Raw genomic sequence first — 57,174 nt, 5'->3', positions numbered from 1 at the left:
ACTGTTCTGCAGTGAACAGAGCAGACCTGCGGCGGGCCGCGGCGGCGCGGCCCTTGCAGGTGTCCGCGTCCAGCAGTTCTTCCAGCCGATCGGCGAGTTGCACCGGGTCGTCAGGGTTGAAGTAGACGGCCGCGTCGTCGGCCGCCTCGCGGTGCGGAGGGATGTCCGAGAGAACCATCGGCAGGCCGTGCTGCAGCGCTTCGAGCACAGACATGGGCAGCCCCTCGTTTCGGCTGGCCGACGCGAAGGCGTCGCTGGTACGCAGCAGGGCCCCGACGACGCTGCTCTGCCACAGCCCTCCGTACCACTCGAGGTGCGAGTTGACGCCCAGTTCAACAGCGGTTGTGAAGACCTCGGCGATCGCAGGACCGTCACCGATGATCCGCAGCCGGATGTCGTGCCCGCGCTCCCTGGCCAGGGCGAAGCCTCTGAGTAACCCCACGTAGTTCTTGTGGGGGTTCACGGTGGCCAGTGCCACCAGGGTGAATCCCTTGTCGGGTTCGATGTGGACACGGCCGACCGACGGCGCGGGGACCGCGTTCTCGATGACTGTGACGAGTTCCGCCGGCAGGCGCACTTCCTTCAGGCAGAACTCCTGAACGGCCTCGGAAACGGCCACAACTCCGCGGCTTCGGCGGGTGATGGAGCGGTCCACGAGGTTCGTCATCCGGTTACGGACCGGAGTGTAGTCGCTGTGATAGGTGACGAAGACACCGGGATGCCCGCGCAGGGCCCACCGTACGGCGGGGTGGATCTTCCCGTCCGCCAGATGGAGGTGTGCGATCCGCGCCTGGGTGAGCTCCCGAAGGCGTTTGAGCCGGGTGGTCCAGGAGCCGCTCAGAACGTGAACCGCCACTTGTGGGGTCAGTTCGGTGATCATAGCTCTCAGGCCGAGGGGGTCGAGTATGACGACATGCACTCGCCTTCCCCGGGCGGAAAGCGCATTGGCCAGCAGAAGCACGACCCGCTCGAGGCCCCCTACGGTGAACCGGCGCACGATGAGGCAGATCTCGGCTTCGTCCACGGAAGTCCCTCCTGGGCCGCAGCCGGTATGACGGCCCGGCCATCGTATCGGGATGGTTGTATATACAGTCAAGGCTTCGATACCGTCTGTCTGTTGGACTCACCTCTGGGGCGCCAGCACCTCCGTCTTCACCGCTGCGCGACCGAGGCGATGAGCCAGGGTCTCCTGCTGGCCCGCGACGGCATCCTGGGGCATGGCCGCGGGGGTGTCCGCGCAAGTGACCATGGATGTCTTCATCGATCCTCCTGACCCGTAGCCCACGAAAGCCTCGACGACCCCCTCCTCATCGCGCAGGTCGACCGTTCTGGTGAACACCGGCCGTACGTCGACGAGCCCGCTGGCCACGAGCCCGACGGCCAGTTCGAGCACACGAGCCGACCGCGACATGGGGAATGCGCCCACGTCGAAGGGGGTGGCACGCAGTTTGAGCCCCTTGGCCAGGATCATCCAGGTGCTGATCCGCTGCGGCAGGGAACTGGCTCCGTACACCACATAGGTGCCACCGGGACGCAGCATGCCCATGGCCAGTTCCCGGACGTCGGGTCCCTCTGCGCGGTTGATGTGCGGGAGGGCGTCGAAGACGTAGTCCACGACCTGTCCTCGGCTGTCACCGATGAGCTGGGCGATCTCGTCGGCCTGCCCGACGGGGTCGAAGCCGCGGCTGGCTCCCCAATTCAGCGCCGTGCGCAGCCGGTTTTCGTTGTGGTCGAGCACAATCACTTCGGTGCCCAGGTGGCGACGGAGAACCTGAACCGCAAGCACCGAGCTCGGGCCGCATCCGAGCACCGCGCAGGTGTCCCCAGGCTGCGGGGGGTTTACCAGGAGGGATCGCAGAACCGAGGTGAGCGGCTCCAGGGCCGTAGCCAGTCCGGACGGCAGGTCCGGGGGGACCACCACGGCGGCCGCTTGATCGGCATCGGTGAAGCCGCGCTCCGTGAACCACGTGCTCTCGCGCCCCGAGCCGCCAGGTAACAGCGGGCGCAAGGCGCGATATTCGGCCATTCCACCGAAGTCGGTCTGCCCCCAGTAGCAGAGCCGGTCGCCCGGCCGCAGAACGTCTGTCAGGCGTCCGCCGACGTCGACGACCCTGCCCACGTATTCGTGGCCCGGTATTAGGGGCCACGTGTTGGATGAGAGATGTCCCCGAAAGTAGGAGACGTCTGTTGAGCAGATCGACACTGCCTCTGTGCGGAGCATCACCTCGTCCGGTCGGCAATCGGGATCCGCAACGGATCCCAGTCGCAGCTGTCCCGGCTGACTCATTGTGTAGGCGTACATCTGAACCTGACTCCCTTGGGGCGATGGCGGCCCGCAAGGCGGGCTGCGCCAGTGGAACACGGGATCAAAGGGCCGATGGGCCGGGCGATCTGAATCGAGTGCGCCGGCACGTCGATTGCGCGGTGTGCGGGGGTGGCCTCGCGGGTGGTGCCATGTCAGGCGAAACGGTTTCGGCGAGGGGCTACTTCGGTAACAGTCGTGCGGGTGGGGGCAGAGCCGCCGGCCCGCGGACAAGTCGTATTGAGGCGGCTGTCAAGCAGGGGATGGTGTGGCTGGCTGAGTAGCTGTATAGACTACACGTTGTGAATCACGTCCACCCGGATTTCGCGCCCCGCTACTACACGATCGAGCAGTCGCTGCGGGCTCGGATCGCTGGTCTTCAGCCGCATGACGCCTTGCCCTCGGAGTCGGAGCTCGCCAAGGAGTTCGGGGTCAGTCGTATGACCGCGCGAGCGGCCGTCATGCGACTGGTCGCCGACGGCCTTGTCTATCGCGAGTCCGGACGAGGTACCTTCGTGGCCACACCGCCTACCCGCCGCCGTGCCGACAGTCTGGTCAGGTTCAGTCAGGAGATGCGGGCGCAGGGCAAGCATCCCTCCTCCAGGGTCATCACCAGCCAAAGGCGCGCGGCCAGGGGCGTGGAGCTCGCCAGGCTCAGGCTCGGCCAGGGGTGTGAGGTGGTGGCCATCACGCGAGTGCGGCTGGCCGACGGGGTGCCCATCGCTCTCGAACGCTCCGTTTTTCCGATCACCGTCGTTGACCTGTGTGACCGTGACCTGGTCAACGAGTCGCTCCATGAGGCGCTGAGCGAGCTGGGCTATGTGCCGACCATCGGCCATGCCTCGCTGTCTGCCAGCAATGCCAGCAATCTGGAGGCCGAATTGCTCGGGCTCGATCCGGGGGTGGCACTGCTGGTCGAGGTGCGTCTGATCCTTGACCAGCACGGGGATCCGCTTGAGTTCACGGAGTCGAGATACGTCGGCGATCGATACGCGCTCGACGTGACTTTCGATGTCCAGCACGGCGACGGGTCGGCGCCGTCCTGAAGCCGGCCAGAAGGGAAACAGCCCATGCGTGTATCGTCTGCGTCCGCGGCCGGCTCCGTCCGCAAGCCCAACGAGGACTTCCTCGCTGTCAGTCCGTGCGTCGCGCTCGTCCTGGACGGGCTGACCTCGCCGCCCGAGTTGGGATCGGGCTGCATTCATGGCACTCCCTGGTTCGTCAGTGAGCTGGGCACTCATCTGTTGCGCGAGGCAACGTGCCGACCGGAGGTTCCGCTGGCCGACTGTGTGGCTGAGGCCATCGTCCGGGTCGCCGACCTCCACCGCGCTACGTGCGACTTAACCCATCTCGGCACGCCTTCGTGTTCCGTGGCTCTGGTGCGTGAAGGGACTCACACCGTCGATCACCTGTCCATCTTCGACTCGGTGATCCTTCTCGACGGGCCCGGCGGCCTGAAGGTCTTCTCCGACCTTCGCGTGGACGGCTACGCCCAGCAGGAGCACAAGGAGACCACCCGGTACCGGATCGGAACCCGCGAACACCAGCAGGCCGTCAGCCGACTCGTCGCGGCCCAGCGCCCCCACCGCAACGTCGAGACCGGCTACTGGGTCGCTGCGGCGAACCCTGCTGCGGCGTACAACGCCTTGACGGGCTCGGTGCCGCGTTCGGAGGTCACCCGCGGAGCCATCATGAGCGACGGGGCGTCCTGCCTTGTCGAGGACTACGAGCTCACCGGCTGGCCCGACTTGCTCGATCTGCTGGAGACTGAAGGCCCTGATGAGGCCATCTCACGTGTCCGGCAGGCGGAGAGGACCGATCCGAGCGGCGAGCGCTGGCCCCGCTATAAGGCAAGCGACGACTCGACCGCCGTTTTCTGCCTGCTCGACGGCTCTGAATCCGCCGGCTACTGACCGGTCGGCGGCCGCGTCCGGTACGGCACTGGGCTGTCGTGGCCGCGCAAGAGCAGGGGGCCGCTCAACCCGGGTGGCCGGTCGGTCGTCAGTCCCCAGGACGGTGAGCGTTTGGTGCCCGTGCATTTCCCTGAACCCTCTGGGGTCCTTGGATGACGACGGCGCCGACGAGCGCGGAGACGGTGTGCCGGGGGACGTTCAGCCGGTCTGCCCGGGCGGATCGGTAACGGGTGTCGTCGACGAGGGTCTCACCGGCGTCGAAGACGGCTGCAGGGATCAAGGCGAAGCCCCTAACGGTCGTCGTCCGAGGCAGTGAAGAGGGCGGTGGTGAAGGGGTTGTGGAATTTGCCTCGGGGATCATAGGTGTGGCGCAGGCGGGAGAAGTCCCACCAGTGGTCGTACAGGGTGCGGATCTTGCGGGGTGACGCCATGAAGATCTTTGCCCAGTGCGGACGCGCTGCGAGTGGGGCGAGGACGTCCTCCACGTGGGGCAGGACGGCTCGGACCGCTTCCTCCTCGGGGCGCCAGGTGAAGTGAATGGCGGTGCTGTTCCTGCCGTGGGTCGGGCTGAGCCAGGCGGTGTCGGCGGCGACGGTCCTGATCTCTGAGGTCTGAAGGACAGGTGCCAGCAGCGGACGCAGTTCTTTGAGCTGGTGAAGTGCCTTGGTCGTCAGGTCGGCCGGAACGAAGTATTCCGTCTGCAGTTCGTTGCCGGTGGCCGGTTCGGTGCCGGCGCGGAAGTGCGGGAGACGTTCGTGCCAGGGACCGGGGCGCCCGAGCTGATCGGTGCAGTTGGCCGCGCACATTCCGGCGACCGGGTGCCGGGGACCGTCTGCTTTGACGGCATTCAGCCAGGCCAGATCCGGGAGCTCGTCGTCGGTGCGGCGCTTGACCCATATCTGTGCGCAGTCCGTCCAGTTGGTGAAGATACTGACGCTGTATGCGCTGGAGAGGATCTCGCCCGCTGATGCGATGAGGTCGGTCCAGGGCAGTTCCTCGTACACGTACTGTTCGATGTCGTACGCAGGCCGAACCGCCAGGTCCAGGTAGGTCATGACGCCGAGAGCGCCGAGCGAAACGACAGCGCCGTCGAAGTCTTCGTCTCCTGCTGCCAGCTCCATGCGCGTGCCGTCGGCGGTGACGAGGGCGAGGGCTTGGACCGCGCCGGCCAGCGAGGCGTGGGAGGTGCCAGAACCGTGCGTGGCCGTGGCGCATGCACCCGCGACGGATATGTGCGGCAGGGACGGGAGATTGTGCAGGGCGAGGCCGCGCCGGTGCAGGCGCTCGCACAGGTCTCCCAGCAGCCAGTTGGCGCTGACCCGGACCCGCATGCGTGGACTGTCGATCTCCAGCTCGCGCGGCATTCGGTCAAGAGAGACGAGAGTCCCTGCGGTGTCGGCGATTCGGTTGAACGAATGGCCGCTGCCGAGCACCCGGGCGTGCCCGCTCGTGGCGACGAGGCCCTGAAGCTCAGTGATCGACGTGGGCTGCTCGAAGGCATGGGCGCAGTAACGGATGTTACCGGCCCAGTTCGTCAGCGGCCTGGTCATGGCGCTCCTTTCCGGACGTGTCCGAAGGCTGATGGCGTCGTGTCCGACCGCCGACATGTTCATCCTCGTTGAGCTGGCCCAGGGGCCTGTTCCTCGTCTCAGGCACCCGAAGTCGCACGTAGAGCAGGAAGCCTGTGCTGAGCGCGGCGAAGAACAGCAGGGTTGTTCCCACGCGGTCCGGTGTTCCGGGACTTCCGACGACGATGGGGAAAAGCAGGGTGACCATGAGGTTCGCAGCCCAGTTGAGGCCGGTCGCGGTCGCGGCAGTTCTTGCTCTGCCTTCCTCGGGGAGCACTTCGGCGACCAGCAGCCAGGCGACAGGGCCTGCCGAAAACGCGTAGCAGGCCATGAATGCCAGCAAGGCCGCAACGGTGATCGCACCTGTGAGTGCGAAGGGTGGCGTGAGGAGTCCGACACCGGCGGTCACCAGGGCGAGGATGATGCCGGCCAGACCAACGCTCAATAGCGAGCGGCGCCCATGACGCTGTATCAGGTGGAGCGCCACTACGGACGCCAGTACATTGACCAGGCCGACGGAGAGGGTGGCGATCTGCGCTCCGATCCAGCCACCGACGCCCGCGATGCCGAAGACGGGGGTCGAGTAGTACACCACGGCTCCGACGCCGACCAGCGCGTTCATGAGCGCGGCGGCCATGGCGATGGCCGCGGGGCGGGACGCCCAGGGAAGGGTTGCTGATCCCTTGCGCCGGCGTGGGTTCGAGATGGTGTGGCGACGAGAAGCCGGATTCAATGAAGCCACCGACGGGTGCAGCCTTGGGCCGGGGCGTTCGCGGATCGCGAGGATCGCCGAAATCTGCCCGAGTGCGGGCAGTGCGTTGCAGACGAACATCAGCCTCCAGTGATCCCCGACACTCAGGGCGGCACCCGCGCCCAGTGACAGCAGGTTCCCTGCCGCGACTGCGAGTTGATAGCTCGTAACCAATGTTCCGCGCAGGTGTGCTGGGCCGAGTTCTGCGAGGAACATCGGGGTGACCGACGACGTGATGCCCACCGCTGCACCCAGCAGGAATCGCGCGGTGACGAGCGTGACGACGTTCATCGCGCCGGCCGCGAGCAGCGTGCCGAACAGCGCGAGGAGTCCGGCCGCGCCAAGTACGGAACGTCGGCCGAATCGGTCTGCGGTGCGGCCGGCGGCAACACAGCCGGCCAGCGCCCCGGCCGTGAGGGCGCTGACGACCACGCCCTCCGCAACTGCTGACAGGGCGAAGCGCTGCCGCAGGGGTTCGACCGCGTTGTTGCTGACGGCGATTGAGTAACCGAACATACTTCCCGCAGCGCAGCCCGCGAACAGGAGCCGCCCACCGTGTCCCTGTTCACGGGCACTGTCCGGCACTTCGTGGTGGGGCTCGGCCATCAGACGGTGAGGGTCACTTTCACGGCATCGCCGCCCAGCGCCTCAAGAGCTGAGCCGATGTCATCGAACGAGAACGAACGGGTGATCAGGCGCTCGAACGGGATACTGCCGTTGCGGGCGAGGAGGGCCATCCCCTCCGTGTACGAACGCGGTGGGTTGAAGCTGACCCCCAGCAGACGCACGCTGCGCTGGCAGATGTCACGTGCCGGATCGACGGTGATACTGGAACCGGTAGGCACGATGTTGCCGACCTCGATGACGGTGCCCAGTCTGCGTACCATCGCCAGGGCCTCGCTCAGTGCGGCCGGGCTGTTGGTCGCGTCGATCACCAGGTCGGCCCCGCGTCCGCCCGTCATGTCGTGGACGGCTCTCCTGCGCTCGTCCACTCCGAGTTCACCGATGTCCATGACCCGGTCGATGCCGAGCTCACGTGCCACCTCCAGACGGCCGGGGCGCGACCCCGAAACCACGACGGTCCCCACTCCCACCTGGCGCAGCGCCAAACTCGTCAGCAGCCCGATGGCGCCGGCGCCCAGGACCACGGCCGTGGCATCGGGGGTGAGCACTTCGTCCCACGCCCCTGGCGCAGTCCTTGCGAGGTCGACGCAGCGCACGGCCACCGCGAGTGGATCGAGCAGTGAGGCCACAGCGGGTGACAGCGACTGCGGCACCCGCCACAGGTACGTTCCCGGCCGGACCGCCAGATGCCGGCCGAAGCCCCCTGTCAGTGACAAGGACTCGTCGGTTGCGCACGGCGTGAGCCCGATCGCTTCCGGGGGAACCCCGTAGACGAAGGGTTCGGAGCAGGTAGTCGCGCCGGGACCGAACCGTCGGCACGACCAGCACGTCAGACACGGCACCCACGGGAACAGCGCCACCGTGTCACCCTCGCGCAGAGGCTGGTCCTCGGCGTCCGTGTGCGGATGCCCCGGGCCGAACGCCACGATGCGGCCAACGATTTCGTGCCCCAGGATCATCGCAGCTGTCGGGTCCTGGCCGACCAGGTGGACATCAGTTCCGCAGATTCCGTTGGCGGTGACTTCGAGGAGCAGGCCCTGCTCGGGAGGCTCCGGCAGCGGCAGAGTGCGGCGTTCGAACCGGTTCTTGCCCACCCACACGTTCGCGCTGGTCACTTCCATGGAGCTCTCCTTCGGCACGGAGCGGACACCGGACGACTCACTGCGAACCGTCATGCCGGGTCGAGCGGCCACAGGCTGGGCCTGCCCCGACTATCACGGTATGGCTCGGTGCCGTCGTCCCTCACGATCGGCTGGGGGTCCGGGCTGACGTATTCGATGCGGATGCCGTTCAGGTCCTTCTTCTCCGTGAACCACAGCAGAATGCGGTCGTTGTCCCCCAGTACGAGCCCGTCGTGGCCGATGCCCTGTTCGGCAAGAGCCGCCATCCGCTGCTCAAGGTCGGGCTGGTCCACGAAAGCGAGGTGGTGGAAGCCTTCGCCCTGCGCGGCCGAGTGGGTTCCCTGGCCGTGGAACTCCATCAGCTCAATGTAGGGCGGGCCCTCCTTGGAGAAGGAGATACGCGCGTCGTGGTGGTGAGGTTCCGGGTTGCTGCTGTCGACGTATCGCTCCGTGCGGTACCGGTGTATCTCGCTGAAGGTGTAGCCGGTGGCCGCCGACCAGCGAGAGATCGCGACTTCCAGGTCCGCCACCAGAATGCCGATGTGATCGATGAGCGGTGCCGCCATATCGTGCTCTCCTAGTCCTGTTCGAAGGTCTCCGGATTCATAGGCTGCTCGGTTCCGTTCAGCCCGGATATTTCCTTGATCTCGTCGTCGGCCAGGTGGAAGTCGAAGACATCCAGGTTGGCTGCCAGGCGGCCACGGTCAGAGGACTTGGGAATGGGCACCAGCCCCTGTTCGAGATGCCAACGGAGCACAACCTGGGCCGTGCTCTTCGAATACCGGCCGGCCACCGCCTGCACCACGGGTTCTGCAAGGAGTGTGCCGCCTTGCCCCAAGGGGCTCCACGACTGCACCACAATGCCGTGCTTTTCCGCGTAGGCGCGGGACTCCCACTGAACGATTCTCGGGTGAAGCTGTATCTGGTTGACCGCCGGGATCAGACCCGTTTCGCCGATGATGCGGTCGAGATGGCGCGGCAGGAAGTTGGAGACCCCGATGGACTTGACGTATCCCTCCTCGACGAGGCGTATGCAGGCCCGCCAGGTATCCACGTAGAGGTCACGCATGGGCATCGGCCAGTGGATCAAATAGAGGTCGAGGTAGTCGGTTCCCAGCCGGGCGAGAGTCTGCTCACAGCCACGTATCGCGCGGTCGAGACCATGATCCCGGCCGTTCACCTTCGACGTGATGAAGAACTCCTCGCGCGTCAGTCCCGACCGGCGTATGCCTTGTCCGACGCCACGCTCGTTCTGATAGAAGGCCGCCGTGTCCACCATCCGGTAGCCGAGCTGTGCTGCCACCGGAATGACCTGGGCGGCCAGCTCATCAGTCATGGTCCAGGTACCGAGCCCCAGTACCGGCATGGAGTGACCGGACCTGAGCTCCACCAAGGGAACGCTCACGCCTCCCACCGTCAGCAACCGCCCTGCAGGGAAAGTACGCCGGACTCGTCCGTTTCCAGAAGTTCCGTCATCACCTGGGCAGCGCAATCCAGTTCAGTGTCGGTGAGGTCGTTGACGAAGATGGTCCGCCCGATGCCCTGCAGGAGTGTCAGGTGCTGCTGGTTGTCGCGGTGCCGCATCGTGTCCGCCAGCGCCCGACGCAGCACACTGGGATCTGCGAACATCGGATGTGACGGCGCCAGGCCCATGCCGCGCGTGGTGTTCACGATCCGTTCGAACTGGGCCGGCGTCAGCATCCCCCGGTGCAGGGCGAGAACGGCGCTCAACACGCAGTCCATGGCCACTACTTCGCCGTGCAGGAGGGCCGGCAGCGCCTGCATCTCGATCACGGGTGAGAAGGTGTGGCCGTAGTCCACGATGCGCCGCAGGTCCGTCTCCCACAGGTTCTTTTGTAGCTCTTCCGCCATGCCGGAGATGGCCCGGTGCATGACCTCCCTCCCCGGTCCTGCGTCGTTGCCGTTGTCCGAATCCTGAAGGCGGTCGGCGACAAGCTGCGGGCCGTGCTCCTCGAGCAGTTCGAAAAGCACCGGGTCCTTGATGAGGGCCATCTTCAGTGCTTCGCCCAGACCGCTTTGAATCTGCCGTTCCGGCAGGGTCGCGATGAGGCTACGGTCGATCAACGTGCGCGGCGGCGGGGCAAAGGTTCCCAGCCGGTTGCGGAACCCTTCGTAGTTGACGCCGTTCTTCGCGGAGACGCTGCCGTCGATCTGGGCCAGCAGCGTGGTCGGTACGCGCACGTAGGGGATGCCTCGGCGATACAGGCTCGAGGCCATCCCGACCACGTCTTGAAGCACGCCGCCGCCAATCGCGATGGGAGGCGTCCCCACCCGGTGGGTGCCGATCTCGCTCAGTCGCCTCGCGATGCGCAGTACTTGGTCCAGGGTCTTGTTCTCGTCCCCGCCGGGGAGGGTGAGATATTCGACGAAAAGGCGGTTGACGGAGAAATAGTTCCGGATGCGCTCGCCGAAGATCTCATCGACCGTGTGGTCCATGACGACGAGCCGCGTAAGCTTGCTTGGCTTTCGGCCGGGTAAGAGCCCCAGCTCCGGGTTCCCCGGGTTGAATAAGTCATAGATTTCGATGATTTCATAGTCCACCTGCCGGGAAGCTGTCATGACCCACTTTCCGGTGCTCGACAAAGGATCCTCCCTGCCTCGTGACGCGCCAAGCCGCCTTTGTTCAGGGGCGCAACAAAACGGTAAGAGGGGTCGATCGCCATGCACAACCATATTCACTGACCGATATCGATGCCAGAGATGCTCGCTCCATACGTGATTCCTGGCGAGGCACGCACGGATCTCGCCAACATCAATCCGCATCCTCAACCATCGCTGAGGGGTTCGCCCCACTGGGTACAAACGCTCGAGTCCTGCACACTTTTCGGAGCCACCGCGCTCGAGGTTGCGTACGAGGGAGGGGGAGGCGCTGACCCAAACCCACCGCCCACAACAGGCCGCACCCGACAGAGTCAAGTCCGGGCAAAATCCACACCCCGGCTCGGGTATGTGAATGAGTCCGGACTTCTCAAGCCTGCACTGCCTCGGGCCCGAGGGTTCGAACGGCCTGGTCGGCGCTCGGTGCGCGTAGCCGGGACGCCGCGGGTGGCACCTTCGGCGAAGAAAGGCGCACGGTCACGGCAGACGATCTCGATGCCGGGCCGCTCGGCGAGCCAGGCCGCGAGCGTGTCCGCCTCCCGATCGGGAAGGAGGTCGACCGGGCGACGTGTCCCGATGTCGACGAGCACGGTTCCGTAGACACGGCCCTTGCGCTGGGCGTACTCCTCCCACCCGACCACGCGGGGTACTGCGGTGGCGGGGTCCGGCAGCGAGGCGGTCAGCCGCAACAGGCTGTTCCGGCTGACCGGAACCTTGAAGGCGTCCGTCATCCGGGCGCCGGACCGGCCCGCGAGCGCAAGACCGACCGACACCAGCGTCGACCGCAGCCGCTCGGTCCGTCGCCCGAACCTGCGGGTGAGACCGGGTACTTGCTCGGCGAAGGTCATGCGCCCAGCAGGATTCCTCCTCGCAGACGAACCTCCGCACCCGCAACGACACCACGACGGACTTGCCCGCCGTCGGCAAATCACGAGGAAATCGCAGGCAGGAGCCGTGTGTTCGCCTCGACCAGCACCCGCACCCCGGACAGGCCGCCCGTCCTGCGGTCGTACGGCCTCGACCCGGACGACCGTGTCGATCACCTCGACCGATTCCACCAACACGCCCTCGACCGAGGAAAACAGCAGCTCGTTCAACTGCGGCAGCACTTCGTTCACGGCGAAGGACTGTCGACCACACCACCATCCGGCCAGGCGATTTTCGGGCGAACTTTAGTGGTCGTGGGCGGTCAGTGCGCGCATGGCTGGCCGGCCGCGCATGAACCTGCCTCCACTCATCAGGCCCCAGTGGAATCGATCATCTAGGGAACCGGGAGGCGCTCTACCGGCGGACCGCCGAGATCAGTCCGCCGGGCCGCTCCTCGCGCTGCGGCGGGGTGCTGATCGGGCGGCCGTAGGCGGCAGCGCGCTCGCGCAGGGTGTGGCCGGCGGCCTCCCAGCCGTGCCCGGCCAGCCAGCCCACCGGGTCGTCGGGCATCTCCGAGACCCACATGGACGCCGCCGATCCCGGCACGGCGTCCGCGCCGAAGCGCTCGATCACGCCGCGCGAGCCCAACGTCAGCCCCATCCAACTGCCTGCCGCCGACTGCGCGCCGATCCGGGCCAGCAGCAGCTCCACCGCGTCCTCGGGCAGATAGATCAGCAGTCCTTCGGCGATCCACGCGGTCGGCACGGCCGGGTCGTGCCCTGCGGCGGCCAGCGCGCCTGGCCAGTCCTCACGCAGATCCACCGCGACGGTGATCCGCTCGCAGTGTGCGACGGCCCGCTCCTGGCGCAGCACCGAAGCCTTGAAGTCCAGTGGCGCGGCGGTGTCGACCTCGAACAGCCGGGTGCCCTCGGGCCAGTCCATCCGGAAGGCCCGGCTGTCCATGCCGGCGCCGAGCAGCACGACCTGCCGGACCCCGGACGCGGAGGCCTGCTGCAACAGGTCGTCGAGGAACTTCGTCCTGATGACGATGGAGAACGACACGGCCAGCCGGCGGCGGCGCGCGGCCTCGTCATCGGGCGGTGGCGAGGAGGGCCACAGGCCGCCGGCGGTGGCGAAGGCCTGTGCCAGTGGGTCGCGGAACAGCGCGTTCTCCCGCTCGGTCTCCAGCGCCCGCACCCTGGCCACCCCCACCGCCGTGGCCCACACTCCCGACGGCTGCACCCGCTCCTGCTCATCAGTCACCGCGCCAGCCTAGGTGATCAATTACAAGGGGTCTGATGAGGGGAGCCAGGTTCATTCGCGGCCGGCCAGTCATGCGCGCACCGACCGCCTACGACCACTAAAACCACCAAAGGCGACACCTGCGCACCTGGCGCGGACGGGGTCCTTCACCCCGCACTGCAGCCTGGCCTCCGACCCCGACCCGCATGTCCGGAGCATGGCCGTCGAACTCGTCGCAGGTTCGCCCACACCGATGCCGGCGCCATCGCCGCCTTGCAAGCCCCCCACGCCCAGGAGGCAAGCCCGGCTGTCCGCAAGAAGGCGGGCTGGCACGTACCCGGCGGGGCCATCTACGAACGAGCCGCCCCACGCAGTCTCAGGCAACGGGACTCAGTCCGGGAGGGCTTGGCCGCCTCGATGCAGAAGCGTCGTTGGCGCAGCGGAAACCCAGGTTGCCGGAGGAGGACTCCGGTGTGTTGCAGGAGCGGGCGGCCACCCGGTAGCGGTTGCAGTAGGAGTCGTGGCACAGGTAGGAGCCGCCACGCATCACTCGTGCGGTTCCGGTCTCCGGACCGTGGGGGTCTGTCGGGGGGGACTGGGTGTAGTAGGAGGGTGAGAACCAGTCGGAGCACCATTCCCAGACATTGCCCGCTGTGTTCCAAAGACCAAAGCCGTTGGGACGGTAGGACCTGACCGGTGCGGTGGTCAGATAGCCGTCCTCGGCCGTGTTGGTGTGCGGGAAGCGTCCCTGCCAGATGTTGCAGCGCCACCGGCCGTCGGGGGTGAGGTCATCCCCCCAGGCGTAGCGGCGGCCCGCCAGGCCGCCCCGTGCGGCGTATTCCCACTCGGCCTCGGTGGGCAGGCGCTTGCCGGCCCACTGCGTGTAGGCGATGGCGTCGTTCCAGGACACGTGGACGACGGGGTGACTCTGTCGGTCGGTGATGTCGGACCTGGCGCCCTCGGGGCGGCGCCAGTGGGCGCCACGGACGTTGATCCACCAGGGGGTTCCAGCGGCGTTTCCGAGGACGTCGGAGGGCGGGGCGGCGACGACAAGGTGAAAGACCGCCGAGGAGCCGTAGCGTTCGGCGTCCGTCACGTAACCGGTCGCCTTGACGAAGGTGGCGAACTGGGCGTTGGTGACGGCGGTCTCGTCGAAGTGGAAGGACTTGAGGCGTACGGCGTGGACAGGTGTCTCGCCGTCGGCCGGATAGCCCTCGCCGAAGGCGTCGCCCATGGCGAACTCACCCCCAGGCAGGCGCACCTGCCCGCGGGTCGAGGGTTCGCGGGAGGTGTGGCTGCGCGTCGTCGGCGTCGGCGAGAGCAGCGAGACGATACTGACCGGCGCGTCGGTCGCCGGAGTGCAGCAGGAGCGCTGATCGCGTGTCATGGGTCGGAATTCCTCGATCGCGGGTCGGTCCCACGCCTGCGCTCGGTCGTGCGCGGCGAGGCGTGTCGGCTGGAGTCGTGGGCGGTAACCCGCCGGCACCGGCGCCATGTCGTGCGTTTCGGAGTGAGCGCCGGTACGGACGCGGTGGCCCAGGGTGTGCGTGGGTCCCCCACCGGTCAGGCGCCCTGGCGGGAGGGACGCCGGGGCATCACGTCCGCTGGTTCTGGTAGGTGGACTCGTCCAGCCCGCTCAGCGTCGGGTCATGTCCCACTTCGCCGACGTCGTACATTGACGTCATCCAGTGGTAGAAGTTGTCGCCGCGCTCGCACAGTACCTCGTAGAGTCGGCGCATCATCCGCGAGCGAACCTCGCTCCGTTCCGGATGGGTATAGATGTTTTGCAACTCGTCCGGGTCGGTTTGCAGGTCGTAGAGCTCGTTGACCGAGTCGGGGTTGACAACGAGCTTGTACCGGTCATCGCGCAGCATGCGCTGCGGGTAGGGGAAGTGGTGACCGTGGAACTCGCAGACGATGTCCTGATCCCAGTCCACCGTTTCGTCGTGGACGAGCGGCAGCAGGCTGCGCGAGTCGACGGCGGGCTTGGGGTCGATGCCCGCCAGTTCGAGGATGGTAGCGGTGCAGTCGAGCAGGCTGACGAACTCCGGCCGTACGACGCCGCCGGGCGCGCCCGGGACGCGCAGTATTCCGGGTGTGCGGTAGATGTCCTCGTACATTGCCGGGCCCTTGTCGTGCAGTCGATGTGAGCCGGTGAATTCGCCGTGGTCGCAGGTGAAGAACACGGCGGTGTCGTTCACCAGTCCGAGCCGTTCCATTGCTTCCATGACCCGGCCGATCTGCATGTCGATCAATGCCACGTAGCCCCAGTAGACCGCGATGAGTTTGCGCGTCGTCTCGATCGGCATGGTGTCGAAGGTCCAGTGAGCGCTGTAGTTGCGCTGTACCGGGGGTTTGCCGTGGAAGGTCTCCGCGATGGACCGCGGAAGCTCCACATCCGCCGGGTCGACCAGGTCGAAGTACTCGTCGGGGAGGATGTAGGGAAGGTGCGGTCCGAAGAAGTGCAGAGCGAGGAAGAATGGTTGGCCGCGGTCGCGGGAGTCCGCGGCGTACTGTTCGAGCTTCTCTATGGCGCGGGTGGCCAGGTAGTGTTCGAAGGTGGCTTCGACCGGCTGGTGCAGCCGGGCGGCGAGCAGGTTGCCGGGGCCGCCGTTGGGCAGGGTGCCGCGGATGCGGTCACTGATCTCGTACGGCGGCAGACCGCGTTCGGCGAGATAGGCGAGGTAGTCCGGGTGGTCCACCGGGTTGTGCCAGCCGGGCAACTCCGGGCCGTCGAAGCCGAAGTCGGCCGCTGTCCTCCGGTTGCCGGCGTGCCATTTGCCGATGAGGCCGCAGTTGTAGCCGTTCTCCCGCAGCGCCCTGGAGAAGGTGAACTGCTCTTCGGAGAGGTCTTCGAGATATCCGACGTTGCGCTCGTGGTTGGCGAGCACCTTGTGCCGGAAGGGCGCCTGACCGGTCAGCAGGCTGGCCCGGGCCGGGGTGCAGATCGCGGTGGGGGTGTACCAGCGGTCGAAGCGGGTGCCCGTTGCGGCGAGTTCGTCGAGGGCGGGGGTGTGCGCCAGCCGGTTGCCGTAGGCGCCGAGTGTGTCCGCCCGGTGCTGGTCGGTCATGAGGAAGAGGATGTTCTTCCCGGACGTGTTGGACGTGGTCACTTGCCTGCTCCCATGAAGAGCTCACCGGTGTAGTAGGTCTTGGGGTCGGCGGGCCGGCTGAGCTTGCCGGCTTCGACGAAGTAGTCGTTCATGCCCTTCAGCCACTTGTCGATCGTGCCGTCCTTGGTCAGCGTGTCGAGCTCGTCGACGCTGAGCAGCTTGTTGTTGGCGGCGTCGGCCTTGACCTGGTCGGCCGGGATGTTGAGCTTGTTGGCGGTGATTGCGATGGCCTCATCGGTATGTGCGGACCGGAAGTCGATGGCGTCGCGCAGGACGGCGAGGACCTTCTTGACCTTCTCCGGTTGATCGGCCACCAGCTTGTTGCCGGCCACGAAAGCGGTGGGGAATGAGACGTCATCCTTGAAGTCGCTGTCCTTGGCGAGCTCGACGAGATCGGGGTCCTGCTTCTTGATGGTGGCCAGCGCGGGGTACCAGAAGCCGGCACCGTCGACCTTCTTGGAGGAGAAGGCGGACACGATGGTCGACGGGTCCATGGGGACGATCTTCAGGTCTTTCTTGGTCATCCCTGCCTTCTTCAGGGCGAGGGTAAGGATCATGTCGCCGGAGGTGCCCTCGGGAACGGCAACGGTCCTTCCCTTGAGCTGCTTCATTGAGGTGATGCCCGGCTGGGCGATGACCCGGTCGGCGTTGCCGAGCGTGTTGATCGCGACGACCTTGGCCTTGCCCGAGGCGGGCAGCCACATCGCGCCCGGGCCTATGTAACCGAAGTCGAGGTTGTCCGTGCCGAGGGCCTGGATCTGCAGCGGCCCGTTGGTGAAGACCTTGCTCTCCGCCGTCAGCCCGTGCTTCTTCCACAGTCCCTTGGCGTCAGCGATGGCGATCAGGCTCGCACCGTTGAAGTCACCGATGTAGCCGAAGCGCACCGCCTCGCCCGACTCCCCGGAGGCCGATCCGCTGTCGCACGCAGTCAGCAATGCCATCGCGGCCAGTCCGGCGAGGGTGGCGGAGAGGTGTCTGCGGATGAGGGTGGATGTCATGATGCCGGTCCCTTCCATTTCATGCCGTTGAGGAGTGAGAGGCGGATTGGAAGGCGGTGCGGCCTTCCTGGTGGTAGACGGAGTGCCACACCCGTTTGCGCAGCGCGGCGAACTCGGAGCTGAGACGGAATTCCTCGTTGCGCTCGATCGCGGGGTCGACCTCGATGACGTCGTAGATGCGTCCGGGGCGGGCGGCCATGACGATCACACGGGTGGCCAGGAACACGGCCTCATCGACGTCGTGGGTGATGAACAGCACGGTGCGCTTGTTCTGGCTCCAGGTGTGCAACAGCTGTTCCTGAAGCTTGACTCGAGTAAGCGCGTCAAGGGCGCCGAATGGTTCGTCCATCAGCAGGATCGAGGGGTCGACGGCGTAGGCACGGGCGATGGCGCATCGCTGGCGCATGCCTCCGGACAGCGTCTTGGGGAGCGCGTCGGCGAAGCGCTCGAGTCCCACCTGCTCGATGAAGTGCTCCGCCCGCCTTCGGCGCTCGCCTTTCGGGACGCCTGAGGTCCGGAGACCGAACTCGACGTTCTGGCGCACCGTCAGCCAGGGGAAGAGAGCGTACTGCTGGAAGATCACGCCTCGCTCGGGCCCTGGCCCCAAGACCGGTGAACCGTCCACCAGGGCACGACCCGCCGTGGGTGTCTCCAGCCCGGCGAGGATGTTCATGAGGGTGCTCTTGCCGCAGCCCGAGGGCCCGACGACGGTGACGAACTCGTGGTCCGCGATGTCGAGTGAGACGTTGTCCAGGGCGGTGAAGGTCTCGCGGCCCAGGGCGAAGATCTTGGTGACGCCCTGGACGGATATCTTGGCGGTCTTGGTGGTCATCGGCGCTCCTGCCATCCGGTCAGCTTGCGTTCTGCGAGGAGGAGGACGCGGTCCATGAGCAGACCGAGGATCCCGATCGAGATGAGTCCGACGAAGATGGTCGGTAGGTCGTAGTACAGCTGGGCGTTCTGCATGCGGTAGCCGAGTCCCTGCTGGGCGGCGATGAGTTCTGCGGCGACCAGGGTGGCCCAGGCCGAGCCGAGGCCGACCCGCATGCCGACGAGGATGAATGGGGTGGAGGCGGGCACCACCACGCGGGCGAAGATCGTGACGTCCTTGGCACCCAGCACCCGGGCGGCGTTGATCAGTGTGCGATCAACGTTGACCACGCCCTGGAAGGTCGAGATCACGCATGCCAGGAACGCGGCGAGGAAGATGACGAAGATCTTCGGGGTCTCGTCGATCCCCATGACGACCACGGCCAGCGGGATGATCGCCAGCGGCGGGATGGTGCGGAAGAACTGGATCCAGGGTTCGATCAGGCCACGCAGGACGCTGTACCAGCCCATCAGGAATCCGACGGGGATCGCTGCTGCGGTGCCGAGTGCGAAGCCGATGAGTACGCGTGTCAGGCTGGCGACGGCGTCCTCGCCGAGTGTCCCGTTGCCGATCAGCGTCCCGGCGCGCGAGACGACCTCCAGCGGTGTCGGCAGCTTGAAGCCCGCAGTGGCGAGGACCCACCAGATCGCGATTCCCAGCAAGACGGACACGGCGTTCAGGATCAGAGGCAGCTTGCGCCGGCCTGCCGACTGACGCTCTGGTGCGGTCATGGTGTCACCCGCGGTGCCCGGAGCCGGCCGATGTCCTGTGCGTCTCTCGGGTATGAGGCGTCGTGGGCTGGCGCCCCGATTGTCAAGGGCGGGCATGGGCGGCTCTTTCTGTGGGGACGCCGGGTGCGTCGGATCGGTGCTTCACGTCAGCGGTTTCGGGGTACCTGGCGAGGAGGGGAGAACTGTGGAAGACAGCGGCGAGCGCGCCGATGGCGCCGTCGTCGTCCGAGAGCCGCGCGGCCTCGACGACGGGACTGGCCGACGCGGTCGGGAAGAGTTCGGCGGCGAGAGTGGCGGCAGCCAGCTCAACGATGACGGGCGCCAGCCGGGTGATCTCCCCGCCGATGACGACCTTCGCCGGGTTCAGGATCATGGTCGCCGCACCGACGACGCGTCCGAGCGCCGCAGCCGCCTCCCGCAGCACCCGGTCCGCGACGGGGTGCGCGCGGGCGAGGGCGGACGCCAAGTCCTCGAGGTTCTCCAGACGTAGACCGAACTCCCAGCAGGCGGCGAGGATCCCCGGCACCGAGGCCACGGTCTCCAGGCATCCGCGCTTGCCGCACCGGCACGGACGGCCCGCCGGAGCAGCGGTCACGTGCCCGAGTTCACCGGCCAGCCCGGCCGAGCCGGTGACCAGCTGGCCGCCGACGACGAGCCCGCCACCGACGCCGTCCGACAGACGTATGTACACCAGGTCGGCGACACTGTCGGCGCCGCTGATCGCCTCGGCAAGGGCGGCCAGGCGGGTGTTGTTGTCGACGATCACCGGCGCGCCGAAGCGTTCGGCGAACGCCAGGTCGACGCCTTCCGGGGCCGGGCGCAGAACCGTTGCCCCCAAAGTGGCGCGGGGCCATGCCGTCCCCTCGGGAGCCGGGTAGGGCCCCGGCACACCGATGCCGATGCCCTGAAGAGCCCCGTAGTGGACACCGGCCTCGGTGCTCAGCCGGTCCACCAGCCCGAGGGCGAGGTCGGTCCGCGTCTTCCAGGGCGCCGTGTCGTCGTACCGGACCGAGCCCGAGACCATGATCTGGTGCGAGGCGTCGGCAACAGCCACGTGGACGCGCCGATGGCCGAAGTCGACTCCCATGAACTGCGCCGACGCCGGGTCGAGTGCCAGCCGCTCGGCCGGTCGCCCGCTGCCCTCACGCTTGGAGGCGTCGGTGTCCACAACGACGATGGCGCCCCGTTGCAAGAGGCTACTGGTGATGTCGGAAAGAGTGGTGCGGGACAGGCCGACGAGTCGGGCGATCTCGCGGCGACTCATGGCACCGTTCTCCTGCAGCGCACGCAGCACGCGTTCCTCATGTGCGCGCCTGACCAGCGCATGCACTCCAATGGGCATCTCCATGCCGGTCAAGGTAGGGAGGCCGGAATTTTTCCGTCAAGGCTCCGGCAGAAATAGCCGTGCAAACGTTTGGCTCACTTCCCTGCGTGCGCGTTCGGCACGAGGTGTTGCGCCGAGCGCGGGCCTGCGCTGACCGGCACCTATGACGGCGGCGTTCGCCCACCCGTCGGCTTCCTGCGCCCTGCCACGGCCTTGACCCGGGGTGAAGAGGTCCGCTCGGCCCTCGCCCCTCCCGGTCCTGGATGTCCCGTCGGCGCAATCCATCCTGAGCGACCGTGACACCCTGACTGGTCGGCCACCCGTCCGCGCGACCTGCGGAAACACTGGGACGCATGGGCGGTCGACATGTCGCGTGCTCCAGAACATTCATCCGGAGTCTTGACTGAAATCACCTGGTCCCCATCCGAGGCCTCTGGTGGCGAACTCGCTCCCGGCCGGTGCAGGAGGTCCGACCGCCTCGCCTTTGAGCACGCAATCGCAGTCCTGCACCAGACCACCCCGCTGCGCCCCACCCTCGCCCCGAGCGAACTCGGCGACAGCGCCGTCCTGTTGGGCGCCATCGCCACCGCCCTCCGCAGCGCCCGCCCGCAAGTCTTCAGAACCAGACGCACAGGAGCTGGCGCACGGTATCCAGGGTGACGTCGCCATGGTGGCGGGCGAGGTCCCAGGGTCTCAGTGGCAGCCAGGGGTCGTGCGGAGGGTCCAGAACGCGCTGCCTGCGGTGATCGTCCTGCGGGATGTATCGGTCGTCATGCGAGGTGGTGTGAAGGCTTGGCTCGGGCTTGAGGTGGTGATCAGCGGCCGCTGTCCGTGAACGGATCCCGGCCTGGGGCCGTACATAAGAGAAGCACCGCCGGCGGATCTGCCTGCACGTGTGCCGCCACAAGTCACCGCGCGGGCTCGAGTCGCTGAAACCGCCCCACATCGCGGTTGACCAGAAAGCCCTGCAGGCGCGGCTTTGCGAAGTCCCTGGGCTTGCCCGACAGGTCCCGCTCGATGTCGTCCGGCCAAGCGCGGCCGGACAACCTCCTGTGAGGAGACCGGGGCCGAACCCATTTCTTAGAGACGGTAAGGAGAAGATAGTGCCAGCAGATGCCACGCAGCGGTCGGCAGCAGCGCCTACGGAGGAGCATTCAGCCAACAAGTCCGCCAAACCTGAAGCGCCGTCGAACCACCGCTTCGGGCCGCTGGTACCTCCCAAAACGATCAAACCGAAGGAGCTGGACGACCAGAACCACCTCCGGATCAACCCTTTGTTGATATCGCTTGACGAGATCCCACCCGCCTGGATTCTCAAGGGGAGAGAAGATGCGGTCTGGCATTACTCGGTCGTCAAAGATGACAAAATCATGCTGGGCAGCGAGAAGCTCCTCACGGTCATCCCCGAGGAGCAGTTCGACGAGCTGTTGACCGGCATGCAGGAGGCCGTGCGTGAGCAGCAGCGACGACACCCGGAGACGAGTACAAAGGATCTCACGGAGCAGGATCTGAAGAACGGAATAGATGGATTGGGCCACCCGACAATCGCGGTCGAGTTCAGCGACGACGGAGGGACGCTCGTCGCGCCCGCGGCACTGAGTGGCGAATTCCGCTACGATCCACGGCGGCAACTGGGGACGATAAACGACCAGTCAGGCCGCTACATGAGCAAGGCGGTCAGGCCCGGCGTGGATCCCGGGCAGGTTGAGAAATGGCTGGAGAACGCCTGCAAGGTCTTCGAGAAAAAGCTGGGAATCCCAGTCACGTACGAGCAAACAAAGACATTGCCGGACCAGCCGACCAATTCAACTGTGGCACACACCGCAGCGCTCCAGACAACCGGCAACGCATCACCGGCCGCAAACACTCCCAGTCAGCCCACCACCTTTTCCGCTCCTGGTGCCCCTCCCCACCAGGCGGCCGCCGCCGTCACCAAGGGCAAGAGACCACAACGATCCTGAACGGCCGAATAGTATGGCGGTAGCGGAACGCGATTGGGTTGGCCACGCGTAGCGTTCCGTATACATCCATGTCGCTGCCCGCTTTCCCTTCGAGCGCGGTGCTGGAGAGGGCGATCGACGATCCCTTGGCCAGGCGGACTCAACTCGAAGTGTCGCGATCCGGCGCGTACGGCAGGCGGTTCCAGGTTCGAACTTTGCTCCCCCGTCTGCGCCTCCCCAACCCGCGGCCGGGACTGTTCCTCCTGTGAACAGGATGGCGCTTCCTGCCCCAATCAGTCAGCCGACCAGCGCGGCCCCGCAGGCCGCGACCAGTGCCGCACAGATCGCAGTGAGGAGTGCCGCCCGGTGAGTGAGCAGGGGCGGGCGAGGCGTGCTGAGGGCCCGGATGCGCTGGTGTGCGACCACGACAAAGCCGAGCCAGGCGAGGATTGCGCACGCGACCGCCGGCAGCTCGCCCGATCCGGCCCGGCCGTGCAGGGCCGTCCGGACCGCCAGTACGGAGGCGACCGTAACGGCCAGCGTGGTGCGCCGCCAGGCCAGCCGGGTCCGTTCGGGCTGCAGCCCGGGGTCGCGGTCGGGCGACCCTGAGCAGCGCGCGAGGCCGCCGCTCATCCGGCGCAGCCGAGCAGCACCACGGTCACCACCGCCAGCGCCACGAGCCCTAGGATCAGCGCCAGCAACGCCGGGAGGCGGCTCTGCGGCAGGTCCTCACCGCGCCGCATGGCCCGCTCGCACTTCACCCAGTGGTTCACCGCCCGCCCGGTGCACAGCACGCCTGCGAGCAGCAGCGCCAGCGCCAGCCCGATCCGCCACCAGTCCGCCAGGTGCGGCAGGAACTGGTCGACGGCGAAGCCGCCGCCGACCAGCGCCAGCGCGGTGCGCAACCAGGCAAGGAAGGTCCGCTCGTTGGCGAGTGAGAAACGGTAGTCCGGGGTCTCGCCCTCGGCACGCACCGTCTCCGGCGAGAACCAGAGCCGCAGTTCACGTAGCGCATCGAACACGTTGCTGACCTCGCGTGAGCAGGAAGGCCCCATGGACCTGGGGGTACCGGTGCCGCACCCGGCTGTTCACTCGTCGCTCCGAGACGCGCCCGCGGCGGACGGGGCTTCCGTACCTGTCTGCGAGAACGTGTCCGGGCCGGTCCCGGTTCTCCCCACCTCTTCCAGGGGACGGTTGCTGGTCTCCTCGGCCCAGGCCAAACAGACCAGCCAGCCGGCGGCCGTGATGGCCGCGCCGATCCCCATGGTCGCCCCGGTACCGAGGTGGGCCAGGGAGACCGGGACCAGGTACGTGCCGGCCGCAGCGCCGAACCGGCTGAGCGCGACGGCCATGCCCACGGCGGAGGCGCGGATGGAGGTCGGGAAGAGCTCGTTGGGGTAGGCCCACTCCAGGATGTTGGGTGCGCCGGAGAAGAGCCCGTACAGGCAGAAGCAGAGGATGACGATGGCGACCGGGGCCGATGGCCAGAGCGCCAGTACGAGCAGCGGGGGCACCATCGCCGCGAAGGACCAGGTGATCATCTTTCGTCTTCCGACGGACTCCAGCCACCGCATGGCCGGTAGGGTCCCGAGCAGAAAGACCAGGGTGATCAGGACCGAGCCGAGGTTGCTGAGGTTGCCGCTGCCGAGGCCGAACGTGCTGAGGATTTTCGGCCCGAAGATGTAGAGCGCCCACAGGGGGATCACCGCGCAGGTGTAGAAGAGGGCGCAGAAGGCCGTCCGGCGCAGGTAGAGACCCCGGAACAGCTCGGTGACGCTGCCGCGCCGGGCGCGTGAGGCGTGTGCAGCCGTGAGGTCCCCGGGGGTGACCCGCACGCGCAGGACGCGTTCGATGAGTGCGCTTGCTTCCTCGGGGCGGCCCTTGGCGACCAGCCAGCGGGGGGACTCCGGGGTGCCGTGGCGCAGTGCGATGACACCGACGGACACGACCGCCGCGCTGGCAAGCATCCAGCGCCAGGCGCCGGGGCCGGTGTTCTCGGCAAGGAGATAACCGACGAAGTAGGCGGCTGTGGCGCCCACGTACCAGGCGACGATCAGGACGCCCATCATTCGGGCGCGCTGCCGCCTGGGAAGCCATTCAGTAAGCAGGGAGGTGGCGATGGGGTAGTCGGCGCCGATGGCGAACCCGATGATGAGCCGCAGGACGATGAGTTGCCCTGCGGAGGTGACGAAGGCGCAGGCCACCGAAGCGACCAGCAGAACGGCCAGGTCGATGGTGTACATGACCCGGCGGCCCACCATGTCGGTCACCGGGCCGATGATCAGGCCGCCGAAGAACATGCCCACCAGCGCGGCCACGCCGATCATGGCGGTGGCGGCGCTGCCGAGCCGGAGGCTGTCGCTGATGCCGACCAGGGCGATTCCGATGATCGACAGGAGGTAACCGTCGAGCAGCGGGCCGCCGCTGCAGGCCAGGGCCAACTTGCGATGAAAGCGGCTCATCGGCGCTTCGTCGATTGCGGTCAGTTCCATAGCTGCTCCCTCGCACTGCCGGATGAAAGGGGAGGGCGGGCGCCCCGGCCGGAGCGCCCGCCGGGACGGTCAGGTCAGGTCGACCCAGATGGGGGACGACCAGGCCATCTCGCCGTCCGTCTGGTAGGCGCGGATGTAGTACCAGGTGGGCCGGTCGATCTGGTCTGTCCAGCGCAGCCGCTGCTCGCCGCCGCCCAGGCCGGTCAGTCCGCCCACGCCCGGCTGCAGATGGAAGCGCCCGTCAACGTCGACCGGCAGCTCGACCGCCGTGCCGCGCACCTTTCCGAGCGTGGTGGTCAGCTCGCCGTGTGCGGTCTTGACTCGTACGACAGCGTCGTCCGGCCCAAGGAGGGTGAGCTCGATGCCGCCGCGCTGCGCTCCGTAGGGTTCGCCGAAGCTCTTGGTCATCGCGGACCAGCTGACGGACTGCTCGCCGGCCTCGGTGATCTCCGGGCTCCAGTAGGGGGTTTGCAGAACTTTGCCGCCCTCGATGGCGAGGCTGCCGCTCCAGTCGGTGGTGGAGTGCCCCCGGCCCCACTCCAGCCGCAGGGACGCACTGGTCCACCCGGCAGGCAGCTGTGGGTCGGGGGCGAGGACGTGCACGGTTTCGCCGCCGCGGACGACGTCGATGCGGGCGATCTCGCCGTAGCCGCGTACGTACGCCTCCAGCTCGACCGGTCCGCTCGTCCGCGTCTCGCCTCCCATGAAGGTGTCGCCGATGCGGAAGTCCACCACGATGTCGCGGGTGGTGGCGGCGAACACCCGCCGGGCGTGCAGGGCTTCGAACACCGACTGCCGGTCCAGCCGTTCGGCGTAGGCGCCGACGTAGCTCGCGCCGTGACCGTGGTCGGAGGAAGCGATCAGCCCGTAGCGGTAGCCGCGGCGCAGGCCGTCCGCGACGAAGGTGCCGGGCAGTGTGCCGTCGGAATACTGGCGGAAGCAGCCGTCGTCCTCGTAATTGCCGCGGCATGCCTGAAACACCTCGACCAGGCGCATGGCCTCGGGGTCGTAGTAGTCCCAGTCGAAGGGGACCATCGCCGATCCGGGGTGGTGGGGGATGGTGATCGCCGGGAAGTCCGGGTGCCCACGCAGCTTGCTCCACAGCTCCGCGGGCGTCGCGGATCCCTCGGCGTACGAGGAGTAGATGGGCGCGCCTCGTTCGACCGAGCCGAAGATGACGTTCTGGTGGCCGGTCATGCCGGTCCACTCGAAGCCGTACAGCGGGATGAAGCGGTCGTCGATGCGGAACAGGTCGGCGATCTTCTGGATGTTCCACCACTGGTATTCACTGCTGTTCTCGGAGTGGTCGGTGACGGCCCAGAAGTCGTACTCGCAGATGTCCCAGGAGTAGCGGTAGAAGTCCTCCAGCGAGGGCTCGTCCCCGGAGGTGCACCGGCTGATGAGCGAATGCCGGTGCAGATCGCCCCAGTACAAGGAGAAGTCCCGGTCGCCGACCGAAGTCCGGTAACGGTCCCGCTCGGCGGCAACCCAGGTGCGCGCCTCACGCCGCAGGGCGCTGTGCACGACGGGAAGCCGGCGAACCGCCCTGGCCGGGCCACCGCTGCCCGGCACCACGGCGCTGCGTATCGTGCCGCTGCCGTGCATGCTGTGCCAGATGACCTCGCCTTGGTGTTCCAGCAGGAACGGGCACTCGCGCCCGCCGAAGCCCTCGGTCCACGTCAAGCCGCGTTCCTTGCGGCCGTCGGCCTGCCAGGAGACCAAAGCCCCGTCCGGCAGCGGGGCGAGGGCGACCTCCTCCATGGTCCCGTCGCTCCCTGCGTAGGTGGTGGGGGCCGACCAGCCGTCGGGGCCGAGGGTCTGGGTGGCGACCTCCCAGTAGTACGTCATCAGAGGCAGGCGACGATGGATTCGGTAGGCGAGGGTGAGACCGCCCTGGGCGTCCGCGACCAGACGCGGCAGGCCGCCGGGGACTATGTCCGTCTCGGGTGCCAGCTCGCCCTCGGCCTCGGCCACGCCGTCCTCGTCGACGCGCACCACGCGCAGCGACGCGGCGATCTCGGGCAGCAGCTCGGGCGGGACCGCATCGCCGCTCTCCCGCATACCCTCCGGCTTGAACGGCTCGGCCAGCTCCGCCGTGGCACGCAGCCGGGTCGGCCCGGAACCGCCATGGCCATGCACGGTGACTACGTCGAAGGCGCACCAGACGCCGCCGTCGGGCGTGGCAGCGAGACTGGGGTGGAGGGCGTAGTCGCTGCCGGAGCTGATCGGATGGATGTCGGACAGGGTGCCGTCGTCGTGGATCCGCCGCACCACGATCCGATAGGAGCCGTTGTGGTACTCGGTCCACGCGTAGGCGGTGCCGCCAGGCAGCGCCGCGGCGGACGGGTCCCAGACGTTGGCCGCGGAGCCGTCGCTCACCAGCCGAGTGTCCGACCACGTGCCGTCCTTCCAGCGCCGCGAGTAAATACCGAACCGGCCGCCGGTCCGCCCCTGCCAGCACACCTCGACCGTGCCGTCGGCGTGGGCGACCGCCTCCTGGTTGAATGACGGGTGCTCGGTGGTGCTCACCAGTTCCTCGGGCAGCCACCGACCCCCCTCGTACCGGCGCGCCCACACGCTCACGGCACTGTCGTCGGCCCGCGCGAAGCAGACCCAGGCGCGGCCGGCACGGTCGAACAGTGCGGTCGGACGGAAGCAGTCCGCGGGCTCCCCCGTCAGCGCCACCGGATCGGCGTCGGCTTCGGCTTCGGGGCCGGCCGCCACAACGGCGAAGACCCTCTCACCGACGTCCTTCTCCCATTCGATCCAGGTGTGCAGCACTCGCCCGTCGGCGGCGACCGCCACGGCCGGACGGGCCGCCGCCCCCGAGCCGCCGACGGCGCGGCTCCCGGCCCGACGGTGCCCGGCCAGCACGGGCGCGCGCTCCAAGGCCTCATCAGCCGCCCGTATGAACTCCGGCAGCCGGCCCGCGCCCTCGTCCACCCACATGTAGCGCATGGGATCGGGGTCTAGCAGCGCCTCCACCTCGGAAACGTCGTGGCAGGCGTCGATGGCTTCCGACAGCCGCCGGTTGAAGGCCAGGACGAGCTGCAGGTCGGCGCGCTGCTGCTCGGTGTACTCACCGCTGTGGTGATCCACTCCGCAGTGATGATGGTGATGATGGTGATCGTGTGTGTGTCCCAACGGACTCTCCTTCCGCTCACCACCGGCGGCCTCACCGGCAGTGCGTCGCCCGGGCGCGGTCAGTGCGGATCAGTGGCTCAGTCACAGATCCGCCCCGAACGCGGCGCGCGCCGGTCTCCGGCTTTCCCACCGCAGTTGCCCACGGCCGCGCCTGACGTGCCCCATACGCTCTCGAACCCGATCCGGCCGGACAACGCAGTGGAGGACCCGAAGGAGAAGAACCTTTCACCGTGGACGATAGAAGATTTCTCTTGCTTGTCATCCTCCGGCAGCGTCGGGAGCCGCCACCGGGCGCGCGGAGAACTCGCGAGCCACGTCGATGAACGCCTGCGCGGCGGGCGAGAGCGGCCCACGCCGCCACATCAGCCAGACGGGCCGGACCAACCGCGGACGGGTAGCCAGCGCCACGGCGCCGCGCCGGGCAGCGTCCTCGGCGAGCGAGCGCGGCAGCAAAGTCGCCCCCGCTCCAGCCAGCACCAACGGGACGACCGCGGCCTGATGCACCGTCTCCACCGCGATCCGCGGCCTCCTCCCCTCCGCGTCCAGCGCCTGATCCATCAGGGCCCGGGTCGCGGTGCCGCGCGCGGTAGCCACCAAATCCAGCTGGGCCACCTCCCTGAGTGCCACGGGTCCGGCCTGCGGAAAGCGGTCACACCGCGGCACCACCACCAGGACCTCCTGCCGGCACAGCTCCAGCGTCTCGACGGCCTTGCCGCGCGTCCTCACATCGGCCAGCCCCAACTCACACTCACCGGTGCGCACCATGTCCGCCACAGCGGCCGCGTTCGTCGGCTCGACGATGACGATGTCGATCGCGGGATGCCGCTGACGGAAAGCCCCGGCGAGCCCCGCCAGCGGGTCGACCGCCAGCGTCGTGGGCGTGACGATGTCCAGCTTGCCGCCCGCCAGTCCGGCCACGGTGCGCACCGCGGACCGAGCGGTCTCCAGATCGCGCATGATCTGCCGGGCAGGTTCCACGAACGCTTCGCCCGCCGAAGTCAGCGCAACTCCGCGACCAAGGCGATGGAACAGAGGGGTGCCCAGTTCCCTCTCCAGCAGGCGGATCGCGTGGGACAGCGACGGCTGCGCCACGCGCAGGGTGTGGGCGGCGCTGGTAAAGCTCCGGTGCGCGGCCACAGCGAGGAAGTACTCCAGCTGACGACGTTCCATAGATAAGTCCTATCGCTAGCCGTCGGCGGCGGGCTGGGCCTCGTTCTCCCGCGCGTGCCGCGCAGGAGCACCCCCGCGGCGGCTCCCCGCGCTTGCGGGCCCGCCCCTCCTGCTCCCGTCCGCACTCGACCAGCTGCTTCGGGGTTGCCGACGGTACGGCGCAGCATATGTGGCGGTCTGCCATGGCAATACGTGGCGGTGTACCAGCCGGCGGCGTCGGTGACGGAGACAGGCGCCCGACGTCCTCGCCTTCGGCGGTCAGTTCGTACTCGATGCCGGCCCCGCACAGCAGCTGGTTGATCTCCCACGGGTACAGGACACGTGCCGGGCCGTTGCGGGACTCCCAGTGGTGCCATCCGCAGCCGCCGTAGGAGTGGAAGCGCCACATACGGGGGCGGCTCACCAGGTCGTGGAACACCCCGATCAACCGGTAGAAGGCGGCAGCACGATCCGCCCGCGGCCGCGGCCGAGAGAAAGCGCAACCCGTCCCTCGGGTGTGATCCACCGGCCGAACTTCGCGGTGAACGACAGCGGCTGGTACTTCTTCTCCCGCCACGGCGCCCGCGCCTTCAGACCCAGGGCACGGTTAGCCCGGGAGATCGCGACCGCATCCCACAGGTCGTACGCGACGGCCTGCGCGATGTGGGCGTGCAATGGCCGGTCGTCGGACGGAAGTGAGGTGACGAACCGGTGGACGTCCTCTTTGCCGGGGGCTTCGCCCGCCTCTCACTGCCCTCGCAGCCAAACCACCGACCGATTCCGCAATCAAGCCGCCGCATGACAGGCGTCGTGGGCGCGCACATGGTCCGCCCGGTTCAGCCGGACGGCAACGATCGCGGTGCGGCCGACAAGGCCGGATTCCTTTCACGCTTTCACCGCTGCGAGGCGTGCGGCAACCGCCGGAGGTATCTTCTTCTCCGCCTCGGCGTTCCCAGACATTGCCACACCCCCTCATCGATTTCCGACGCCCACGGTCCCGGCACATGCACACGGCGCAACCGACACCACGGCGCGGCGCACTGCCTGCCAGGCAAGCACGTTGAAGGCTACGGCACACCACTGACAGCCGGCCGTCGAGCAGAAGCGGCGAAGCGAGCCCCGCCGCTGCGCGACTCCGGACTCGGGATGAGCTAACCCGGGGCGCAAACGCCCGGGCTTGCGCTCAAGATGACGGTCAATCATCCTCAACTGCGTCTGCAGGGCTTCGGTACCTGCTGTCGCGGTCAGCTGCCCCCGAGAGCAGGGGTGGGTGTGAAGCGCACCGGCAGTTCCGTCAGCCCCCGCAGCCAGGGCGAGGGACGCCGGGTCAGTGACTCGGCCGGAACGGCGAGGTCGATATCGGGAAGCCGGTCCAGGACGACCTCGATACCGGTCCTGGCGATCGCCTCGGCGATCTCCTGGGCCGGAAACGGGCAGCGGTGCTCTCCGTGGCCGAACGAGAAGTGGGCGCAGTTGCCGCCGGTGAGATCGGCGTCGACGGGGCGTACCTGCGGGTCGGAGTTGGCGCCCTGGAGGCCAAGGATCAGCAGGTCGCCGGCCTGGATGTGACGTCCGCCGAGGCGGGTGTCGCGCGATGCCCAGCGGCCGGCTGCGGTCTGAACGGGCGCGTCCTCCCAGAGCACCTCGTTCATCGCCTCGGCGACGCTGTTGCGGCCGCCGAAAAGGGACGCGGCGAAACGGCTGTCGGTGAGCATCAGCCGCAGGGAGTTGCCGATCCAGTCGGCGATGGGCGAATGGCCGGCCGTCAGCATCACTATGAGGTCCTGGATGATTTCTTCGTCGCTGAAACCTTTGCGGTCGGCCAACATCCGGGAGACCACGTCGTCGGCCGGTCTGGTCGCGCGGGCAGCAAGCAGATCCGCCATGGAGGTTGCCAGATGATTCTGGCCGGCGAGGGCGCGGTCACGGCCGTCGATCATGTCGTTCATGGCCGCGACCAGAGCCGGGCCATCCTCGTCGGGGAAGCCGTAGAGGCGGGCGAGGACCCGTACGGGCAGCAGCATGGCGTACTGACCGATCAGATCGGCGTTTCCCTTGGTACACACCGCATCGATCAACTCGTCCGCGAACCGCTCTGCATGCGAGCGCATTTCGTGGGAGTCGCGCGCTTCCAGGGCGTTGCTGATCATTGCGACGCGCTGACGGTGTCGTTCACCCACGGTGTACATGATCGACGGCAGATTGCGCCCGATCATAGGCAGCAGGGGCCAGTCGTCGGGGATCGTGTCCCACTGGTTCCACAGCCCGGAGTCGCGGCTGAAGAGCACCGGGTCGCTCGTGACCTGGTGCAGCTCGCGGTAGCCGAGCACGAGCCAGGCCGGTACGCCGCCGTCCAGCAGGATCGGGGTGACCTCACCGTGCTCGCGCCGCAGCTCTCGGTACAGCGGGCCGGGTTCGGTCTGGAAGCGGGGGCCGCTCAGCGGCACGGCGTCGGGGGTCACGTGAGCTCCTGCGGGGATGCAACGGCACGGGCCGGCTGGCCGCCGTACAGGTTCTTGACATGCTGAACGAGAGTGACGAGGACCTGCTTGCTGGACTGTCTGGAGCGGGCGTCGCAGTCGACCAAGGGCACATGCGCGTCGAGGTCGAGGGCCTCGCGGACGTGCTGATGCGGGTGGCTGGGGCCGCCGAAGTCGTTGCAGGCCACGATGAAGGGGGTGCCGTGGCGCTCCAGTCGGTCGATCGAGTACCAGCAGTCGTCGATGCGCCGGGTGTCGGCCAGGACGACGGCTCCCAGGGTGCCGGCGAACAACCGGTCCCAGAGGTACCAGAAGCGCTCCTGGCCGGGCGCTCCGAACAGGTACAGCACATTGCGCGCGTCGAGGCTGATCCGGCCGAAGTCGAAGGCTACGGTGGTCGCGGTCTTCCCACGCACCTCGCTGATGTCGTCGACTGCCTCACCGGCGCGCGTCATCGTTTCCTCGGTGCTCAGGGGGCGGATTTCGCTTACGGAGCGGACCATGGTGGTCTTTCCGACGCCGAAGCCTCCCACGATGACGATCTTCAGACCGTTGGTGGCGGAGGCACCCAATGGGTTGCGTACGTCAGAGGTTGCGGAGTCCAACGAGCACCTGTTCCAGGATGTCGGGGGCGGGAAGGGCCGAGGTCTGCGGATGGCGGGCACTGACCCGCCCGGAGGCGAGCAGATCCAACAGCAGGATCTTGGTGATGCTCACGGGGAGGCCGAGTTCTGCGGCGACCTCCACCACGGCGATGGGTGCCTGCGCCAACCTGAGGATCGTCGCGTGCTCCGACTGCATGCCGAGTGTGGGGCCAGACTCCGCCAGCACCAGCGTGACCAGGTCGAAGGGGTTGTCGGGACCCGACCAGCTGCGTCCCCCGGTGAGGGTGTACAAGCGGTCGGGGGCGTCGTCCCGGCCGGGGCGCTTCATGCGCTGCGGGGTGGGGCCGTCAGGTGTTCACCAAGCTGCTCGACGAGCTCGCTCATGTTGTGCCCGACGAGTCCGGCATCGGCTTCCTCGGTGGTGACCACGGCCAGATGGGCGCCGTCGCCGGCCTCCACGATGAACAGGGTTCCGCCGTAGAACTCGGTGATCGACGTGCGTACGCCTGCGCTTCCATCGCCGAACTCGACGGACGCGCCATGCGACAGCGACTGGATGCCGGCAGCGATTGCGGCGAGCTGATCGGCCTGGTCGACCGTCAGCTCGGGGGTACGGCAGAGTCTCAGCCCGTCGCGGGACAGTACCAGGGCGTGCCTGGCTCCCGGAGTGCGTTCCAGGAGCCCTTCTATGAGCCAGGTGAGCTTCTCGTCGGCGGTGGTCGTGCCTGTCATGAACTGGTTTCGCCTTCCAGGTGCGAGGGAGTCGAGCTGTCGGGAGTCATCGCGACGACGGTGGGGTACGCAGGTCGTCGGGGTCTGGCAGTGAGTCCTCCCCGGTGCTGGACGCCGTGCCGGCTGCCCGCACCGCCTGGCGGAAAGAGCTGAAGCGGGACGCACGGGAGCGGATGTCCTCGGCGTTGCCCGGGCGCTGCGCGACGCTCCGGGCGGACGCTCGTGCGCTTTCGGCGGCGGCCAGCGTACGGCCCCTTCGCCGTTTGGGCAGTCCCCCGGTTCCCTGCGGTGCGGTGTCCGTCGCATCGTCGCCAGGAAGGGCAGCTTCCGCGATCACCGTGTGGACTTCCGGCACACTCCGCGGGGCGCTGGGTAGGGGCGGGTCTGTGGCAGGGCGGCCTTCGGGCGACACGGTAGTGAGGATCTCCTGCGGGATGAGCACGAGCACTCCGGTGCCGCCCCGCGCGGAAGGCCGGAAGGAGACCTTGAAGCCGTGTTTCCGCGACAGGCGCCCGACCACGGCGAGACCGAGTCGTGTCCCGGTGAGACCGCCGAGTTCGGCCGCCTCACCGGACACGACCTGCTCGGCGCGGCGCAGTTGTACATCGCCCATGACGAGCCCGCTGTCTTCCACGGAGACGATGGCGCCTGCCGGGACCTCCTCGACGTAGATGTGCACCTCGGCGTTGGGAGGCGAGAAGTTGGTCGCGTTGTCGAGGATTTCGGCGAGTGCGTGCATGACCCCCTCTGCCGCGTGTCCGGCTACGGCCGTGTCGATCACGGAGTGCAGACGTATGCGCTGGTAGCCGCGGATCCGTCCCATGGCACCGCGCAGGACGGACTCCATGGCGATCGGGCGTGCCCAGCGTCGTCCGGAACGCGCACCGGCGAGTACGGCGATGGAGTCGGCGAGCCGACCGGCCTGGGCCGTGCGGTGGTCCAGGTGCAGCAGGTCGGCGAGCACGTCTTCGTCGGTGTGCCGCTCCTCCATGGCACGCAGGTCGGCGAGGGTGCCGGTGGCCAGCGCCTGCATACGAGCAGCTGCGTTGGCGGTCGCGGAAATCGCCAAGTCACGCTGTCCGGCGGCGCGGGCGAGTTCGCCGGAGAGCCTGTGCACCTCCGCGTCGAGCCTGGCCCGCTCGGCCGCGCCCTCCTGGGCCACGCGGGCCCTTTCTCTGGTGAACTCCTCGGCGAGACGGGCCCGTTCGTCCGCTGCGGCGTCGGTGTGCTGTTGGCGTTCCTGACGCCACCGCTGGGCTTGCAGGTCCCGCTCCCGCACGGCCCGCTCGGAATCGGCCGTCGCCGTGCGCAGCGCCACCCGGGCGATCCGCCCGGTGCGCAGCGCGTATACGGCGACTGTGACTGCCGCACACAGGAGAAGCACGGCGGCGCCACCGCCGTAGCCCACTACCCTCTGTGCCGCAGCGGGTACGGAACTGACGGACCATGCAACGGCGAGAGCAGACGGTGCCGCGGTGAGCAGGACTGCCAGGAGCAGTGAACGGACGGTGGATCGGTCACCGGGAGTGGCGGGCGCAGTCATCAATCGGTCCTCGGGAAGCCGCACGCGGGCGCGGCCCGTGTGTCGTTCTGAGAGAAATGTGCGCGTGAAGTTGTAGCCAATGGTCAACTGGCTGTCACTATACGAGGGTTTTCAGCCATGTCCAGAGAAGTGTTCTCTCTTTTATGTACTGATACTTCATGAGCGGACTTGCTGTCCGTAGAAGTGTCGGAGTGGTGGTGGACGAGGGGTGTTCCACGACCCCGACAAGCGATCGCCGTCTCGCGAGCGGCTCGGCATGGCGCCGGACAGCGGCATCCGGTCGAGCAGCGTGCCAAGCGGGCGCGCAGGCGAAGGTCGTGCCCCTCGCTGAGGACGAGTTGGTTCCCGGAGTCTCTTCGTGCGCCACGAACACGTGGGACGAAGCCTTCCAGCCCAGCGCGCCCCACGCCATAGCAGGCTCCACAACCGTCCAGCTCGTCGAGCTTGACGGTGTTCGGCTGCCCGGACCACAGCCCCGACGTCTTCCCCGTACTGATCACGACACCGCGTGCATCGAAGTGGCCCCACACGTCCTCGATGAACCACCGCAGGTTGCGGTCGGCACCATTGATCGGCCGCACCAGCCGCGGCTTCGGGCTCCGTCGCCAGGAGCCCTTGCCGTGCCGGACGTTGAGCTTGCGGAACCGCCTCAGTTCCCACCGGACATCGTCCGGGTTCCAGCATCCGAGCCTCGTTGATCAACAGCCTCACGTCCGCCGCCGGCCGGGCCACCGCGTAATTACGGGCGGCCGGGCCGAATTTGCGCCAGGTCACCATCTCCTCACGCCACCCGGCGAACGGCTCCTCGATCTCCGCTTCGCCGGGCGGGGTCCGCAACTGCGGTTCCACCGAGGCCCGCGGCCGGTTCATCCAGGACGGCGCCCACCCGCCTGCGGGAGATCGCCCACTCCTGCGATTCCTTCTCGGCCGCGGCCAGTTCGGCCTGGATGCGACCGGCTTCCTCACGCACCCCGTCGACTCGACGGCGAGCGGCGAGCTCGTTCCAGCAGTCCGACGACCGACGGCATCCGCAACCTCCCGGGGAACGACGACACGACACGCCACCACTCCCACCGGATCACCCGCCCTACGCCTGACCAGCGAACCCGCCGCCCTCGGATTCGGAACGACAACAGCCACTCACCCTCTACCAGGTCCTCGACACCCTCCAGGACGTCCTGAGGTGCTGGACCGGCAACTGCACAACCTGCCAACGGTCCTGCCCAGCAGGCCTCCAGCACGGCAAGACCGAGACAGACCTAACGGAGTCCTACCAGTGAACCGGCGAGCGGCCGGAGCCGTCGTACCAGCAAGGTGCTGCGCTCGGCCGCCACCAACCGGTGGGCACGTCACCTTCACCCAGGTCCTGACTGGAATGCACTGGCATGGCCCACCGGCAATGCCCAGCATCCAGCGTGCCGAAGGATAGCCACCCCCGTTTTTCACAGCGTCCATTTCCGGGCTTCGCCGGGCGGACACCTTCCCTCAGATTGAAGAGAGATCGCACGTAACCGATGAGCGATAGTCAAAGATTCCTCCACACATACCGCGCCGGGTCCGTGATGGCCGCCTCTGCCGAGCCGCACTCCCACCATGAGCGAGCAGGATGGTCGGCAACCACGCGGACCGGACACAAGGTTTTCCGGATGGCCGCCGCCGCGCTGACCGTCGTGCTGAGCACGCCAGGCGTGGCCGCCGCCGACTCGCCGAGCGCCAAGGACATCACGTACTACATCTCGCTCGGTGATTCGCTGGCCTCCGGCTACCAACCGGACGTCGACAAGGACGTGCCCGTCGCCTACACCGACCAGCTCTACCAGCAGCTGAAGCTGCGTCAGCCGGGGCTTGAGCACATACGCCTCGGCTGCACCGGGGAGACCACCGAATCGCTGATCAAGGGCGGGAAGTGTGACTACCCGAACGCCAAGTCCCAGCTGGACGCCGCCTTGAAGACCATGGCCAAGCATCGCGGCAAGGTCGACTACGTGACCATCGACATCGGTGCCAACGACATACGGGCATGCGTCGCCCCGACCGGTTCCATCGACAAGAGCTGTCTGAACGACGCCGCTCAGGGCATCACGAACAACCTGGCCCGGATCACGGGCGCTCTGCGCAAGGCGGGTGCGAAAGGCACCCAGTACGCGGGCGCGACGTACTACAACCCGTTCCTGGCGGCATGGCTCCTCGGCGATGCCGGGCAGAAGACCGCCAAGGACTCGGCTTCCCTGATCAAGGCTGCGAACACAGCCGTCTCGCAGGTGTACGCCGCCGCCGGCTTCAAGGCGGCGGACGTGGCAGGAGCCTTCTCCTCGGACGACTTTGACGACAGCCTCAATGTCCCCGGCTACGGCGAGGTGCCCGCGAACGTAGCCAAGATCTGCCAGCTGACCTGGGCCTGCACGAAGCAGGATCCCCACCCGAACCCCGCCGGCCACAGGGTGATCGCAGGCGCCTTCGCGGCGGTCCTGCCGATGCGCAACACACCTCAGCAGCCGGGGGGTCATGGCAGCCCCGAGCCGACCACCCCCGTCGGCTCCGCGGACCAGACCGGCGAGGCGAAGTCCGGGAACGGCGAGGGCGCCGACGCGAACAAGCCGAAGGCGGACGGCGGCCTGGCGGAGACCGGCTCGTCGAGCAGCACACCCGTCCTCGCGGGTACCGCTCTGACGGCCGTTGCTGTCGGTGCCACCGCGCTCTTCGTCGTGCGCAAGCGCCGGACATCCGACAACCTCTAGAGATCTCTAACGGCTGAGGTTACGGCGGTCGCAGGTCGAGCCCGGTCCTGGCGATGAGCCCTTCGATGAGGCGGGGGCGGTACTGCATCCGTTTCAGTCGCTTCTTCACCAACGCGGTGAGCTGGTCGAGGCTGGGTTTGGAGGGGTTGGCCAGGGACCTCTTCAGGTGGGACCGTGCAGGCGGCTTTGGCGGCCGCCTGTCGAGGACCCGCTTGCCGATCCGGGGCGCCGCGGTCCCGTGGTGCCCGCCCTTGCCGACGCGAGGTCCAGGAAGTCGCCCATGTCGCCGGGGTCGATCAGGAAGGATGGCGGTGACGGCGCCGGTGGAACCATCGTCCAAGTCCGCAGGGCGGGGAGGGGCACTGCGTCGTCTGGTCCAATGTTCTGTGGCAGCTTGGCGCATCGGGTCCCAGGACCACAACGCGTGCGATCCGGTCGGCTGTCGTTTCGGAACGGACGTCACGTGATTGCCGCGCTGTTGGGTGAGGACGATGCGGCCGAGGAGTGGCCGGGAGTCTGCGTGAGGCCGCACCGCCAGATGGCATAAGCGGTCCGTGACGGCGAGGTAGAGGAATGCCGCAGTACGGGGTTTTGCAGCAGTGCGTCGTACGCGAAGACGCGGTGGGGCACGGCCTGGTGGGTGGGCCGGGGGCCGAGAACGGTGCGAGTGATGGCACCAGCAGGGCGGACGCCCATGATGAGCAGCCGCGCGCTTCCGTAAACGACGCCATCAGGACGCCCGTCACCCTTGCGCTTCACTGAACATGCGCGGCGACGCGTGTCTGCGTACGGTCACAATGGCCGGGCTCTGACAGGACAGCCGGGCTCAGCGGTCCCGCGCCCCGTTTCGCACGCCGCGCGGGACCGCACCAGACGACAGCTTCGGGAGACGTTCGGTGATCGCGAACGCCTCCCCGCTCATGTTCCATCCCGCGCAGCCCTGGAGTGCGCGACTACCAGGACTGCGGAGCTCTCCTCATGCTCCCTTGGCGGCTGACCCCTGCGATTCAGCGCCGGTCCCTGACTGTGCTCCCTCTCGCCCACGGGTGGGAGGGAGCATCGTCATGCTGCTTCGGCGACGTCGCTCCGCTCGGCCTGGATCGCGGCCGCCCACTCCACGACCAGTGCCTTGTATTCCGCCCGCTCGTCAGGCGTGAACGGGCGCCCGCCGGCGCGTTGCCAGAGGGCGCGGATCCGGTCGTTCAGCTCACTGGAAGACCGCGCCGAAACGCGGCCGTTGGGCTTGGGGCACATGGCCCAAGTCTACGGGCGGCCGCTGTCAGCGCAGGGCTTCGATGGCCTGAACGATCAACGCGCGAGCGTCCGCCCCGTACACGGCCATGCTCCGGAGCTGCTGGAAGGACTTCAGGTACAACTCGACCTCGGAAGGCTGGGTGATGCGGACGCGGGCGGATTGCAGCTCCACGGAGACGAGGGCGTCGTCGTAGACGTGGAACAACTCCTGCGGCCATAGCGCGCGTCGGCGGGTCGCGCTGGGGATGATGCCCAGCGACACCGACGGTAGGGCGCCGGCGGTGAGGAGGTAGCCGAGCTGTGCGGCCATCGCGTCTTCGTCGCCCAGCTGGTAGTGGAGAACGCCCTCCTCGATCACCATGACGAACCGGTGTCCCGGCTGATGGATGACCTTCGATCGTTCGAGCCGGGCGGCAGCAGCCTCTTCGGCGTCGTCGGGGATGTCGAGCAACTGGGCTGTGGCCGAAAGTACCGCCCGCGCGTATCCCTCGGTCTGGAGCAGGCCGGGCACCAAGGTGGGCGAGTAGATCCGAAATAGCGCCGTCGCCTGGTACAGCTCGACATAGCTGTCCTGAAGCCGCTTCAGGCCCGCGCGGATCTTTCGCTTCCACTCGACATACGCAGATTCGGCGGTCCGCGACTGGACGATGAGGTCCTCGGCCTGGTCCTCGGCGCCGCAGGCCCGGCACCACCGGCGGATATCGTCGGGCGTGGGCGGCGTGCGCGCGTTCTCGATGCGAGACGTCTTGGGATGGGTCCAACCGCAGCGCACGGCCAGCTCAGTGCCTGTGATGCCCGCATCGGCGCGCAGGTCTCGCAGGCGCTGCGCGACCCGTTCACGCGCTGCCTGCGCCGACGAGGACGGGGAGATGGGCATGAGCCGGCCTGTGCACCTTCCGTACTAGCTGATCTTGTATTCCTCGTGTGGGACTGCCCGCTCCCACACGGCCTCGAAGGCGTCGGCGCACAACTTCGCCGCAGCCGGGTCCTCGCTGATCTCCCCGCCTGCGGAGGCGCCGTCACCGGTGAAGTGATTCCACCGGATCAGCCGGCCATCGATCAGCCAGAAGTCGTTACCCGGCAGGGCGATGTCCGAGGCGCGCCGGCGGGCGAGCCACCGTACTTGCTCACCCGCTGCCATGTTGACGTCGGTGGCTGCGTGCTCGTACCGGATGTACTCGCTCACCGGCTCGGACACGATGCGGGCCCGGCGCACCGCGACGCCGCGCGCCACGGTGCGGCGAATCAGCTCCACCCACGGAGCCCAGTAGGAAGAGCCGGGATCTGCGTCGCGTTCTCCGGTGCGCTTCCAGCGGGCGAAGTCGTCGGCCTCGCTCGCAACCCCGTAGGTGTCCCTCATTTCCAGGTGGACCGCCGAGCGCTGCGCGCCGTCCAGTAGCTCATCGAAGCCCGGCACTTTCCGCGGCATCGCACGCCTTCCTCACGATCGGCACCATGCGGGCCGGGATACGGACAACTGCCTCGTCGTCGGGGATGCCCACCGCGTGGCCCGGCATCTCGAACGCTGCGCATTCCGCCTCGAGTTCCGGGTCAGGCTTCCATCCCTGGATGATCAGTTCCTTGCTGCTTTCGTCGACCCACACTGTCGGGCTCTCGCCCTGGCCGGTGTTGGGATCGATCCCGATGAACCGTAGTGTCATCGCCGCCTCCGGCGCTCTTGGTGTGCACGGATGTACACCACGCTCCGCCCTGGGGGGTACAGGGTCAAGAGAGCGAAGCGGCCACCACCTAGGGACAGCGCACCGCCGTGAACATTGATGAACATTACTGGAAGTGCCGCACATCGCACTTCTACGGTCGGGCGTGACGAGAGAACCCCGGCGAGGCGGTGAACCTCCCGGGGTGTGGCCGACGCCCAAGGAGCGCCGACATGAAACAAGCTACCGCCCACCGGCCGCCCGGCGCAGCGATCGACCTCCTGGTCCTCCCCGACCTGGCCACCCTCTCGGAAGAGCAGGTACGCGGCATCACATGCGTCTGGGACGGTGTCGCCCTCCGCGCAGGCGCGGCTGTCGACCTCGGCCCCCGCACCGCGGGACGCGCGGGCGCGGACGTTCAGTGGTTCCCCCGCGGGTGCCGCCACTGCGCTGGGCAGCGCGCGTACCACGCACTGTTCGACCATGCCTCGGAATGCGAGCACTGCCTCAAGCAGCCCACCGGCTGCGCGATCGGCGACGAGCTGCGGCGCCTGGCGAGAGGGGCTCGTCTGTGATCTGCGTGCGCTGTGACATGCCGATCCGGGCCGGGTGAGGCGTACACGTCGTACGACACCGTGTCTGTGTCGGCTGGAGGCATCACGGTCTTCCGGCACAAGGCTCCTTGTAAGCGGGTCCGGCTTCAGACTGCGCCCGTGTCCTCTTCGATGGCCTACCACCGCGCGAGCCGCCGGCTGCGTCGGTAGCGGCGCCTGCCGCTGGGCGCCCCCGCCCCGCGGCGCCCCCCAAGACCCCGCCTTGCCGTGATCTGGAAACCATGGTGCCCATTGCCCCGCCGGTTGGGGCTCCTGCCCGTTACCACGTGGCCGTCGCCCTCAGGGTTCGGCGGCCATCAACTCGCCGCCCGGCAGTGCAAGGTGGTGCATCTTCGGCCCCTCGCGTCGGTGTAGCTCGTGCAGGGCAGGGGCTGACTGTCAACCTTTTTGTTCGCCGGGCCGTAGATGAAGGTATGGAAGATTTCCAGAAGGTCCCTGAGACCGCCAGTGACGTGGATCAGGTGTTGGTGCAGTTGCGGAAGGCTGAAGAGCTGCGGCAGCAGCTATTGCTGCGGGAACAGGCGCTCGAGGATGCGTGGCAACAGTTGCAGCAGCAGGAGGCCTCACAGATGCCGATGTCTCGGGAGCAGCAAGAGTGTTTGCGCGGGGAGCAGTTCCAGATAGTGGTGTTGCTGGAAAGCCTGAGACAGGATATGGCGCGGCTGGAATACAGCCTGCAGGAGCTCTCGCGGCTGGTTCAGCCGATCAGCGCCCCGAGTCGGTCCGCCACTCGGGCCCGGATCGACCCGGTGGCTCGAAGGCCCACCACCTCGCGCGCAAACAGGCGCGCTCGCTGAGGGGTCTTGGCCGGCGATTTGGCAGGTAGATCCCTGATCTGCTAGATCCCTGATCTGCGCCGTGTGGGCGCAGGCGGCACAGTGGACCTTCCTGAGCCTGCCCGGCATGGGGCCCAGGCTCGGGGTCGACATCGTCGCGGCCACTGGACGCGACCTGACGGACTTCAGCAGCGCGGACCGCCTTGCCGGGTGCGCCGGCCTGGCCCGTCAGCCACACCTCGCCGGTGAGATCGCCGCCGTGGCCCGCGCGCCCTTGCGGGACGTGGCGGGGGTGGAGTGCAATGCCCGACGCACGCTGGGCAAGCGGCGCGGTTCCTCGGCCATGAGATCAGGACCCAGCGCGCCGACACGAAGATCACCCGGGACCGCCGGATGGTCAACGGGAAGATCGGCCTGTTCGTGCCCCGGGGCGCTGTCCGCAAGCGGTGCGCCCGCCATACGGAGCGGGGGAAGCCGGCGATGCGGGGCGTGTTACTTCACGACGAGGATTTCACCATCGTCGCGAAGTACGGGTCGGAGTATCGCGGGTTTGTCCAGTACTACCTTCTTGCCCAGGACGTGTATCGCATGGGCCCGCTGCACAGCGCCGGCGGATACTGGCCGCCGGACGAGAGCCGCGCCACGGCGAGCGGACCGTGGCGTCGGTGGCCGCCGAATGGGGCTATTCGTCGGAGACCGCGTTCGGCACCGCGTTCAAACGGATCACCGGCATCTCGCCGACGCAGTACCGCAGCGCTCCGCTCGCAGCGGTGACCGCGAGGCCGGAGGGCTGGCTGGAGGCCGGGTCGTGGAGCAGCCGGGCGAAAGTGACGAGCCCGGCCCCGGCCAGCAACTCGGCGAACCGGTCCACCGGCCAGCTATAGGCGGGCGTCACCTTGTGGTCGAAGCGGACCGGCTCCGATCCGTCGGTCGCGAAGAACGAGACCAGGAGCAGGCCGCCTGGTGCCAGGACACGTACCTGCTCGGCGAGCAGCGCGGGCAATTCCCCGGGCGGGGTATGGATCACCGAGTAGTGGGCCAGCACGCCGCCGAGCGCGCAGTCCTCGATCGGCAGGGCCTCCATCCGCGCCTCGTCGAACCGCAGCGCCGGATGGGCCCGCCGGGCGTGGTCGACCATAGCCGGGGAGAGGTCGAGCCCGAAGGCGTCCAGCCCCAGGTCGTGCAGCATGGCCGTCAGATGTCCAGGCCCGCACCCGACGTCGGCCGCCCGCGGGTTCCCCGTCCCGCGCACCAGCTTGCACAAACCATAGGTGCCACCTCAGCCCCCCCATGGTGCGGCCTCTCCGATGTTGAGGCGTGGACGACCGGTGTTGAGGCGTGGACGATGTGTGCGAGTGCACTGTCCCATCGGTATGCGCGGGGGATGACGACTGAGCGGGAACAGGTGGCTGGAGAGCCAAGAGACGAGCAAGAGAACGGTTGTCTTCGTAAATTGCTTTACGTACCTGATCATTCGGATTCATTAGCGCAGCTGCCTTGTTCTGTGCCGCAGCGGCCAGGTTCGACAGCGCCGAGTGATTGGCCTGGAAGTCTTGAGCCGAAACATTCCTTTCCTTATAGAATCTCGCCTCGAAGACTGTGAGCGGAATGCGCCCGTTGTTATCGACTGGCACTACTGTAGAAGTGAACATGTCCGTCAGAGCGGTCGGCCTCTGGTAGTTTTCCACCAGCCCACTGCAGACAAGGTCGCCGACCGTGCGTTCCTCATTAATGGCAAGGCGGACAGCGCTTGGGCGGTCTGCCGTTATCCCCATATGACCCCTGATACTGTTGTAATCTAAAACTTGAGCGGGGTGGTCACGGGAATAACTGGAATCGAACTCTCCAATGATGCTCCGGGCGTTTTCCGTCAGCCATTGACGAGCATCTGGGGCCAACTGCCCAAGAAGCGAGTTAGGATTATGCCGTACGAGCGCCAATGCGTGATCCTTGACATTACCCGGATAGGTTGAGGTTGATGCGTGGGCGGCTGCCGCGCCGAGTGAGTAGAGCACGGCTGCCGCCCCGCGTACCTCTTGAACTGTGCGATCCGGAATCTGCGCATAGCGTGCTGCGTAGAGCGCAATAGACGACGGGGCGCTCCTCCCGAAATATTTTTGATGAGCGAACCTGGCGGCGACATTGTCGGCGAAATTCAGAGCTGATTTAAGGTTCTTCCGTGCATCATTCAACTGACCTTGATTATCCGTATGCCTCCTGGTCTGAGAATTCAAATACTGAAATAGATCATAGCCGGCGGAAAGCGGGACCCCAATGTTGTAGTGAATGCTATGGGTTCCAGTACGTGCAGCTCCGATTGGGGGCGGGCCTATCGAGGCAGTTCGCCCGAGCTCCGTCAACGACCAGCCATTCCGGGATGGCAGAAGATCCCCTAGAGGTACAGAAGTCGTACTGCCAGGAATGCCTGGCACGGCGCGCATAGTTGATTCAAGGCCGGCGAACGCCCAATGAAGATCGGCGGCGGAGTTCGGATAGCTTTCGTATGGGGCATCCGCACATATGCCGACAATTACCTCAGGGATTACAACCTCCTCGACCTCGATTATCTCTTCCCCCGCTCTTCGAGCCGAATCTTCGCTCTGAAATCGGCGACCAGTGCGACCGATGAAGACGTCTTCGTTTTCGGCTACCAGTTGAACGTGGAGGCCACCTGGCACGCGAGGGAGAATTTCTGCAAGTAATTCTCCGCGGAGATCCAGCGGCTCCCCGTCGGAAGCCAGTTGCAGTATATTGGGGAATTCTGCCTCGATGGCTGATCCCATTGACTTCCTCCATTTCTTGACGTGTTCGGTCGCTATCTCCAGTGAGTTCAACCGCTTCTATTCTTGCATCTGTTTTGCATTCGTGTTGCGGCTGCTTTTTGGGTAGGCCCAACCGTCACTACGGTTTTCCTGTGCCATAAGTTCATCCAGGCGAGCCTCCTCTGAGGGCATGGCCGTTCCCACGGCGCAAGGCGCCGCACTTGTTGCGGCGTTCAGCTGGTGGGTGCCGTGCTGACGACAGGATCGATGTTCGGCCCGGCCCCTCCACGCCAGCTTGCACGACCTGAGATACGCCACTCGCAGCGATTCAGTGGCTGAATGTCCTTCCCTGCGCGGAGGCTGACCGGCACCAACAGCCCACGCCTACGAGACAGCCGAACCCCGCCGGAGCCGTTCCCGGCGCCCACCCGATGCGACAGCATCATCATATTCCTGCCACCAGCCCACCAGCTGATACAAACCGCATCCACAGTCCAACGGCCTGTTGCGAAAAATTGAGACTATGCGCGACCGACCTTATCTCCCGGGTAAATTAGTGCGCTCTACTACAGAGTTCCGCTGACTCCGGCTTGACGATGAGGGTGTGACGACATATTGAGGGTTTCCAGCAAAAGGCTGCATCATCGCCGCAGCAGCCAATGCATCTTGGTCAGCAATGACAGACCGGTTGAATTTTTCGGGAAGCGCCCGACCCGTTGTGGGCGTAGACGCCGGGCGAGCTGGCAAAGGCCCGCCGAGCGCTCGATATAAATTCCACTGATCCTGAGTACTTGCACCATTAAATGTTGCATTGGTGAACATTTCGGCAACGAACTCGTGTGGATTTCTCGAACCATATTCGCTGACGTTATTGGCGGTCCGCTCATACTGTGGAGCGAGTTTGGTGTGAAATAAGTCGCCGAAGGACTCTGGAGCCTGCATAAAGTGCAGGCAATGCCCCATCTCGTGCACTATTGCTGCAGATGCGTTACCGAGTTTCAATGCGACCGAATTAGGTGCACTCGTCGGCGGCGAGGTGCTTAGAAGCTCTGGAGAAAGCATGATCCTGTTCGGGGCGTAAAATTCCGCGAGTGAATTCCATGCGCCATCCACCTTCAAGCTGGGGAGGTGGATGCGTCTAGTGTATTTAGGAAGGTAGAACTGCAACGGCGAAGGAAGTGTGAAGCCTGCGTCGTGCACACGGGATACCGCGTGAATAATCTGTGCGATTCGCCGATCCCTTATATCATCCAGCTCGGCAGGGTCGGCAAACACCACTAATTGAGCCGTGTCGGTGTTTATCGATATTGTGACGGCAATCCGAGGGTCTGAATTGGTATCATAAGAGCTATTCTTGTCGGCCTGCCCAAGGAACGACCGAATTTCGGGAAATTTCGCACGCGATTCCGCGGTGTAGGAATTTGCTTCTCCTTCTCTGCCAAACACTCCCGCTTTCCGTTGAATGTTTTGCATGTGTTCCGAAAATAGAGCATCGGCTTGCTCTATCCCAATTTCTTTTGCTTGCTTCAGGGTGCCGTCCTGGCTTCGACTACGTAGATATGCCTGAGATATCGGATGCCCAAGATTTAGTCGCTTTGGGGATTTCCGTATCGCATACGGTGCGAGGTTTGGATTTATAGTTTCGAACAGTACGACTTGCTCTGGCGTTAGCATGGGGTCGCTCCGGTCAAATAGTATCGACATTCTCGAAGTATTCTGGCTTCGATCTTTCGTGACGGCTCGTCGGTTCAAGTGGTGAGCCGTTTCGGTTGGTTCGGCCGGTGGTGGGCAGGCTCTCGCATCGGGTGGGCGCGGGGTTCCACGCTCCGGTCGTGGTGGAATTGCTCGTAGGGACGGGACGCTGCAGGTCAGCCGGGGCACCGATGCCGGACCCCGACTGCCTGAAGGAATGAGCCCGTCACCGACCCGACGGCTTTCAGTCTCTCGTTGGTCAACGAGACGGTCCCCGTCGACTTTTCTCAGCTGCCGACGCCCCAGCCGGAGCGCCTGTCCCTGCACTGGCCTGCCGGGTCCGAGAAGGAGTTCCCGTAATTCGGCTGAGCGCTGCTGCCACTAGCCGCTCGGCTTGGCGCGTCTCGTCGAGATATTCGCGGGCTATGTCGTGCAATTTAAAGAGTTGCTCAACGCGACCGACTCGGGTTTGCCTCGTTGACGCCTCCTCAACATAGGGCACGTTGAACATATCTTCCCTCAGGAGGCTCATATCTTGACCTTGAAGGGCCGTGCCTTGCGCGCCGAGCTGAAGCGCGTCCATAATCTCGAAATCTGAAAATCCTTCTGATTTGGCCGCGAGGATTTCCAGGGCGTTATACATTGTCTGATTGAAAGGGACTTCATCGAATGCAGCGGTTACATCATCGACGGTTATTCTTCCGTTGTTGGGCATTTCAGCTCCATTGTCTGACCGTTTACTGTAGTACAGGAGATGTGCCGTCCTGCTGTAAAGGTGAACGGCCTAACCTGGCAGGACGGTTCAGTCTCGCTTCGTCAGCAGACGTGATTTGACCGAAAATAGACCACTTGTTGAACCTCTTTCATCCTGTCCCGGCCGGGTGAAATGGGCTGGTCAGACGGGGTGACATGGCGAAGCCCCTCGTCATTGGTTGGTGATCTCACTCAACACGCCGACTACCTCAACTGACCCGCGCCCCTCCGACTGGGCCACGGTCCCCGGCGCCGCCACCCAGTACCGGCGTTTTGGGGGACGCTGTCGGCCGCAACGAACTCGATGAGATGGCCCTGTACTACCGGGTCAGGGCCTACCGCGACATCGGAGACGGCCAGGAATCGCGCCGCGGATACCAGCAGGTCGCCGACGGCAACGGTCACCTGGCTCCCGCCGCCCCACGCGGCCTCGCCCAAGCCGCCCAACTCTCCGGCGACAGCGCACGCCGCCGCCCAGAGGCTGGGATGGGAAGGACGCCATCAGCGCGTCTTGGGCGACTTGTGGTGGCTGCAGGGAGAACCGGAACGCGCGGCCGCCGCCTACCTCGCCGGGCACGCGGAAGCCGAACAGCACGCCAAATCCGGTGAGGCGGCACACCACCAAGCCCTGAGCGCCCTCGCCGTCGCCTTCTACGACCCCCACCAGGCAGACGACGAAATCGACCTGACCCACCAGCTCCTGGCCGGCCTCGACCTGCGCGCCACCACGATCAACGCGGCCATCGCCGCCCTGATCCGCGACGCCGGCAATCCCTCGCTCGACCACCGCATTCACACCCTGCGCACCGAGCCCGACATGGCCGCCCTCACCTCCATGACCCCCACCCTCGAACTCGCCGCTGCGTTCCACCAGGCCGTCCTCGACGACCACGACGCACTCGCCGCCACCCTCTCCCGGCTGCGCGAACATACCCAGAACGGGGACCATGCCTACTACGTCGACATCACCCACTACATGGCCGACCTGCCCCTGTCACAGGGGTCCGGCGCCCGGTGGCTCGACGGCGAAGAGGCCACTCGCCGGCGGTGGCACAGCCTGATCACCGCCCGCCGCGAATACCTGTCACGGCTGCAGGCGTTCAGCGAGCCGTGACCACCCAAGACCCGACTGGCCACACGAGCCGCGCGATCCGCCCGGGCAAGAGGATCCGCGTGTCAGGTGAGACCGAGCCGGCTGAGCGCAGTAGTCCAGTCAGTGACGATGGCCTGCTTCGGAGCCGCCAGGGTGACCTTTCGCGGAGCAGACGGCCGTGTGCAGCTTCGTCTCCACCGCCTGGCGGTCATCTTCGCCGACTCCTGCGGAGGTGCGGTGCTCGCGCCACTTTGTCCGTGGCCGAGGCGGAGCGTGCTCGAGGGTGGCAGCTGAACTTGCAGCCGGGCAGCGGTGGCAACAGCTTCACCGGAGGCTCCAGCAGCGAACTTCTCCTGCGTGTGGCACAGGTCCTTGGTGCGGACGTCGCTTCAAGCGATTTGCACCCACTGCGCTTCGGCACCCTTTCCCCCTTTTTTACAAAACCAGAGACTGGCGATAACACTTCTGGAATGTCCTACCACCTCTTCGAGGCCCGTCACCAAAAGGTCGCCCGCCTCTGCCGTCCCCAGTAGGTCACTGGGAGTCTGGCCGAAACTCAGGAGTACAGGATTTAGGTTGATCTGTGCCGTGATTTTCGAACTAAACTGGCCTCCACGGCCTTTGTCGCCCACTCCGTGTACGCCGGGACCTCCCGCATTTCCGCCATGTGCCTCAATGCCGGCTTCGTTTCCTCCGCCAAACGCGGATACACCAGCAGCCTCGCCTGTGGCACTTGCTACCACGCCTGGGGCGTTATTGCCGCCGGTGGCGACAACGCCGGGACCTCCCGTGTCCCCGCCATGTGCCTCAATGCCGGCTTCGTTTCCTCCGCCAAACGCGGATACACCAGCAGCGTCGCCTGTGGCACTTGCTACCACGCCTGGGGCGTTATTGCCGCCGGTGGCGACAACGCCGGGACCTCCTGTGCCGTGCTCACTCCCGCCGCCTGTTGCCACGACGCCGGCTCCTCCGCGCGCGTCAGTGTTGATTTTCAGGCCAGCGCCACCTGTTCCCACGACGCCTGCGCCGCCCTCGCTTTGGCCGTCGCCACCCTCCCCTTCGACACCTTTTCCGCCAGTCGATACCTCAAAGCTGACGGTCGCAGACGACGCGCCCTCACCACCTCTCGCGAAAACACCGTTCCCACTCTGATATCCCCCATACGCCTCGATGCCAGCTTTAGTGCCACTGCCTGTCGCTTTAATTCCGCTTCCACTTTCCCCCGGCGCATCCGCAACAATTCCAGTAACGTCCCCGGTAACGGAAGTCCCTGGGCCAACACGAAAAACATGGCCGCTATTATAGCTGCCCTCGTAAAGGGTGGTCAGGATTTCCGTTGCCGACTGGCACTCGTTAATCAAGCCAGCGGACAGATCATCGCCGGACTCCGTTGCGGCCATTAAAGCACCTCCATTTTCTCCATCGCTCCAATAAGCCAGTGAAACTAGTATCGTGGGCGATGAGATGAGCAGCATCCGGAGAACCGCCGAGAGTGTTACTCGCCCACCAGTCGTTGATGGTCGCGAAAGGGTTCCCAAACAGAGAGATGCCTCGTGACCTGCGATGACCAGACGCGAAGGACCGTCCGTCGAGAGCGGGGACGGTCCTTCGCGTCCGTGGGTACACATCACCACGACGCGCGGAAGGTGTCCCTGCGTCGCAGCCCATCGGTGGTTCTCCCGAGGAGGCAATGCCTGAATCGACTGCGGCCGGTGCTGCTGGAGTGGTCGAACCGTTACGATCACCTGCGCGAGGTCACCCGCGACGACGAAATCGACCTCGCATACCAGCTCCTGGCCAGCCTCGACCTGCGCGCCACCACGATCAACGCGGCCATCGCCGCCCTGATCCGCGACGCCGGCAATCCCTCGCTCGACCACCGCATTCACACCCTGCGCACCGAGCCCGACATGGCTGCCCTCACCTCCATGACCCCCACCCTCGAACTCGCCGCTGCGTTCCACCAGGCCGTCCTCGACGACCACGACGCACTCGCCGCCACCCTCTCCCGGCTGCGCGAACATACCCAGAACGGCGACTACGCCTACTACATCGACATCGCCTCCTTCATGGCCGGCCTCCCCCTCCTCTCCGACCACACGCGCCGCACTGGCTGGACAGCGAGCAGGCCACCCACACCCGATGGCGCACGCTCGTCACCGCCCGCCAGCACCGCCTCCACAACAACCAGTAGCAGCAAAGGGGATACGGCAGCCCGTGCTGCGTCCCAACCATCTGGCCTGCACACATACGGCTGCGGCCGCCGCACACCTGGCGTGTTCGCAGGCCGCAGCCCTGAGGAAGATCAGCTGATTCAGATGGCGTCCGGGTCGACGCCCTGCGCACGCGCGAGAGCGAACAGAACTCGCTCGATCGTGTCCAGGCACGCCATGCCCAGCGTCCTGCCAGGCGCGCGCACCTCGATCAGCCGCCCCTCTGAACAAGCAGCACCGACATGATCAGGCAGAAGATCGGTAGGCGCTACGGGTATGCCGGTGCGATGCCGCAGGCGACCTCGCTTCTGCCTCGGAGAGCAGGCAAAGTCCGGCCCCGTCGGGCCGTCACCAGGTGACACCCTTCCCGATCAGTCCCAAAGTCCGGCCGCCGTCCGCCACCGGTGACACGCTCTCGTCACCGCGCGCAGCAACCACCCGCACGCGCCAGTCGTGATCTGGCAGAAGTAGGCGTGGAGGTCCATCCGGACAACTGGACCGGGCAGACCTCCAGTCGCAGGACAATGAGGAGAGCTGCACGCACGAGCTAAGGGCTGGCCGGTGCGGACCGTGTTCCGGAGAGGTGCGGGCAATTAGCTGTCGATTCCGAATCCCTCGCAGAGGGGGCCGGCCACGGCATGCGGTTTTCGTTTTCCGGGACCGGAACAGTTGTGTTTCGTTTACGGAGGTGGATGCAGCGAGGGGACTCCGGCCGGTAGCAGGATTCCCCTCTATCCACCCGCACGATGCACTGCCGCGTCCGGGAAAGGGATGACTGCGATTTACTGGTGCGGGGGTTCCGCTGGTTCAGCTCACCACCGCCCTGGCTGCAGCGCAAGATCTTCCGGTCTTCGGAAGCGTTCCGAACGGCGAACGGGCAGGTCACGGCGGGCCAACCAGCTCACTGGGCAGGCTTGATGGTGCTTCGCAGGCCTGTCGCGCAGTCGGCTTCCGGGTGCAGTGTGAAGGATTCGGAGGCCGGAGGAGGCGCCGTGGGGATGCTGGTGAAGGGCCGCGAATCGAGCGGAAAACGAGAGTGGCGGTTCCTTGGACGACGGTGAATGTTCGGGTTGCTTCCGGTCCTGCTGAGGGGATTGCCTCGGTCCGGGTGACGGAATTAGCTGGGCGATGTCCGCATCACGGCCGGTAACCGGATGCGGGAGTCGTATTCGTAGCGGCGAATCTTCGCCGCGCCCAGGAAGAGGGGACTAACTATGTCAGTCAGCATTACGCGTTGGCAGCGCCGGCCGTCGACGTCACCGGATCACGTTCTTTGCGGAGCGGGTCTCACGCCCGGGCACCGGATCACCGTCTTCACGGTGATCTTGCTGGTGGTGATCGTCCTCGTGTGCAGCGGGCACTCCGCCAGCGACGCGCTCGGGCTGGTCATGGCGGCCGGAGCTGCGTCCGCGCAGATCGGTTTCTGGCTGAGCGGGCAGCGCATGGCCGCCGGCTCTCCTGGAGGCGTGTGATGACGCAGCCGGAGGACGGGCAGCCCACACAGGGCGGACACGGGATGTGGCCCGGCCCGGGGCGCGTTCGCACGCAGAAGGAGTTACGCGACGCACTGGGCAAGCTACGCGAGCGCCGGAAGTCACGTACAGGGACGTGGCGGAGGCCAGCGATGACGGCTCCGGCAGGAAGCCGACGACCACAACGATCTCACACGGTCAGCCGACCGGACTCCGGGTCGTAGCCGACGGCGACGACGGGCCCGGCGAAGTCGGGGGCAATGGCCTCCCACCGCTCCCGCAGCGTGGCGTCGGCGGCCGGGAGCTCCCAGTCCCTCTCGGTCACCAGCGCGCCGATCGCGGCACCGAGGCCCATCGGCTCGCGCCCGTCCCGCCGGACCACCGGTGACGCCGTGCGCGGCTTCGCCTTCGCCGTAAGGCTGTTGCTGTTCCACGAACCGGCCCGTGAACAGGCGCCTCGCCGACACGTCGCCGTAGCGGTCGATGTGGTCGAGCACGACCTCGTGGTCGCGGGCGGCGCGCGTGCGCCGGTCCAGGACCTGCTCGCGGGTCAGGTCCTCAAGGACCAGCTCCTGGTCGACGACGGCGGCCTCCGGCTCCGGCGCGGGAGCGGCGGGCGCCGTGCGCCGTGCGCCGTGCGCCGTGCGCCGTGCGCCGTGCGCGGGGCGGGTAGCACGACCGGGGCCGCCGACGCGGCCACCGCTCCCTGGCCACCGGAAGGTAGTCCCCCACCTGCAGTGCCTCGTCAAGACACGCCCGTTCCACTGTTCACCTCTGCCGTCATCCAAAGGCACGGTAGGGACCATCCCCGCGGGTTGAGGGGAGCAGCTGCCAGGCGAGCCACTCCTCGAGGGCAGGGAGGGACCATCCCCGCGGGTGCGGGGATGGTCCCGAGGCCCGCTTCCACGTCCCCGCCCCCGATCCGTGCTCCCCGCACGCGCGGGGATGGTCCCCACCGGCCCAAGTTCCGCGGGCAGGCGACAGGCCACCGCCGATCACGTGGGGATCGTGGGCCTGCGCGTCGGCTTCGCGCTGGCCGGACGCCTCATGGACGTCCCGGAGCACTGCGGGATCGTCGGCCCCGCTGATGGCAGCAAGGCCCGTGACGTCCTGGTCAAGCCGGACGCTTGGGACGACGTCCTGCGCGAACTGCGCGCCGAGTTCACCCTGGCCGCCGACGACTGATCACACCCCCAACACGCGCGTGGGCCCCGCTCTCCGCCGGGGCCCGCGCTTTCGCTGCCTGGGCGCGCCCATCCGGGCGTCGCCTCCTCACTCCTTGGAAGGACTTGCCGTGATCGTCTCCGTATCCGCTGCCCTGCTGCTGTTCATCGTGGTGGTCATGCTGCTGCGGCAGGGCTACGTGCGTATGGGATCCGCCCTTGCCTGCAGCGCGTTCGGCTTCTTCCTCGCCTCCACCGGCATCGCCCCCGCGATCAGCGCCCTGCTGCGTGCCGTCGCCCAGTTCGCCTCGCTCCACTGACCTGGCTGGAGGCCTGCCATGCCCGCTTCCCTGCACCCGGACCACGCCACACGGCAGGCCCCGCCGACGGGCACCGCTCAGGCCGGCAGCGACCGAAGCGACTTGAGTCTGGAGGCACGGCTGGCCGCCGTGGACGCGGCCATGTCCGTATGCCTGGACGAAGCCGCCGTCGCCTACGAGCGTCTTGGCATTGCTCTGCAGGCTGAAGCCCTCCTCGCGCAGCAGGTCGCCCACCGTGTCCGCGGAGATCCTGTGGCCCTGCCGGGTCAGCTGCTCGGCCAGCTTGCGGGTGGATTTGGTGGTCCAGCGCAGCGGCGACATGGGATCTCCGCGGACGTCGGGCTCGACCAGCGTGAGGAGTGCCTCCCGAACGGCTGGGTTCAGGTCGACGACGCGTCTGCGGCCGGCGCCAGGCCGACGGACACGGCCCAACGGAGCCTCCCCGGAGCCGAGTTCCCGCACTCCGGCAGACACAGTGGCCTCACGGACACCGGCGGCACGAGCGACCGCTCTGATCCCGCCGTGGCCGAGGGACTGGGCCTCCGCCCCTATCAGCAGGCGACGCTGCCGCTCGTCGAGGTGCGGCAGAATCGCCTCGAACTTGGCTGCCAGCGCGGTCCGTTGCCCATCCAACCCGCTCATGCCAGACCAACGAACCACCAGGCAGAAAGCCACGAGTTAAAGATCTGCACGTCCTAAGTCACTGGTATCAAGCCTGAATTCCATGCCACAGGGAAGTTGAAGTACGTGTTGGGGAAAGGTTCCGGCTTGTACGTGTAGTGCCACCACTCCTCGGGCAGGTTGACGAACCCTTCTGTCTCGAGTGTGCTCTTGAGGAACTGCCGGTTCCTCTTCCGAATGCCCTGAACCCGAGGATCATCGGTATGCGCAAGGGTGTCGAAGTAGTCGAATCCAGTGCCCATGTCCAACGAGTTGTCCGGGAACCGCGGGTTCTGAGGCGCATAGGACGGCACGAGCGACTGATCTGGCCGATAGGGCGGAGTGGGTCGCGCGGGCAGCTTCACAATCGTCAGGTCCGCCGTACTGCCCCGGCTGTGCCCTGACTTCTCCGCGATGTAACCGTCCGCGAACAGCCGGTCTTTGGCAACGCGCGGATAGAATTCCGCCTTCATTCGGGTATCGTCGAGATCCTTGGCCCACCGCACGAAGTGATCGACGGCCCGTTGTGGCCGGTAGCAGTCGTACACCTTCAGCGAGTAGCCCTGATGCAGAAGCTTCACCTGCGCCCGGTGCAACGCCTCCGCGGCGGGTCGGGTGAGAATACACACCGGCTGCTGATATCCATCGATACGCTCGCCCACGAAGTTGTGCCCCGTGACGTAACGCATCTCTTCAATGATCGTGGGGTCCACGGAACGGAGCGCGACGAACTCTTTCGGAGACTTCAGCTCGGGCGCAGCCTGGGCGATAATCGCGGCCTGCCGGTTTTGGGCATTCGCGGCCCCACCACGACCGCCCTGACCCGGGAATCTTGTTGTGAGCCCATCGGTCGCGCTGATCGTCGCCGCCGCTCCGGCAAGTGGAGCAGGTTCTTTCTTACCGAAAGGCACCATTTCACCGCGCCGATGTCTAGCCAGTATGCCTGGCATGCTGTTTCTGGCACTGACACCAACGGATAGATCCTGAGCAAGGTTCAGCACAGGAGATTCCCTTCTGGCAGCCCGGGCAGCCAGCGCCTCCAGCTACTCGGTGGATGCCAGGGGCGGTCAGACCGGGCAGGTGCCACCGGGTACGCGGCTCAGACCGCGCCGCGCAACGCGGCCAGCACCGACTCGCGCGACGAATGCCCCAGCGTGACCACGACACCGTTGATCTCGTTGTGAGTTCGGGCGAGCTTGGTCGTGAGGCGGTGGTTGAGGTCCCGCAGCCGGGCGATTCGCGCGGCGCGGGGAACCAGCTGCCGGCCGGCAGCCAGGGCTGCGGCCCGTCGCCGCTCGAACTCCTCTTTCAGGTCGCCCCAGGTGCGATAGAGGGATGCGCGGGAGATGCCCGCCTCACGGGCAAGCGTCTTGACGTCGCAGGCGCCGCCAGGCGGAATCTGCCCGGCCGGCAGCCGTGGTCGACGCGATCAACAACCGACGCCGTCAGCGCATGGAGTGGGCGTAACGTCGCCCGTCGGAGCGGCCGTGCCGGAAGGGGACTTATCGCAGGTCGCGCCGGTCGAGGCGGTGGATGAGGCCAGGGCGGCGTCGATTGGCCTCGCGTAGGCGAGTCAGGCGCTGCTGGAAGTCGGTGTGCCGTCCGGTGTAGGCGTAGGCGTCGCGTAGTTCCGCGAGGAGGGTGACGGCCTGGTCGTAGGCGGTGGTCTTCTTGGTGGCGATGTGTGTCTCGATCTGCTGCCAGGCGGATTCGGCCTCGCTCGCGAGGGCGGTCAGGCGCTGGGCGCGGGCAGTGGCCCGTTCTTGTTCAGCGCGCCGCCTGCGTTCGGCGCGCAGGGTATGGGCCGCATCCAGGAGCTGGGCGGCGCAGCGGCGCCCGGTGACCGGGGCGGGGGCGCCGGCGCCGCCTTGCAGGCGGTGCAGGAGTCCGGTGCGCAATCCGGGCTCCGGGCCGAGGGCGAGCCGCAACAGCAGAGCGTCCTTCTCCTTGGGGGACAGCGCGGCGATCAGCAGGGCGAGTTCCTTCTTCGTAGGCCTGACCGGCTTCTTGGGCGCGGCGGGACTGGTTTGAGCCGCGACCGCGAGCAGATCGCCATCCACACGCAGGAAGTCCGCGAGCGCGCTCTGCGCGGCAGTCAGTTCGCCGAGCCCGGCCGGGACGGGCGGCTCCGGGCAGGCTTGATATTCCTCTTCGTCGTCGTCTTCGAGTTCCCAGGCGGCGAGCGCGGACAGCCAGGCGAGGTAGAGGGGGCGCAGATCGCCGGTGGCGAGTTCGTCGCGTACGCCGATGAGGGCGGCCAGTGAGTCGTCAGCGCCCTCGGCCCAGTCGCCGCCCTCGTCGTCGCTGGTCATGTCGAGCAGGAGGTGGGTGCGGGTGGTCGATACCTCGACGTGGTGATCGAGGCAGTAGGGCTGCACCGTGGGCAGTTTCAGGGTCTGCTTGGGCAACCGGAGCATCAGCTGGTGGGTGCCCCAGTTGGTGACGTAGAGATGAGCGTCGAAGTAGCGCTCGACCATTCGGCGTGGATCGCCGCTCAGGTCACCCCAGTTGTAGGTGTTGACGAAGCTGGTGGCGGTGATCCGGGCCCGGGTGGAGATGGCCCGCAGATGCTCCTGCTCTGCGCGGCTGAGTGGACGGTCGAGGGCCTGGAACTCGTAGTACTGGTACTCGCTCACATGGCCGACGTTATCGCCGCCGCGGGCGGGCGCGGATGGGGAGCGCACAGGGCGGCCGGAGGCGACTGGGCGTCGTACCCAGACGTTGGGTAGTAGGAGGGGGACTCACAGCGAACGAGCCGCCCGATGTCGGCGACCAGGCCGGCGGGCAGCTCGTCGGCCAGTCCGGCGCTCGGTCCGGCGGCCAGCTCGGTTGGACGACTGCCGCGAGGGGGTGGCTGACGAGCCTGGTCTGCAGGAGAGCACCCCGGCCGCGGTCGCCGTCTTCGACACGGTGCTGAACTGCCGCATGGCGCGCCGATTGCCGACGCTGGTGGACTCCACTTCCCTGATGATTGAGCGAGTCGGTCTGCGACAAGCCCCGTACGAGACGGGCGGCGGAGGCAACCAACAGGCCGTCAGGCCGACCGGCACGTCGCCGCCGCGCACAGCGAGGGTCGGGCCGCACCGATACACAAGAGCGGCCCGGCGCAAGCCATGACAGCCATGACACCAAGGCCGCCGTCACCGGCCGGTTCAACCCGGTTAAGGACGGTGCAGCGGGCCCAGGACGCCGGCCAGGACAGCCGCTCACGCAGCTCCGGCAGCGAGACATGGTCCACGGCCCCATGCGCCTTCGCCACCAGGCAGCCCGAGATGGTCGTCTCGACCGAGGGAAGATCATCCACAACGCTTGTCCAACCGACTCGCCCGGAAGCTGAAGAGAATGCTGTCGAGCCTTTCGGGCAAGGCCCGTCCGGTACCGCCGGGGGCGACAGATGCCTTCACCCGGAACCCTGCTTCCCGCCAGGCGCCGACGACGGGAACAGCTACCGAGAGCCGTGGAGCGCCGTACTCGCCATCACCGGCGGATACAGCGCGAGGCGGAGAAGACTCTGCGCACCGTCTTGCCGGACATGCTGCGCTACGAGTGCACCAAGCCGGCCGCCTGCCCCAGGGGCCGCATGCTCACCGACGACGGCGTCGGCCCGCTCAGGACGGCCAGGTCGTTCGGTCCAGGCGGACGACGACCATGGCGATGTCGTCGCCTGCGCCGCTGGCGAGGCCGAGGCGGGCGAGGAGAGCGTCGGCGAGGTGTTCCGCGCCGAACTCGGTGCAGGTGGCGAGCGTGGAGGTCAGGCGGGTCAGGCCGGTGTCGATGTCCTCACCGCGGCGTTCGATCAGGCCGTCGGTGTAGAGGATGAGGGTGTCGCCAGAGGTGTAGGTCGTGGTGGCCTGGGGGCGGGGGACGTGTTCGGGGC

The 57,174-nt window shown here is 66.9% G+C and carries 51 protein-coding genes and 5 pseudogenes (1 of these 56 only partly in view); 14 read left to right on the top strand and 42 right to left on the bottom strand.

What is annotated here, in order from left to right; all coding sequences use genetic code 11:
- Together AAW14_RS25895 and AAW14_RS25890 are read right to left on the bottom strand one after the other, a co-directional pair.
- Window positions 1–1,024, bottom strand: partial view of a glycosyltransferase family 4 protein gene (locus tag AAW14_RS25895; protein WP_265566335.1) — the 5' portion only. The gene continues 92 nt to the left of window position 1, outside the view; 1,024 of the gene's 1,116 nt are visible here — the first part of the coding sequence; its start codon is at window positions 1,022–1,024; its stop codon lies beyond the left edge, outside the window.
- 99 nt (window positions 1,025–1,123) lie between these two features.
- The gene (locus AAW14_RS25890) at window positions 1,124–2,302 is read right to left on the bottom strand and encodes a zinc-dependent alcohol dehydrogenase (protein ID WP_265566334.1); all 1,179 of its coding nucleotides are present in this window, start codon (window positions 2,300–2,302) and stop codon (window positions 1,124–1,126) included.
- A 302-nt stretch (window positions 2,303–2,604) separates the two neighbouring features.
- On the opposite strand from AAW14_RS25890, the gene AAW14_RS25885 reads away from it, so the two are divergent.
- Both AAW14_RS25885 and AAW14_RS25880 read left to right on the top strand, forming a co-directional pair.
- Window positions 2,605–3,348: a GntR family transcriptional regulator gene (locus tag AAW14_RS25885; protein ID WP_265566333.1), complete on the top strand. Its 744-nt coding sequence runs from the start codon at window positions 2,605–2,607 to the stop codon at window positions 3,346–3,348.
- Between the two features lie 24 nt (window positions 3,349–3,372).
- Window positions 3,373–4,215 (top strand): hypothetical protein, encoded by an 843-nt coding sequence (locus tag AAW14_RS25880; protein ID WP_265566332.1) that lies wholly within the window; start codon window positions 3,373–3,375, stop codon window positions 4,213–4,215.
- 290 nt (window positions 4,216–4,505) lie between these two features.
- Here the strand turns inward: AAW14_RS25880 and AAW14_RS25870 are convergent, their stop codons facing one another.
- The 7 genes from AAW14_RS25870 to AAW14_RS25840 form a co-directional block, all read right to left on the bottom strand.
- Window positions 4,506–5,765 (bottom strand): D-arabinono-1,4-lactone oxidase, encoded by a 1,260-nt coding sequence (locus AAW14_RS25870; protein WP_265566331.1) that lies wholly within the window; start codon window positions 5,763–5,765, stop codon window positions 4,506–4,508.
- The gene (locus AAW14_RS25865; RefSeq protein WP_265566330.1) at window positions 5,734–7,140 is read right to left on the bottom strand and encodes an MFS transporter; all 1,407 of its coding nucleotides are present in this window, start codon (window positions 7,138–7,140) and stop codon (window positions 5,734–5,736) included. Before AAW14_RS25865 ends, AAW14_RS25870 begins: the two co-directional genes overlap by 32 nt.
- Window positions 7,140–8,279 (bottom strand): zinc-dependent alcohol dehydrogenase, encoded by a 1,140-nt coding sequence (locus AAW14_RS25860; protein WP_265566329.1) that lies wholly within the window; start codon window positions 8,277–8,279, stop codon window positions 7,140–7,142. Before AAW14_RS25860 ends, AAW14_RS25865 begins: the two co-directional genes overlap by 1 nt.
- Before the next feature lie 50 nt (window positions 8,280–8,329).
- Window positions 8,330–8,845, bottom strand: coding sequence for a VOC family protein (locus tag AAW14_RS25855; RefSeq protein WP_265566328.1), 516 nt, complete (start codon window positions 8,843–8,845; stop codon window positions 8,330–8,332).
- Window positions 8,846–8,856: 11 nt separating this feature from the next.
- Window positions 8,857–9,684: an aldo/keto reductase gene (locus AAW14_RS25850; protein ID WP_265566327.1), complete on the bottom strand. Its 828-nt coding sequence runs from the start codon at window positions 9,682–9,684 to the stop codon at window positions 8,857–8,859.
- A gap of 11 nt (window positions 9,685–9,695) precedes the next feature.
- The gene (locus tag AAW14_RS25845) at window positions 9,696–10,841 is read right to left on the bottom strand and encodes a sedoheptulose 7-phosphate cyclase (protein WP_265566326.1); all 1,146 of its coding nucleotides are present in this window, start codon (window positions 10,839–10,841) and stop codon (window positions 9,696–9,698) included.
- A 371-nt stretch (window positions 10,842–11,212) separates the two neighbouring features.
- Window positions 11,213–11,746 (bottom strand): transposase, encoded by a 534-nt coding sequence (locus AAW14_RS25840; protein WP_265566325.1) that lies wholly within the window; start codon window positions 11,744–11,746, stop codon window positions 11,213–11,215.
- A 108-nt stretch (window positions 11,747–11,854) separates the two neighbouring features.
- Here AAW14_RS25840 and AAW14_RS25835 point away from each other — a divergent pair, with 108 nt between their 5' ends.
- Window positions 11,855–12,163 (top strand): hypothetical protein, encoded by a 309-nt coding sequence (locus AAW14_RS25835; RefSeq protein ID WP_265566324.1) that lies wholly within the window; start codon window positions 11,855–11,857, stop codon window positions 12,161–12,163.
- 16 nt (window positions 12,164–12,179) lie between these two features.
- Here AAW14_RS25835 and AAW14_RS25830 read toward each other — a convergent pair whose 3' ends face one another.
- The 7 genes from AAW14_RS25830 to AAW14_RS25800 form a co-directional block, all read right to left on the bottom strand.
- A complete protein-coding gene (locus AAW14_RS25830; RefSeq protein WP_265566381.1) occupies window positions 12,180–12,992 on the bottom strand; it encodes a class I SAM-dependent methyltransferase in 813 nt (270 codons plus the stop codon).
- Window positions 12,993–13,383: 391 nt separating this feature from the next.
- Entirely contained in the window at window positions 13,384–14,394 is a 1,011-nt protein-coding gene (locus tag AAW14_RS25825; RefSeq protein WP_265566323.1) for a formylglycine-generating enzyme family protein, read from the bottom strand.
- 208 nt (window positions 14,395–14,602) lie between these two features.
- Window positions 14,603–16,120, bottom strand: a complete 1,518-nt coding sequence (locus AAW14_RS25820; protein ID WP_416223373.1) for a sulfatase-like hydrolase/transferase — start codon at window positions 16,118–16,120, stop codon at window positions 14,603–14,605.
- Entirely contained in the window at window positions 16,117–17,118 is a 1,002-nt protein-coding gene (locus AAW14_RS25815) for an aliphatic sulfonate ABC transporter substrate-binding protein (RefSeq protein ID WP_265566322.1), read from the bottom strand. The genes AAW14_RS25820 and AAW14_RS25815 overlap by 4 nt, the downstream gene beginning before the upstream one ends.
- A gap of 19 nt (window positions 17,119–17,137) precedes the next feature.
- On the bottom strand, window positions 17,138–17,950 hold the full coding sequence (locus tag AAW14_RS25810; protein ID WP_265566321.1) for an ABC transporter ATP-binding protein: 813 nt from the start codon (window positions 17,948–17,950) through the stop codon (window positions 17,138–17,140).
- Window positions 17,947–18,816: an ABC transporter permease gene (locus AAW14_RS25805; protein ID WP_416223372.1), complete on the bottom strand. Its 870-nt coding sequence runs from the start codon at window positions 18,814–18,816 to the stop codon at window positions 17,947–17,949. The genes AAW14_RS25810 and AAW14_RS25805 overlap by 4 nt, the downstream gene beginning before the upstream one ends.
- On the bottom strand, window positions 18,803–20,068 hold the full coding sequence (locus tag AAW14_RS25800) for an ROK family transcriptional regulator (protein WP_265566319.1): 1,266 nt from the start codon (window positions 20,066–20,068) through the stop codon (window positions 18,803–18,805). The genes AAW14_RS25805 and AAW14_RS25800 overlap by 14 nt, the downstream gene beginning before the upstream one ends.
- A gap of 1,079 nt (window positions 20,069–21,147) precedes the next feature.
- Between AAW14_RS25800 and AAW14_RS25795 the strand changes: the two genes are divergently transcribed.
- On the top strand, window positions 21,148–22,005 hold the full coding sequence (locus tag AAW14_RS25795) for a hypothetical protein (protein ID WP_265566318.1): 858 nt from the start codon (window positions 21,148–21,150) through the stop codon (window positions 22,003–22,005).
- 276 nt (window positions 22,006–22,281) lie between these two features.
- Here the strand turns inward: AAW14_RS25795 and AAW14_RS25790 are convergent, their stop codons facing one another.
- From AAW14_RS25790 to AAW14_RS25730, 13 genes and pseudogenes are all read right to left on the bottom strand, one after another.
- Window positions 22,282–22,617: a DUF202 domain-containing protein gene (locus tag AAW14_RS25790; protein ID WP_265566317.1), complete on the bottom strand. Its 336-nt coding sequence runs from the start codon at window positions 22,615–22,617 to the stop codon at window positions 22,282–22,284.
- Window positions 22,614–23,039, bottom strand: coding sequence for a YidH family protein (locus tag AAW14_RS25785; RefSeq protein ID WP_416223371.1), 426 nt, complete (start codon window positions 23,037–23,039; stop codon window positions 22,614–22,616). Before AAW14_RS25785 ends, AAW14_RS25790 begins: the two co-directional genes overlap by 4 nt.
- A gap of 33 nt (window positions 23,040–23,072) precedes the next feature.
- A complete protein-coding gene (locus AAW14_RS25780; RefSeq protein WP_265566316.1) occupies window positions 23,073–24,476 on the bottom strand; it encodes an MFS transporter in 1,404 nt (467 codons plus the stop codon).
- A gap of 69 nt (window positions 24,477–24,545) precedes the next feature.
- Complete coding sequence (locus AAW14_RS25775) at window positions 24,546–27,575, bottom strand: hypothetical protein (RefSeq protein WP_265566315.1); 3,030 nt, start codon at window positions 27,573–27,575, stop codon at window positions 24,546–24,548.
- Between the two features lie 303 nt (window positions 27,576–27,878).
- Window positions 27,879–28,790, bottom strand: coding sequence for a LysR family transcriptional regulator (locus AAW14_RS25770; RefSeq protein ID WP_265566314.1), 912 nt, complete (start codon window positions 28,788–28,790; stop codon window positions 27,879–27,881).
- A gap of 229 nt (window positions 28,791–29,019) precedes the next feature.
- Window positions 29,020–29,226: pseudogene (locus AAW14_RS25765) on the bottom strand (hypothetical protein); the annotation flags it as partial.
- Window positions 29,214–29,444, bottom strand: a complete 231-nt coding sequence (locus AAW14_RS25760; protein WP_265566313.1) for a hypothetical protein — start codon at window positions 29,442–29,444, stop codon at window positions 29,214–29,216. The gene AAW14_RS25760 and the pseudogene AAW14_RS25765, both read right to left, overlap by 13 nt.
- A gap of 569 nt (window positions 29,445–30,013) precedes the next feature.
- Window positions 30,014–31,231, bottom strand: coding sequence for a cytochrome P450 (locus tag AAW14_RS25755; RefSeq protein WP_265566312.1), 1,218 nt, complete (start codon window positions 31,229–31,231; stop codon window positions 30,014–30,016).
- The gene (locus AAW14_RS25750) at window positions 31,228–31,854 is read right to left on the bottom strand and encodes a GTP-binding protein (RefSeq protein WP_416223370.1); all 627 of its coding nucleotides are present in this window, start codon (window positions 31,852–31,854) and stop codon (window positions 31,228–31,230) included. Before AAW14_RS25750 ends, AAW14_RS25755 begins: the two co-directional genes overlap by 4 nt.
- Window positions 31,835–32,182: a DUF742 domain-containing protein gene (locus tag AAW14_RS25745; RefSeq protein WP_265566311.1), complete on the bottom strand. Its 348-nt coding sequence runs from the start codon at window positions 32,180–32,182 to the stop codon at window positions 31,835–31,837. Before AAW14_RS25745 ends, AAW14_RS25750 begins: the two co-directional genes overlap by 20 nt.
- Window positions 32,179–32,586 carry a roadblock/LC7 domain-containing protein gene (locus tag AAW14_RS25740; RefSeq protein ID WP_265566310.1) on the bottom strand — a complete coding sequence of 136 codons (408 nt, stop codon included), beginning with the start codon at window positions 32,584–32,586 and terminating at the stop codon, window positions 32,179–32,181. Before AAW14_RS25740 ends, AAW14_RS25745 begins: the two co-directional genes overlap by 4 nt.
- A gap of 46 nt (window positions 32,587–32,632) precedes the next feature.
- Window positions 32,633–33,970 (bottom strand): ATP-binding protein, encoded by a 1,338-nt coding sequence (locus AAW14_RS25735; protein ID WP_416223369.1) that lies wholly within the window; start codon window positions 33,968–33,970, stop codon window positions 32,633–32,635.
- Between the two features lie 940 nt (window positions 33,971–34,910).
- Complete coding sequence (locus tag AAW14_RS25730) at window positions 34,911–35,099, bottom strand: hypothetical protein (protein WP_265566308.1); 189 nt, start codon at window positions 35,097–35,099, stop codon at window positions 34,911–34,913.
- 676 nt (window positions 35,100–35,775) lie between these two features.
- On the opposite strand from AAW14_RS25730, the gene AAW14_RS25725 reads away from it, so the two are divergent.
- Window positions 35,776–36,867: an SGNH/GDSL hydrolase family protein gene (locus tag AAW14_RS25725; RefSeq protein WP_265566307.1), complete on the top strand. Its 1,092-nt coding sequence runs from the start codon at window positions 35,776–35,778 to the stop codon at window positions 36,865–36,867.
- Window positions 36,868–37,929: 1,062 nt separating this feature from the next.
- On the opposite strand, the gene AAW14_RS25720 is transcribed toward AAW14_RS25725, so the two are convergent.
- The 4 genes from AAW14_RS25720 to AAW14_RS25705 are packed head-to-tail and all read right to left on the bottom strand — an operon-like array spanning window position 37,930 to window position 39,782.
- Entirely contained in the window at window positions 37,930–38,121 is a 192-nt protein-coding gene (locus AAW14_RS25720; RefSeq protein WP_265566306.1) for a hypothetical protein, read from the bottom strand.
- Window positions 38,122–38,146: 25 nt separating this feature from the next.
- Window positions 38,147–38,998: a helix-turn-helix domain-containing protein gene (locus AAW14_RS25715; RefSeq protein ID WP_265566305.1), complete on the bottom strand. Its 852-nt coding sequence runs from the start codon at window positions 38,996–38,998 to the stop codon at window positions 38,147–38,149.
- 24 nt (window positions 38,999–39,022) lie between these two features.
- Window positions 39,023–39,550: a DUF6879 family protein gene (locus AAW14_RS25710; protein ID WP_265566304.1), complete on the bottom strand. Its 528-nt coding sequence runs from the start codon at window positions 39,548–39,550 to the stop codon at window positions 39,023–39,025.
- Window positions 39,522–39,782, bottom strand: coding sequence for a hypothetical protein (locus AAW14_RS25705; RefSeq protein WP_265566303.1), 261 nt, complete (start codon window positions 39,780–39,782; stop codon window positions 39,522–39,524). The genes AAW14_RS25710 and AAW14_RS25705 overlap by 29 nt, the downstream gene beginning before the upstream one ends.
- Window positions 39,783–40,012: 230 nt before the next feature.
- On the opposite strand from AAW14_RS25705, the gene AAW14_RS25700 reads away from it, so the two are divergent.
- From AAW14_RS25700 to AAW14_RS39525, 4 genes and pseudogenes are all read left to right on the top strand, one after another.
- Window positions 40,013–40,354: a hypothetical protein gene (locus AAW14_RS25700; RefSeq protein WP_265566302.1), complete on the top strand. Its 342-nt coding sequence runs from the start codon at window positions 40,013–40,015 to the stop codon at window positions 40,352–40,354.
- Window positions 40,355–40,806: 452 nt separating this feature from the next.
- On the top strand, window positions 40,807–41,190 hold the full coding sequence (locus AAW14_RS25695) for a hypothetical protein (RefSeq protein WP_265566301.1): 384 nt from the start codon (window positions 40,807–40,809) through the stop codon (window positions 41,188–41,190).
- A 61-nt stretch (window positions 41,191–41,251) separates the two neighbouring features.
- Window positions 41,252–41,410: pseudogene (locus AAW14_RS39840) on the top strand (transposase); the annotation flags it as partial.
- 205 nt (window positions 41,411–41,615) lie between these two features.
- Window positions 41,616–42,053 carry a helix-turn-helix domain-containing protein gene (locus tag AAW14_RS39525; protein ID WP_322741113.1) on the top strand — a complete coding sequence of 146 codons (438 nt, stop codon included), beginning with the start codon at window positions 41,616–41,618 and terminating at the stop codon, window positions 42,051–42,053.
- Here AAW14_RS39525 and AAW14_RS25680 read toward each other — a convergent pair.
- The 3 genes and pseudogenes from AAW14_RS25680 to AAW14_RS25670 all read right to left on the bottom strand — a co-directional run.
- Window positions 41,960–42,427, bottom strand: a pseudogene (locus tag AAW14_RS25680) (class I SAM-dependent methyltransferase); the annotation flags it as partial. The gene AAW14_RS39525 and the pseudogene AAW14_RS25680 sit on opposite strands and share 94 nt — an antisense overlap.
- Before the next feature lie 2,041 nt (window positions 42,428–44,468).
- Window positions 44,469–45,404 (bottom strand): hypothetical protein, encoded by a 936-nt coding sequence (locus tag AAW14_RS25675; protein ID WP_265566300.1) that lies wholly within the window; start codon window positions 45,402–45,404, stop codon window positions 44,469–44,471.
- Between the two features lie 478 nt (window positions 45,405–45,882).
- Window positions 45,883–46,338, bottom strand: a complete 456-nt coding sequence (locus tag AAW14_RS25670; protein WP_265566299.1) for a hypothetical protein — start codon at window positions 46,336–46,338, stop codon at window positions 45,883–45,885.
- A gap of 549 nt (window positions 46,339–46,887) precedes the next feature.
- On the opposite strand from AAW14_RS25670, the gene AAW14_RS25665 reads away from it, so the two are divergent.
- The gene (locus AAW14_RS25665; protein WP_265566298.1) at window positions 46,888–47,490 is read left to right on the top strand and encodes a hypothetical protein; all 603 of its coding nucleotides are present in this window, start codon (window positions 46,888–46,890) and stop codon (window positions 47,488–47,490) included.
- 368 nt (window positions 47,491–47,858) lie between these two features.
- On the opposite strand, the gene AAW14_RS25660 is transcribed toward AAW14_RS25665, so the two are convergent.
- The gene (locus AAW14_RS25660; RefSeq protein WP_265566297.1) at window positions 47,859–48,944 is read right to left on the bottom strand and encodes a hypothetical protein; all 1,086 of its coding nucleotides are present in this window, start codon (window positions 48,942–48,944) and stop codon (window positions 47,859–47,861) included.
- Window positions 48,945–49,181: 237 nt separating this feature from the next.
- Between AAW14_RS25660 and AAW14_RS25655 the strand changes: the two genes are divergently transcribed.
- Together AAW14_RS25655 and AAW14_RS25650 are read left to right on the top strand one after the other, a co-directional pair.
- Window positions 49,182–49,928 (top strand): hypothetical protein, encoded by a 747-nt coding sequence (locus tag AAW14_RS25655; protein WP_265566296.1) that lies wholly within the window; start codon window positions 49,182–49,184, stop codon window positions 49,926–49,928.
- 1,073 nt (window positions 49,929–51,001) lie between these two features.
- The gene (locus AAW14_RS25650; RefSeq protein WP_265566295.1) at window positions 51,002–51,154 is read left to right on the top strand and encodes a hypothetical protein; all 153 of its coding nucleotides are present in this window, start codon (window positions 51,002–51,004) and stop codon (window positions 51,152–51,154) included.
- A gap of 190 nt (window positions 51,155–51,344) precedes the next feature.
- On the opposite strand, the gene AAW14_RS25645 is transcribed toward AAW14_RS25650, so the two are convergent.
- Window positions 51,345–51,536: a hypothetical protein gene (locus AAW14_RS25645; protein ID WP_265566294.1), complete on the bottom strand. Its 192-nt coding sequence runs from the start codon at window positions 51,534–51,536 to the stop codon at window positions 51,345–51,347.
- A 632-nt stretch (window positions 51,537–52,168) separates the two neighbouring features.
- Between AAW14_RS25645 and AAW14_RS25640 the strand changes: the two are divergent.
- A pseudogene (locus AAW14_RS25640) lies at window positions 52,169–52,339 on the top strand (DNA translocase FtsK); the annotation flags it as partial.
- Between the two features lie 109 nt (window positions 52,340–52,448).
- Window positions 52,449–52,637, top strand: a complete 189-nt coding sequence (locus tag AAW14_RS25635) for a hypothetical protein (protein WP_265566293.1) — start codon at window positions 52,449–52,451, stop codon at window positions 52,635–52,637.
- 171 nt (window positions 52,638–52,808) lie between these two features.
- Here the strand turns inward: AAW14_RS25635 and AAW14_RS25630 are convergent.
- The 4 genes and pseudogenes from AAW14_RS25630 to AAW14_RS25615 form a co-directional block, all read right to left on the bottom strand.
- Window positions 52,809–53,279, bottom strand: a pseudogene (locus AAW14_RS25630) (ISAzo13-like element transposase-related protein); the annotation flags it as partial.
- A gap of 53 nt (window positions 53,280–53,332) precedes the next feature.
- Window positions 53,333–54,298, bottom strand: a complete 966-nt coding sequence (locus AAW14_RS25625) for a M15 family metallopeptidase (protein ID WP_265566292.1) — start codon at window positions 54,296–54,298, stop codon at window positions 53,333–53,335.
- A 501-nt stretch (window positions 54,299–54,799) separates the two neighbouring features.
- Window positions 54,800–55,933 (bottom strand): hypothetical protein, encoded by a 1,134-nt coding sequence (locus tag AAW14_RS25620; RefSeq protein ID WP_265566291.1) that lies wholly within the window; start codon window positions 55,931–55,933, stop codon window positions 54,800–54,802.
- Between the two features lie 972 nt (window positions 55,934–56,905).
- Window positions 56,906–57,174, bottom strand: a 269-nt coding sequence (locus AAW14_RS25615) for a SpoIIE family protein phosphatase (protein WP_265566290.1), incomplete at its 5' end; no start/stop codon positions are given.

Source organism: Streptomyces hygroscopicus (genome assembly GCF_026168105.1).
Taxonomy (GTDB): Bacteria; Actinomycetota; Actinomycetes; order Streptomycetales; family Streptomycetaceae; genus Streptomyces; species Streptomyces hygroscopicus_D.
Note: the sequence above shows the minus strand (reverse complement) of the source record. Positions and strands in the feature narration are given on the sequence as shown.

Bases quoted from the DNA above. Each gene is read 5' to 3' on its own strand.
- AAW14_RS25890 (WP_265566334.1), bottom strand. From the start codon at position 2,302: ATGTACGCCTACACAATGAGTCAGCCGGGACAGCTGCGACTGGGATCC.
- AAW14_RS25880 (WP_265566332.1), top strand. From the start codon at position 3,373: ATGCGTGTATCGTCTGCGTCCGCGGCCGGCTCCGTCCGCAAGCCCAAC.
- AAW14_RS25870 (WP_265566331.1), bottom strand. From the start codon at position 5,765: ATGACCAGGCCGCTGACGAACTGGGCCGGTAACATCCGTTACTGCGCC.
- AAW14_RS25865 (WP_265566330.1), bottom strand. From the start codon at position 7,140: ATGGCCGAGCCCCACCACGAAGTGCCGGACAGTGCCCGTGAACAGGGA.
- AAW14_RS25860 (WP_265566329.1), bottom strand. From the start codon at position 8,279: ATGGAAGTGACCAGCGCGAACGTGTGGGTGGGCAAGAACCGGTTCGAA.
- AAW14_RS25855 (WP_265566328.1), bottom strand. From the start codon at position 8,845: ATGGCGGCACCGCTCATCGATCACATCGGCATTCTGGTGGCGGACCTG.
- AAW14_RS25840 (WP_265566325.1), bottom strand. From the start codon at position 11,746: ATGACCTTCGCCGAGCAAGTACCCGGTCTCACCCGCAGGTTCGGGCGA.
- AAW14_RS25825 (WP_265566323.1), bottom strand. From the start codon at position 14,394: ATGACACGCGATCAGCGCTCCTGCTGCACTCCGGCGACCGACGCGCCG.
- AAW14_RS25815 (WP_265566322.1), bottom strand. From the start codon at position 17,118: ATGACATCCACCCTCATCCGCAGACACCTCTCCGCCACCCTCGCCGGA.
- AAW14_RS25810 (WP_265566321.1), bottom strand. From the start codon at position 17,950: ATGACCACCAAGACCGCCAAGATATCCGTCCAGGGCGTCACCAAGATC.
- AAW14_RS25805 (WP_416223372.1), bottom strand. From the start codon at position 18,816: ATGCCCGCCCTTGACAATCGGGGCGCCAGCCCACGACGCCTCATACCC.
- AAW14_RS25800 (WP_265566319.1), bottom strand. From the start codon at position 20,068: ATGGAGATGCCCATTGGAGTGCATGCGCTGGTCAGGCGCGCACATGAG.
- AAW14_RS25790 (WP_265566317.1), bottom strand. From the start codon at position 22,617: ATGAGCGGCGGCCTCGCGCGCTGCTCAGGGTCGCCCGACCGCGACCCC.
- AAW14_RS25785 (WP_416223371.1), bottom strand. From the start codon at position 23,039: ATGGGGCCTTCCTGCTCACGCGAGGTCAGCAACGTGTTCGATGCGCTA.
- AAW14_RS25780 (WP_265566316.1), bottom strand. From the start codon at position 24,476: ATGGAACTGACCGCAATCGACGAAGCGCCGATGAGCCGCTTTCATCGC.
- AAW14_RS25770 (WP_265566314.1), bottom strand. From the start codon at position 28,790: ATGGAACGTCGTCAGCTGGAGTACTTCCTCGCTGTGGCCGCGCACCGG.
- AAW14_RS25745 (WP_265566311.1), bottom strand. From the start codon at position 32,182: ATGAAGCGCCCCGGCCGGGACGACGCCCCCGACCGCTTGTACACCCTC.
- AAW14_RS25740 (WP_265566310.1), bottom strand. From the start codon at position 32,586: ATGACAGGCACGACCACCGCCGACGAGAAGCTCACCTGGCTCATAGAA.
- AAW14_RS25725 (WP_265566307.1), top strand. From the start codon at position 35,776: ATGGCCGCCGCCGCGCTGACCGTCGTGCTGAGCACGCCAGGCGTGGCC.
- AAW14_RS25720 (WP_265566306.1), bottom strand. From the start codon at position 38,121: ATGTGCCCCAAGCCCAACGGCCGCGTTTCGGCGCGGTCTTCCAGTGAG.
- AAW14_RS25715 (WP_265566305.1), bottom strand. From the start codon at position 38,998: ATGCCCATCTCCCCGTCCTCGTCGGCGCAGGCAGCGCGTGAACGGGTC.
- AAW14_RS25710 (WP_265566304.1), bottom strand. From the start codon at position 39,550: ATGCCGCGGAAAGTGCCGGGCTTCGATGAGCTACTGGACGGCGCGCAG.
- AAW14_RS25705 (WP_265566303.1), bottom strand. From the start codon at position 39,782: ATGACACTACGGTTCATCGGGATCGATCCCAACACCGGCCAGGGCGAG.
- AAW14_RS25700 (WP_265566302.1), top strand. From the start codon at position 40,013: ATGAAACAAGCTACCGCCCACCGGCCGCCCGGCGCAGCGATCGACCTC.
- AAW14_RS25695 (WP_265566301.1), top strand. From the start codon at position 40,807: ATGGAAGATTTCCAGAAGGTCCCTGAGACCGCCAGTGACGTGGATCAG.
- AAW14_RS25675 (WP_265566300.1), bottom strand. From the start codon at position 45,404: ATGCAAAACATTCAACGGAAAGCGGGAGTGTTTGGCAGAGAAGGAGAA.
- AAW14_RS25670 (WP_265566299.1), bottom strand. From the start codon at position 46,338: ATGCCCAACAACGGAAGAATAACCGTCGATGATGTAACCGCTGCATTC.
- AAW14_RS25660 (WP_265566297.1), bottom strand. From the start codon at position 48,944: ATGCTGCTCATCTCATCGCCCACGATACTAGTTTCACTGGCTTATTGG.